This is a genomic window from Pseudomonas sp. NFACC42-2 (assembly GCF_900116055.1).
GTDB classification, from domain to species: Bacteria; Pseudomonadota; Gammaproteobacteria; order Pseudomonadales; family Pseudomonadaceae; genus Aquipseudomonas; species Aquipseudomonas marginalis.
The window spans coordinates 57,672-115,058 of the sequence record NZ_FOZO01000012.1; the positions used below are offsets into that span (position 1 = coordinate 57,672).

Consider the following 57,387-nt stretch of genomic DNA (forward strand, 5'->3'; position numbering starts at 1 on the left):
CTCAGCGTGCAACCGCTTTGCAGCCTTCCAGTCTTTGCCGCGGGTAGTTCGCAGCATTACAGCATCGACGCTGGCCCCCTGGATTCTGCGCTGTCACGTTTCGGCGCACAGGCGGGGATTACCATGGCGGGCAGCTCAACGCTGACGGCCGGCAAGAAAACCCAGGGGCTGCAAGGCGATTTCAGTACTGAGGCCGGCCTGGCGCAGCTCTTGCTCGGCTCGGGTCTGACCTATGAGCGCCAGGACGACGGTAGCCTGCTGCTGGTACCGAGCAACGGCGACGTGTTGGAGCTAGCGCCGACTGCGATCAGTGGCACCGCATACGACACCTCGTTGGGCCGCAACGATGGCCTGGTCGCCAGCCGGACCATGAGTGCCAACAAGACCGATACGTCGATCATGGAAACGCCGCAATCGATCAGCGTGGTCACCCGTAAGCAAATCGATACCCAGCAGCCGCAAAGCATCGGGCAGGTGCTGCGCTACACGGCGGGGGTCAATGGTGAAGCCAACGGTGTCGATACCCGGCGCGACACGATTAGTATTCGTGGCTTTGACGCGACGACTGGCGGTGGTATCTATCGCGATGGCCTGCGCCAGTACAGCTTTGCCAACCAGAGCCGTGCCGTGGGTGAAGTCTATGGGCTGGAGCGCGTGGAAGTACTGCGCGGACCATCGTCGGTGCTCTATGGTCAAAGCTCGCCGGGTGGCATGGTCAACGTGATCAGCAAGCGTCCCACCGATGAGCCGCTGCATGAACTGGTGGCGCAGGCAGGCAGTTTTGATCGCAAGCAATTGGCTGCGGACTTCGGCGGGCCGCTTAGCGATGACGGCGTCTTGACTTATCGCCTCACCGGGCTGTGGCGAGACAGCGGTACGCAAATCGACTACGCCCGTGATGACCGTCAATTCATCGCCCCGGCAATCAGTTGGCGCCCCTCGGACGACACCTCGCTGACGGTGCTGGCGTCCTTTCAAAAAGACCGCAATGTGCTGGGCTACTACGCGTTGCCACGGCTAGGCACCCTCGACAGCTCGCGTTACGGACGGATCGCTACGGATCGTTTTGTCGGCGACCCTGACTTCGACAAATATGATGTAGAACAGTGGTCACTGGGGTATCAGTTTGAACATCACCTCAATGATATCTGGACATTCCGCCAGAACGCCCGTTACAGCCGTTCCTACCAGGAACAGCGCACGATTTACCAATACGGCCTGGATGACGACCAACGCACCGTGGGCCGCTTCGGTTATCTGGGCCACGAAAAGGTGAAGAATGCACTGCTCGATAACCACTTCCAGGCCCAGTGGAACGCCGGCCGTTTCGAACATACAACGCTGGTCGGTATCGATTTGCAACACGCCAGTACCAACCAGTTGGGGGGTGGCAACGTGGTTGATCCCCTGGATGTGTATGCGCCGGTCTATCACCAGGATTACAGCGACCTGGACGCCTTTTACGACATCAACCAGCGTCGTCAGCTAGACCAGGCGGGTGTGTATCTCTCGGAACAGCTCAAGTTCGACGAACATTGGGTCTTCAACCTGGGCGGTCGCCAAGACTGGGCACGCTCGAAAACGGTCCATTACGCCACCGATACGGCGGCAGACCTCAAGCAGCGCGATCACGCCTTCACGTGGAGGACCGGTGTGATGTACCTGACAGACAACGGCCTGGCGCCCTACGCGAGCTATTCGGAGTCGTTTTTCCCTAACATCACGGCGGTGGCGCGTGACGGCAGTGCGTTCGAACCCGAAACCGGTCGCCAGTACGAAGTCGGGATCAAATTCCAGCCCAAGGGCAGTGACAGCTACGTGACCGTCTCGCTGTTCGACCTGACGCGGCAAAACGTACTGACTGCCGATCCTGCCAACAATCGTTTCTCGGTGGCGACCGGAGAAATCCAATCGCGCGGTATCGAACTGGAAAGCAAGGCGCAGGTGTCCGATGCTCTGGAGTTGATGGCCAACTACAGCTATTCACACCTTGAAATTACCCGCAGCAATACGGCCGATGAGAAAGGCAATCAACCTGGCAATACCCCTGAACAACTGGCCTCGCTCTGGTCGCAATACACCATTCAGGGCGGCGCGCTATCGGGCTTGGCGATAGGGGGAGGAGTACGCTATGTCGGCAAGAGCTATATCGACTCGCAAAACAGCGAAGGCATTCCCCACTACACGCTGTTTGACGCCAGCCTGAGCTACGACCTGGGCAAGCTGTCTTCATCCTATGCAGGGGCGAAGCTGGCGCTCAATGCGTCCAACCTGACCGACGAAACCTATGTCTCTCAGTGTGGTTACACCGGCGACAGCTGCAAATACGGGTATCGCCGAAATGTGACCGGGTCGGTGAGTTACAACTGGTAAGCACCACCTTGGCGACCGGATCGGCACGTAGCGCAATTGCCAGACAAAACCGCTTTCGTACTCGATATTTCAACAGCGTCGGCCGATAGAGGGCGTTGACAGCGGACTGCTTTCGGCAGCCTGCAGCCTGCTGCCACGGCAGCTTTTGGCGGATTCCTGCCTATTCTCTACGGAAGGGATGATCGACAACGTTCGAATTCAGGAGGTTTACCATATATTCATCCTCGATCATCCCCTCCACGCCTCACCTCCCCTCCTGTTGAATCACCTCTTTTCGCGCCAAAGCTCCGGATTTCATCCTTTATGCTAAATTATGTATTGGCAATAATTATGGCGTATCCATAAAAAGGGATAATTGCATGAGCAGCATATTTCAGCGCCCTGAACTGGCTGAATCGATGGCAAACCAGCTTCTCAATCCAGGCGTATTAGATGAAGGTCTACGCTCAGGTCTTTTTCTGTCTGGCCTGCGCCGTACAGGTAAAACGACCTTCCTGCGCAACGACCTTATCCCAGCCCTGGAAGCAGCAGGCGCCCTGGTGATTTACGTCGACCTATGGAGCGATACGCTGGCCAACCCGGCAACGCTCGTGCACAACGCCATCCACAAGACCCTGAAAGAACTGCAAACGCCGGGCTCTTCAATCCTGGAAACGCTCAAGCGAGTCAGCAATGTCGATCTGGGCGCAGCAGGATTCAAGTTCGGTTTCAAACTCGACAGCATCGGCAACGCCGACGGCCCCACATTAGCGCAAGCACTCGCAGAGGTCGTCGACCAAGCGAAGACCGATCTCGTGTTGATCATCGACGAGGTGCAACATGCCATTTCCTCCGACGATGGCAACCAACTGCTCCTGGCCCTCAAGGCTGCTCGTGATGCAATCAACCCGCGCCCGAATACGCCGGGCTACTTCCTCTTTATCGGCACAGGCTCCCACAGAGCCCAGGTAAGCGAGCTGACCGCCAAACGCAACCAAGCGTTTTCCGGCGCGACATCGGCCGCGTATCCACTGCTAAAGGGTGACTACGTTGAATTCCTGCTCAACCGACTGGCAATGACGGTGAAGAAGGAAAAGCTCCCCTCACTTGAAGCCGCCGTCGAAGCCTTCAATACCCTGGGCAATCGACCTGAGGAAATGCTCAAGGCATTGCGTCAGCTACTGCAACAGGGCGGTGATCCTGATCTTTTCCTCCCCGTGATTGCCAGCACCTTACGCTCAGCGGCGGCAAGTATTGAGCTTGAAAAAGTCGAACAACTGGGCAGCCTGGCTCAGGCGATTTTCAACAAGATCGCGGCTACGGAAGGCGATGCTCGGGGGATTTTCTCTACCGATGCAGCTGCGGAATATTCAAAGACGGTAGGTCGCGAAGTGCGGGTTGAAGAGATTCAACCCGTGGTGATTGCGCTGGTGGCGGAGAACATCATCATGCGGCGCGGGCATGGGATTTATGCGATTACGGATCAGTTTGTTCAGGAGATTTGGTTGGAGGAGCGGGCGTTGATTGAGGGGCGGTAGGGACAAGCAATAAATTTTCCACCTTAGTCACATGCTTGGACTTTGTAGGTCCGCTATTGATGATGTGGTGAAGGTGTTGGAGTCGCCTGGGAATACCGGGCTGTAAGTCGGGCTGTGAAGCGGCCCCAAAACCAGGCGCTTAGTTTTAACAGAAAAATCTCAGTGCCTTTATTGGGGCTGCTGCGCAGCCCGGCGCGGGGCAAGCCCGCCCACCACAGAGTTGTGTGCCCGCATTTGAGGGTGGTGTAGATACCCAGGGGCGTTTTTTTCGGTATAAACCTGAACACCCCTGCGTCGTGAACGGACTCCCATGAACGCCCTGAAACTGATCTGCCTTCTCATCGTTTTCCCGCTGTTGCTGGTCGCCCTCGGTGGCTGGGAGCGTCAGCGTGCTGACGAAACCACCACTGCGGTGGCCGATTACCACGTCACGGTGACTATCGCTAAACAGCAACTCCAGGCGCTGGCGGCGAAGGAGCCGACGGCGATGGTCGCCCTGGTCGATGAAAAAATCAGCGTGCAGATGGCCCTCTCGCGTCTGGAAAAAATCGAAGCCGAACTGCCCATTGCCCACCGCGTGAACCGTGCGATGCGGGTCCTGGCGCCGTGGGTGATGGGCTTGGGTCTGTTGGCGGCGTTGATTGGTGCGGCGGCATTGGCAGGTACGTACTGGGCCGGGCGGCGGGCACGGCACTCACGGGAGAGGTTATTGCAGGTGTTCTCCCTGGGCAGCCGCCTGTTGCCCTACGTGTTGGTGGGCCATGTGGTGGCGGTGGCGGCGGCCGTCGCGTTGGCGTTGAGTTTCGAAGGCTTGGCGATGTGGCATATCGGCCGGCTGGGCAGTGGCGAAGTCAAGCTGATGGCGGTGCTGGGGGTGGTCGCGGCGTTCTGTGTGTATTCGATCTGGCAGTTGCTCAGACAGCTGCGTCCTATGCTGGGGATGTTCAAGCCCGAGCCGCTGGAGATGTTCGGCCAGGTGGTGACGCCCGCGCTGGCTCCAGGGTTGTGGCGCCATGTGGACGAGTTGGCGGGTAGGCTCGGCGCGCTGCCACCGGACCACATCGTGGTGAGCCTGGCCCAGGGCTTTTACGTGACCTCCAGCGCGGCCACTGTGCAACCGGCGAATACTTTGCTGCAGGGGCGCACCTTGCATGTGCCGTTGCTGTATCTGGGCCTGCTGAGCCGTGAAGAAATCAGCGCGGTGATCGGCCATGAGCTGGCGCACTTTGTGGGGCAGGACACGGAATACAGCCTGCGCTTTTTGCCGATCTACGATGGGGTTAATCGCAGCCTGGAGGCGCTGTTGAACACGATGCTGGCCAGCGATTTTATCCAGGGACGGCTGATGCGGCCGTCGTTCATGTTCGGTGTGTTTTTCATGCAGCGCTTTGATGACGCGGTGAACCACTGGAGCCGTGAGCGCGAATTGCTGGCGGACGCTGCCGGCGCGCAGTTGGCGGGCCCTGCGGCGGCGGCTTCGGCGTTGTTGCGGGTGTCGGTGTTGCAGCTGCACGTTGAGGATGCCTTGTTGGCGTTGTGTGAAGCAGGCGCGGCTACCGATCTGCCCGACGCCGTATTCGCGAGCTTGCGTGAGTGTGAATTGCAACCATCAGCCGAAGCCCTGGAGATTCATCAACCCCATCCCACCGACTCCCACCCCTCCAACGGCGAACGCCTGCAGGCGCTGCACGTGCCACTGGACGATACCCTGCGCGGCGCCACCCGCGAGGTGGATAGCGACGTAGCGAATGCGCAGATGGATGCCTATTTCAGCGCCCCCCAGGCACTGCGCGAGCAGCTGTCTCGCGACGTGATGGATATGGCCGTGTCGGAGAACAGCGCGCACACCCAGCTGCTGGAAACCCTGGCCGCTTCGGCCGAGGGTGAGCGCAGCCTGCATGAAGGCGGCCGGTGGCGCGGGGGACTGATGGCCGTGTCGGGCCTGCCCTTTGTGCTGGCGGCCCTGTTTATCCTGGGTCGAGCCTGGCTGGCCCCGGAGCGTTTGAAAGGTACACCGCTGTCGGCAGTCGGTGCAGGCGCGTGCCTGGGCCTTATCGGGCTGGGCCTGCTGTGGCTGGGCATCCGTCGATTCAAGCGCGCGCCGCAGACCGCGTTGCGCCTGACACCGGAGCATTTTGTGTTCAATAACCTGGCGCAACCGCTGCCCATCGAACATATCGAGGAGATCACGTTGCAGTTTGTCCAGGGCATCTGGGTAACCGTCCAACTGACGCCCGAGGCGCCATTACCCGCAACGCGCAAGACCGCGTTCGGCGTACCCGGCGTGCGGATCAACAAGAAGAAACGCCAGGTGCTGCTGCTGATGGCACAGCTGTGTATCGACAATAAAAAGATCGAACCCTATGAGGGGTTGTCCTTGATGCTCGACTACAAGAATGCAGCGTTGGCGCGCAAGATTTTGCAGAGCCGCCAGGACTGATGCACACACATAAAAAAACCCCGAACCAGTCGGGGTTTTTTATCGCCTGGAATCAGGCGCGACGTGCGATCAGTTAGAAAACGTTGATCGGGTAGTCGGCGAACAGACGGATTTCGTTACCGCCTACGTTGTACTTGTCGGCATTGCTGGAAACGCGCAACCAGGACGCACGAGCACGCAGGCTCAGGTCTTTGGCCGGGCCGCTTTGGACGACGTATTTGAACTGGTTGAAGATCTCGCGCTCGGTGCCATTGCCACGGTTGGAACCGTCGTCAATGTTGGTGCCGCGCACGTAGGCCACGTTGTAGGTCAGGCCAGGCACGCCGAAGGTGCTGAAGTCCAGGCCGTAGCCGGCTTGCCAGGAGCGCTCGTCCTTGCCGTTGAAGTCGGACCAGTAGGAGTTGGCCAGCAGGATGGTGTTGCCGCCGTCGCCGATGCCGCCAGCGTTACGGTAGCCGCCGTACAGGTAGCCGGTGTCGCCCGTGCTGCGCTGGTGAGCGACGGTGAAGCTGTGCGGGCCGACAGCCCATGTGGCGCCCAGGCTCCAGATCTTGTTGTCGCGAGCGTCTTCGCTGCCTTGGTTTTCCAGGGCGAAGCTCTTGTCCAGCTTGGTTTTGTAGCCATTGAAGTCAAAGGTCAGCGACTGTTTCTCTGGCAGGGCCAGCACGTAGTTGACGTTGACGTATTGCTTCTTCAGCACGTCTTGCATGTCGGAGGCGTACAGCGCGGCCGACAGGTTTTCGGTGAATTTGTAGCTGCCACCGACGTAGTCGATGCTTTTCAGACGGCCGCTGTCGGTACCTTCGGCGCTCTTGCGCGCTTCCTTGGTGAAGTGACCGGCGTCGAGTTGCAGGCCGGCGATCTCTTTGGAGACGATCGACGTACCCGTGAACGTTTCGGACAGCAGACGGGAGTTGTCGTAGGCCAGGACCGGAACGTTAGGGAACTGATCACCGTACTTGAGCACCGTGTTGGAGACGCGGAACTTGACCGCTGCGCCGCCTTTGGCCAGGTCGTGTGGTGCCGAGCCAGGGTTTGCCGAGCCATCTGGGTTGGTGGTGCCATTACCCTGCTTGAAGAAGTCGATCCCCCCCGCGCCGGCGCGACCTTGGCCACCGTCCAGACGGATAGCATATTGGCCGATCACGTCCACACCCACACCGACGGTGCCTTGGGTGAAGCCGGACTCGAACTTGCCGATGAAGCCTTGGCCCCATTCGGCTTTGTCTTGCTTGCCGTTTTTGTAGTCGCGGCTGATGTAGGCGTTACGGGCTGCGATGTTCAGGTGGCTGTCTTCAACGAAACCCTTGGATTGCTCCTGGTCGTTTGCCATTGCTGTCGATGCGCTCAAAATCCCCAGAGCGATCAGACTCATCCGTTGCTTCAACATTTTTTGTATTCCTTATTACGGGTTGAGTACGCGCGATGACACCAGGCTCCATGTCGCTTTTCTGGTGTCGACTTTTCCGAAAAAAGAAGGCCCGCGGACGACTGAACATGCCGCGGGCCTTTTCTTATTGGATGAGTCATGGCTGTTAGCCACAGGCGTTGGGCGCAATCCTAGTCGCGCGTTGAACTATGTGTCAATTTCGTGAATCGTCTGTATTTAGGCGAAATAATTCTAAGCAAAGGCCTACTGCCTTTCTGAAAACGACCAGATTCTGTCTTTAACGACCCCTGAAACACATCTCGTAACATATTTCAAAGCCGATACGTTTGGTAATGGATAACGTGCGCAAATGCAAAGCATTACCATTAGCGTGCTTTTTCCTGCCAAACCCTTTGGATGCATTCCACCATGCCTTCCCTTCGCCTGACGCCCATGACCCTTGGGCTTTCTGTTCTGCTGTCTGCCGGTTTTGCCTGTGCCGCCACCACCTTGCCCGAAACCTCGATCAGCGCCGAAGCTGACGAAGACGACCCGCGCGTCAAGGAAACCAGCACCGCGACCCGCACCGCCACACCGGTACGGTATGTGCCCCAGGCCATCGACTCGGTGAAGACCGAAAGCCTGCGCTCCTACGGCACCAACGACCTGGGCCAGGCCTTGAGCGGCATCCCCAACGTCAGCAGCGGCGCCGACACGCGCTTCGACAGTTTGCGTATCCGTGGCTTCGACGCGAGCAATGACTTCTACCTCGACGGCATTCGCGACGACAGCCAGTACGTACGCGACCTGCACAACATCGAGCGCATCGAAGTGCTCAAAGGCCCGGCAGCCGTGCTTTACGGGCGAGGCGGCCAGGGCGGGATCGTCAATCGCGTGAGCAAACTGCCAACGGCCGGGCGCAAGTCGAGCATCGAGGCCCAGGGCGGCAGCAACGATTTGCGCAGTGTGTATGCCGACCTGAGCACCGACCCCACCGACAACATCAGCCTGCGTCTGAACATGGGCAACCAGGACAACAACAGCTTCCGCGACGGCGTCAGCGGCAATCGCCAACTGTTCGCGCCGTCCATGAGCTGGCAGCTCACACCGGATCTGAACTGGCTGGTGCAATACGAATACAGCCGCTACAACCGCACGCCGGATCGCGGCATCCCCGGCGTCAACGGCCGCCCCGCCGACGTCAGTCGCAGCACCACCTACGGCGACAGCCGCGATTACATCGACGACAAGACCCAGTCCCTGCGCTCCAAGCTGGCCTACGAACTCAACGACAACTGGCAACTGCGCCAGACCCTCGGCGTGTTCAAGCTCGACAGCGATTTCGACAACACCTACCAGACCGCCTATGTTGCCTCGACCAATCGGGTGACGCGCCAACGCTGGCAGCAAGACCTGACCACCCTCAACGTCTTCAACAACGTCGAGCTGGAAGGAGGCTTCAGCACCTTCGGCCTCGAACACCGCCTGCTCACCGGCGTGGAGCTGGGCAGCCAGCGCCGCGATCCAAAGCTGTACAGCGCCCCCGCCTCGGCCGTGCCAGCGCTGGACCTCAACCAGCCCAACCGTCACCTGAGCCACTCCGGGCGCATGAACGTATCGAGTAACAACCACACCGAAGTCGAAAGCCGCGCCCTGTATGTGCAAGACCAACTGCGCCTGAATGACCAGTGGCAAGTGCTGGCCGGCCTGCGTTACGACCGCTTCGAAGTAGACACCAAAAACAAACTGCTCAATACCCGACAAGACGTCAAAAGCCACAGCACCAGCCCGCGCTTTGGCCTGGTGTGGACGCCCCTGGAACACCACTCGTTCTATGCCTCGTGGAGCAAGACCTTCTCACCGGCCGGTGGCGGCCTGATCGGCATCACCCCGAACGCCGCCGGCAGCGTCAACGACCTGAGCCCCGAGCTGACCAAGCAAAAAGAGATCGGCGTGAAAAGCGACTGGCTCGACGATCGCCTGAGCACCACCCTGGCGGTGTACGAACTGGAACTCTACAACCGCCGCACCAGCGACCCGCTGGACCGCACCATTACCCTGCTCAGCGGCCTGCAGCGCTCGCGCGGCGTGGAGCTGACGGCCACCGGCAAGATCGTCGGCAACTGGTCTGTACGCGGTGGTGTCGGCCTGCAGGATGCCAAGGTCGAGAAGGACAACAACGGCTTTGAAGGCAAGCGCGTCAGCGACGTGGCCAAGCGCAATGCAAGCCTGTTTGTCACCTGGAAACCGGAGATGGGCTGGTACGCGGAAACCGGTTTGACCCTGGTCGGCGACCGTTATGCCGACAGCCTCAACACTGTAGTGCTACCGGGTTATGGCAGTTGGGATGCATTGGTCGGGTTCCGGCAGAAAGAGTGGGATGTGCGCGCGGCGCTGAACAACATCGCCGACAAGACCTACTACGAATCGGCGACCAGTGTGGCGCAGATTCAGCCGGGCGAGCCGCGTAACCTGGTGGTGACGGGCACTTATAGCTTCTAAACGTAAACCCCCTTCTTATGGCAGCTGCCGAGCGCAAGCGAGGCAGCTGCGATGAAGCCAAGGCTATTTCGTTAGTTACTCATCAACTCGCACAACGCGAGCATTTCGGCCTCGCTGAACAACCCCACCGGGTAGCGTTCACTCATCACACTGCGCAAATCCGGCTGCTGCCTGACTTGTCGCGAGCCGTTTTCCTTCAACCAGAGCCCCAGCGCATGGATCGCGTCACCGTCAACCCGCGAAGGGTGGAAGGTGCGCGTGTACATCGGGTTGATATTGGCATTCATTTCGGCGCTCTCTCCTGCTGCGTGAGCGGCTAACTTACTCAAGGTTTATGACAGAACTGTGCGGTCATCACCCTGGGACACTGGGGCAACACCGATACAAGAGCTATGCCAATGTCGCGTGTTTATAGGTGGGCGGACACAAAAAAGCCCACGACCGTGCTGGGCCGTGGGCTTGCTGTAGAGGCCGAAACCAAGGAGCGCCCGGCTGCCGGAAAGGCATTGTTACAACTGCACTCAGTTTTTATGCGGGGCCGGCTGTTGTTGGGTCAGGCAATGGATATTACCGCCACCCAGTAACAGTTCACGGCCCGGCACCATCACCACTTCGTGCTGCGGGAACAGGTTCTGCAAGATGGCCTTGGCTTCAGCGTCCAACGGGTCGTCGAAACTTGGCGCGATGATGCCGCCGTTGACGATCAGGAAGTTGACGTAGGAACCCGCCAACCGCACAGTCGGATTGCGTTCCTGTGTGCCGTCCACCGGGTCGACCCCTGCGCACTCTTCCTCAGTGGCATACAACGGCCCCGGGATCGGCATTTTATGCACTGTGAACGAGCGCCCCTGGGCGTCGGTGCTGCTTTGCAGGACGCCCATGGCGGCGTGGCAACGCGCGTAGTTCGGGTCTTGCGGGTCGTCGGTCCAGGCCAGCAATACTTCGCCCGGGCGCACGTAGCAGCAGAAGTTATCCACATGGCCGTCGGTTTCGTCGTTGAACAGGCCGTCCGGCAGCCAGATGATCTTATCCACAGCCAGGTTGGCGCTGAGCACCGCTTCGATTTCGGCACGGTCGAGGTGCGGATTACGGTTGCGATTGAGCAGGCACTCTTCGGTGGTGATCAGGGTGCCTTCGCCGTCGACGTGGATCGAGCCGCCTTCCAGCACGAAGCCCTCTGTGCGGTAACGCGGCGCGCGCTCGATTTCGAGGATCTTGCCGCCCACCTGCGAGTCGCGGTTCCACGGCGAGTACAGGCCACCGTCAAAACCGCCCCAGGCGTTGAAATCCCAGTTCACGCCGCGCACTTCGCCACGGTCGTTGATCACGAACGTCGGGCCGGTATCGCGCACCCAGGCGTCATCGCTGGACATTTCCACCACACGGATATTCGGCAGGTCCAGGCGGGCGCGGGCGTTTTCATACTGGCCGGCAGAAACCGCAACGGTCACCGGCTCAAAACGGGCGATGGCCTTGGCCACGGCCACATGAGCGGCCTGTGCGGGCTTGCCGCCCAGGCGCCAGTTGTCCGGGCGCTCCGGCCACACCATCCAGGTTTGGGTCTGTGGCGCCCATTCGGCGGGCATGTGGAAGCCATCGGCGCGGGGGGTGCTGTGCAGGGTGGTCATGGCGATCAGGACTCCGAATGGGGTAAAGGCCGACTTTATAACGGATAAAAATCGGCTTTAAAAGCGAACAAACAGCCTGGATGAAAAATATGATAGCCAATGACCGATAACAATCGATTATTTACAGTTGTTCATCCAGCACCTTCGACAGCATGTCGACAAAGAAGTCCACGCTACGTTTGGAGGTCACCATCGGCGGCTTGATCTTGAGGATGTTCAAATAATCGCCAGTCGGCTGCATGAAAATCCCCAGCTCCCGCAAGCGATCACACAACAGGGTGGTCTCTTCGGTGGCGGGCTCCAGGGTTTGCCGATCACGCACCAACTCCAGGCCCAGATAGAAACCGGAACCGTGAACCGCGCCCACCAGGGGATGACGGTCGATCAGCGCTTCCAACCGCGCCTTGAAATGCCCGCCAACCACCTGGGCGTTTTCCCACAATTTTTCTTCTTCCATCACATCCAGCACCGCCATGCCGATCCGGCAACTCACCGGGCTGCCCCCCGACGACGAGAAGAAATACCCCTCGGCCTCCAATGCCTCGGCGATCTCGCGACGGGTGATCACCGCGCCAAGTGGCTGACCGTTGCCCATGCCCTTGGCCATGGTGATGATGTCGGGCACCACGCCCTGCTCTTCGAAGCCCCAGAAGAAATGCCCCATTCGGCCGTAGCCCACCTGCACTTCATCGGCGATGCACACGCCACCCTGGGCCCGCACCAACCCGTATACCTGCTGCAAATAACCCGGCGGCAGGGAGATACCGCCGGCGTTGCCGTACACCGGTTCACAGATAAAACCGGCCAGTTGGCGCTTGCTCGCAGCGATTTTCGCCAGGTTATGTTCCACGCTTCGTACGTAGTCCGGCGCACTGTCCTGCCCGCGGAATTCACCGCGATAGGTGTTCGGCGCGGTAACCGGGTGGACCCACTCGGGACGGCTGCTCAAGGCCTGGGGGTTGTCGGCAATCGAGGTGGACACCGCATCCGCCGCCACCGACCAGCCGTGATAGGCCTCCAGCACACTGAGCATGTCGCGCCCGCCGCTGTAGGCCCACGCCAGGCGGATGGCCAGGTCGTTGGCCTCGGTGCCGCTGTTGACCAGGAACACCCGATCCATGCCCGCCGGCGCCAGCGCCAGCAAACGCTCGGAAAACTCGGCAATGGCGGCATAGTGAAACCGCGAGTTGGTATTGAGCAACGACCATTGCCGCGCCGCCACCGCCGCCATGCGCGGGTGGCCGTGACCCAGTACGGCAACGTTATTGAGCATGTCCAGGTAGGAACGGCCCTGCATATCGATCAGGTGGTTGCGCCAGCCGCGCTCGATGCGTGGCGGGTCGACGTAATAGTGCTTCTGCGAGCGGGCGAAACTGGCGTCACGCCGGGCCAGCAGGGCGTGGGGGTCGAGTTCCGGTTCGGCATCGCAGGCCAGTCCCAGTAACCCCGCAGGCGAGGGGCACAAGGCTTGCCAGGCCAAGGCCCGGGACGGTGTACAAAACAGCGGCGGTTCGAGGTCGGCACGGCACAGTTGCACGGTCAGCGGCCCATGGACCTCACCGAGAACCTGCCCCTCCACCAGCAATGAACCGTGCTTCAACCGGGTGTCCACGCCCCACAACCGCACGCTCAGTTCCACCCCTTGCACGCTCACAAGGCCATCGGCGTCCTGATGCAGCGTTCCGGCGAAAGGCGCTTCCAACACCGTGCCGTGGGGCAGATGCAGCTCTACGTGGAGGGGGAAAGTCTGCGGTTCGGTGGCACTGTCCGGGCAGGTACGCGACAGCCGATATTGGCCATAACGACTTGCCGCCAGCCCATGCACCGCCGCCGCCTGATCCAGCAGTTGCCGATCAATGCCGGGCAGTTCCCAGTTGCCGGCTTCGAAATGCGGGCTGAGCACACCCAGGTCGATCAGCGCGAACTCACGCCCCACCAGGCCCGGTAGCAACGGCGCGAAGTCCTGGCTGGCAATCGACGGCAGCGTCTCACCGACACTGCCGAGAATCGCAGCCTCCATCAGTTCAAACGGCACCGACGTCGCCACATGGAAAATTTCCCACTCGTGTTCGGCGTTTTTCAACAGGTAAGTGTTGTCCGGATCCAGGCGTTGCTGCTGTTCGCTGCTTAATACCAACACTGCCGCACGGGCGACGATCAGCGGCCACAACGCCTGCAATTCCTCGCGTTGCAACGGGGTCACGGCATGGCAGGCCCGGACCGCCGGCAGGATGGCAAACGGGTCGCCCTCGGCATGGTGCAACAGGGCCGCACAGGTCACCGACAGGTCGGCAATCCGCCAGGTGTGCACCAGGTCGCCGAAATCGATGACGCCTTGCAGTTGCCAGTGCCGTTGCGCATCGCGCTGCCAGACCACATTGTCATCGGTGATGTCCATGTGCACCGCTTGCCAGGGCAGGCGGTCGGCCAGGGGACGAATGCGCTGTTCAACCTGCTCGGCCACCTGTTCCAGCGCGGCGCGGTGGGGCAGGTTTTCCAGGGTGGCCAACAGATGGGTGATCAGTTCCCGGGCATGGCGCGGGTCCCATTGCAGGGTACGGTCCAATCCAGGGTGGGAGAAATCCGCCAGCGCGAGGCTCATGCGCCCGCACAGGTCGCCGAAGCCTGCGATCACGTCGCGCCCCAAATGCGGCAGATGGGTCAACGGCTGGCCGTCGATATAGTCCAGCAGCCGCAGGTGCAGGGGCTGGCCATCGACCGTCACGCTCAACAGTTCTTCACCGCCCAGGGCCTTGATGACCTTGGGCACCCGCACGGCCTGCAGGGTGTCGAGGGCCGCGTGCTGGGCCTGCAGCTCAATCGCCGCATAGTCGCCCCGGCAGATCTTCAGAACAAAACGGCCGCGAGTGCTGTCGACTTTGTAATTGAGGTCTTGCTGGCTGCCCAGTGACTGCAACGTGCCAGCAAGCCCGTAATGCTGCTCGAGCAATTGCGCCGCCTGGTCGGGGCCTACTTGCGGGCAGGGTAGATTGGCGCGATGGATCAACGTAGCAAGCAGCATGGGCGTGGCCTCGTTTTTTTCAGGGGTGTATATCGCCATTGTTCAGGTGAGTTAGGCAACCCCCCTACGCATACCGCGCTTGCGCCTATCTTCCGCACAACTCAAGCTATGCTTCATTCGCTTAATGTCCGTCTAAGGAAAAGGCCCTCCGACATGCGCATTCTCATCACCGGCGGCGCTGGATTTATCGGCTCCGCCCTGATCCGCCATCTGATTCAAAACACCGAACACGAAGTGCTCAATCTGGACAAACTTACGTATGCAGGCAATCTGGAATCACTGACCAGCATTGCGTCCAACAGCCGCTATGAGTTCGTACAGGCCGATATCATTGACCAGGCGAGCGTCAGCGCCGTGCTGACGCGCTTCGAGCCACAGGCAATCATGCACTTGGCTGCAGAATCCCATGTCGATCGTTCGATTGACGGGCCGTCGGATTTTATCCAGACCAATATCGTCGGCACCTACAGCCTGCTGGAGGCCACCCGCGCGTACTGGCACACGCTGGCGGAGCCCTCCAAGAGCGCTTTCCGTTTCCATCACATCTCCACCGATGAGGTGTACGGCGACCTGCACGGCGTTGACGATCTTTTCACCGAAACCACGCCTTACGCGCCCAGCTCACCTTACTCCGCGAGCAAGGCGGCGTCCGACCACCTGGTGCGTGCCTGGCAGCGCACCTACGGCCTGCCGGTATTGCTGACCAATTGTTCAAACAACTACGGCCCTTTCCACTTCCCCGAGAAGTTGATCCCGCTGGTCATCCTCAACGCGCTCGCGGGCAAGCCATTACCGGTCTATGGTAATGGTTTGCAGGTGCGCGACTGGCTGTTCGTCGAGGACCATGCCCGCGCACTTCTGAAAGTGGTAACAGAAGGTGTGGTCGGCGAGACCTACAATATCGGCGGCCACAATGAGCAAAAAAACATCGACGTGGTACGAGGCATCTGCGGCCTGCTGGAAGAATTGGCACCGCAACGTCCGGCCGGTGTGAAAAAATTTGCCGACCTGATCACGTTCGTCAAAGATCGACCAGGCCACGATCAGCGCTATGCAATCGACGCCAGCAAGATCGAACGCGAACTGGGCTGGGTCCCGGAAGAAACGTTCGAGACCGGCCTGCGCAAGACCGTACAGTGGTACCTCGACAACCTGGAATGGTGCCGCAGGGTACAGGACGGCAGTTATCAGGGCGAACGATTGGGCAACACCGACATGAAGGATCTGATTGCATGATGAAGGGAATCGTATTGGCAGGCGGCTCAGGCACTCGCTTGCACCCCATTACCCTGGGCGTGTCCAAGCAGCTGCTGCCAGTGTATGACAAGCCGATGATCTATTACCCGATCTCGGTGCTGATGCTGGCGGGAATCAAAGACATCCTCGTGATTTCCACGCCAGTGGACTTGCCGCAGTATCGTAACTTGCTGGGCGATGGCAGCCAGTTCGGCGTGCGCTTCACCTATGCCGAGCAGCCGTCGCCGGATGGCTTGGCCCAGGCATTTATCATTGGCGAAGAATTTATCGGTAATGACCCGGTATGCCTGATCCTGGGTGACAACATTTTCCACGGCCAATATTTCGGCGAACAGTTGCGGACTGCAGCCAGGCGTCCTTCCGGCGCGACGGTATTTGGTTATTGGGTGAAAGACCCAGAACGATTTGGCGTGATCGACTTCGACAAGGATGGTCGCGCCCTGTCGATTGAAGAGAAACCACTCAAGCCAAAGTCCCCCTATGCCGTAACCGGCCTTTATTTCTACGACAACGACGTGATCGAGATCGCCAAAGCCGTGAAACCTTCACATCGTGGCGAGCTTGAGATTACCGACGTCAACAACGCCTATCTCAAGCGCGGCGACCTGCATGTGGAACGTTTCGGGCGCGGCTTCGCTTGGCTCGATACAGGCACCCACGACAGCCTGTTGGAAGCTTCGCTCTACGTGCAGACCATCGAGCACCGCCAGGGCCTGAAAGTAGCCTGCCTGGAAGAAATTGCTTACCAGAACCGCTGGATTGACCGTGAATACTTGCTGGAGCGGGCCAAATATTTTGGCAAGACCGGCTACGGTCAATACTTGTTCACCCTCGCAGGGGATAATCCATATGAATGTATCCGCCACTGAGTTGCCCGGGGTATTGATCATCGAGCCAAAGGTTTTTGGCGATGAACGCGGTTTTTTCTATGAGAGTTTCAATGCCCGGGACTTTGCGCAAGCAACCGGGCTGCAGCAAGAGTTTGTTCAGGACAACCACTCGCGCTCACAAAAAGGCGTATTGCGCGGCCTGCATTACCAAGTAGAACACGCTCAGGGCAAATTGGTGCGAGTGACCGCCGGTGAGGTGTTAGACGTCGCAGTGGATATACGTCAGAGCTCACCTGCATTTGGCAAATGGGCCAGCGTTCGGCTATCAACCGACAACAGTCGCCAACTGTGGATTCCTCCGGGGTTCGCCCATGGTTTTGTGGTACTCAGCGACTACGCCGAATTCCTCTACAAGACGACTGATTACTACACACCCTCTGCAGAGCGCTGCATCCGCTGGGACGATCCGGATCTCAATATCGATTGGCAATTGACGGGGCCTCCAACCTTGTCTTCCAAGGATCAGAGCGGCAAAAGCCTGAAAGACGCCGATCTATTCCCATGAAAATCCTGATCACCGGCCAACATGGCCAAGTCTCCCAGGCGCTGCAAACGCAGCTTCAGGGCCTGGGCGAACTGATTGTGCTCGGCCGCGAACAACTCGATCTGGCCGACGCCGAGCGCATCCGCCAGCAGGTGCGCGTCCACCGCCCCGGCCTGATCATCAACGCCGCCGCCCACACGGCTGTGGATCAAGCCGAAAACGAAGCGGACCTCGCCTTCGCCATCAACGCCACCGCCCCCGGCGTTCTCGCTGAGGAAGCCAAGACCCTGGGCAGCCCTTTGATCCACTATTCCACCGACTACGTGTTCGACGGCAGCAAGCCTGGGCCCTACACCGAAGCAGACACGCCCAACCCCTTGGGCGTCTACGGCCAGAGCAAACTGGCGGGTGAACAGGCGATTGCCGCAGTGGGAGGCCAGTACCTGATCCTGCGTACCAGCTGGGTCTACTCCAACCACGGCAAGAACTTCCTGCTGACCATGCAGCGCCTGCTGCAAGAAAAACCCCACCTGCGCATCGTCGCCGACCAGATCGGCGCGCCGACGTGGGCCGTGACCATTGCCGCCAGTACGCGCGCCCTGATCGAACGCTGGCAGGCGGGCAAGGCCGGGGAATGGGGCATCTACCACCTGACCGCCGAGGGTGAAACCTCGTGGTTCGGCTTTGCCCAGGCGATCGGCGAGCACCTGCGCGCCAGTGGCCGCGCCTGTGCCGAACTGGAGGCGATCCCGTCCAGCGCCTACCCGACCCCCGCCCGGCGCCCGCTGAACTCACGCCTGGATTGCAGCCACCTGCGCCAGCAATGGCACGTCAGTCAGCCGCTGTGGCAAGACGCATTGCGCGAGTGTCTTGCCGGGCAGCACTAGGCATAATGCGCCTGTACCCACAGGCGCACGACTCCCATGACTCCACCCCTTCCGCGAAGACCCCGCTGGCGCAGCCTCGCCCTGTTGGCCCTGTGCCTGGCACCGTTGCTGTGGCCGCTGGAGCACTTGGCCGAGCGCTACTATCGCAGCGAACTGGCCGGGCAAAACCGCCAGACCCTCGACCTGTATGTCGCCAACCTGCTGGGCACCCTGCATCGCTATGAAGTGCTGCCGCAGATCCTCGGCGACTTGCCGGCCTTGCGCACGGCGCTGGGCGCGCCGCAAGTCAGTACCAACCTGGTCAACGCCAACCTGCTGCTCAAGGACGTCGCCGCCCAGGCCGGGGTGGAAGTGATGTATTTGATGGACACCACCGGCAAGACCCTCGCCGCGTCCAATTGGGACAAGCAGGACAGTTTTGTCGGGCGCAACTTCTCGTTCCGGCCCTATTTCAGCGAAGCCATGGCCGGGCGCCTGGGACGGTTTTTCGGGCTGGGCACCACCTCGGCCAAGCGCGGCTATTTCTTCGCCGCCGCCGTGCGCGATGGCGACACGATCATCGGCGTACTGGTGGTCAAGGTCGACCTGGACCACACCGAAAGCCTGTGGGGCAATACCCCGGAACAACTGCTGGTCACCGACCACAACGGCGTGGTGATCCTCACGTCGCGCCCGCAATGGCGCTTCCGTGCCACCCGGCCGCTGACCGCCGAGGAACGCCAGGCCATCATCGCCATCCAGCCCTACCCCACGCGCGACCCGCAACCCTTGAGCCTGAGCAGCAGCGCATGGCTGCGCCAATCCACCGCCATTGCCGAGACCGGCTGGAATGTGGAGATCCTGGCACCGCAATCCTTGATCAGCCGCCCGGTGCGCACGGTGGTCGCCGTGGGCGGCGCCACGTTGCTGGTGTTGATGCTGCTGCTGGGCCTGTTGATGCAACGCCGCCGCCACTACCTGGAACGCATCGCCTTCGAAGCCAAGGCCCGCCGCGAGCTGGAGATGCGCGTGGTCGAACGTACCAGCGATCTGGAAGGCCTCAACCGGCGCCTCAAACAGGAAGTGCTGGAGCGCGAACACGCCCAGCAGGAACTGGTGCGCGCCCAGGATGACCTGGTGCAGGCCGGCAAGCTGTCAGCGCTGGGCACCATGTCGGCGAGTATCAGCCACGAACTCAACCAACCCCTGGCGGCGATTCGCAGCTATGCGGAAAACGCCGAGATCCTGCTCGACCACGAGCGCACCAGCGATGCCCGGGGCAATCTCAAGCTGATCAGCGAACTGACCGGGCGCATGGCCTCGATCATCGCCCACCTGCGCGCCTTCGCCCGGCGCGACCGGCACGCGCCGGAGAGCGTAGCCCTGCAACCCGCCCTCGACGATGCCCTGGCGCTCCTGGCCAAGCGGCGGCGCTCGATGGAAGTGGAACTGATCCGCGATTTGCCGGAAGCGACCCTGTGGGTACAGGCCGGCGAAACCCGTCTGCGCCAGGTACTGGGCAACCTGCTGGCCAACGCCCTCGACGCCCTTACCGAAAAAGGCCCGCCGCGCAAACTGTGGCTGAGTGCCGAAACCACCGCCCAGGGCGTCAACCTGTACATTCGCGACAATGGCCCGGGCTTTTGCATGGAAGCCCTGGGCCGCGCCAGCGAACCGTTCTACACCACCAAGACCCGCACTCAGGGCTTGGGCCTGGGCCTGGCGATCTGTGACACCCTGATGCGTGCCTTTGGCGGCGAACTGCTGTTTGCCAACCACAGGGAAGGTGGCGCGCTGTTAACCTTGAAATTGCGTGCCGGCTCGCCGGGCGTCAGTCTGCAACCGTCCGAGGACCGCAGTGTATGAGTATCGATAACCAGATTCAGGTGGTGTTGATCGACGATGATCCGCACTTGCGTCAGGCCCTGTGCCAGACCCTGGACCTGGCCGGGCTGAACGTCCTGACCCTGGGCGAAGCCACCGGCCTCACCGCGCGCCTGTCGCGGGATTGGCCGGGCGTGGTGGTCAGCGACATCCGCATGCCCGGCATGGACGGCCTGGAGCTGCTGGCCGAGCTGCACGGCCAGGATCCGGACCTGCCGGTGCTGCTGATCACCGGCCACGGCGACGTGCCGCTGGCGGTGCAGGCCATGCGCGCGGGTGCCTATGACTTCCTCGAGAAACCCTTCGCCAGCGACGCCCTGCTCGACAGCGTGCGCCGCGCCCTGGCCCTGCGCCGGCTGGTGCTCGACAACCGCAGCCTGCGCCTGGCCCTGAGCGACCGCCAACAACTGAGCACCCGCCTGGTGGGGCACTCGCCACAGATGCTGCGCCTGCGCGAGCAGATCGGCGCCCTGGCCGCAACCCGCGCAGATGTGCTGATCCTCGGCGAAACCGGCGCCGGCAAGGAAGTGGTGGCCCGCGCGCTGCACGACCTGTCGAGCCGGCGCAGCGGGCCGTTTGTGGCGATCAATGCCGGGGCGTTGGCCGAGTCGGTGGTGGAGAGCGAACTGTTCGGCCATGAGCCCGGCGCCTTTACCGGCGCGCAGAAGCGGCGCATCGGCAAATTCGAATTCGCCAATGGCGGCACGTTGTTCCTGGATGAAATCGAAAGCATGAGCCTGGACGTGCAGGTCAAGCTGCTGCGCCTGTTGCAGGAACGTGTGGTGGAGCGCCTCGGCGGCAACCAGCTGATCCCGCTGGATATCCGCATCATCGCCGCCACCAAGGAAGACCTGCGCCAGGCCGCCGACCAGGGCCGCTTCCGCGCCGACTTGTACTATCGCCTCAACGTCGCGCCGTTGCGTATTCCGCCACTGCGCGAGCGCGGTGAAGATGCGTTGATGCTGTTCCAGCACTTCGCCGACGAAGCCAGCAGCCGCCATGGCCTGCCGTTGCATGAGCTGCAACCGGGCCAGCGTGCCCTGCTGTTGCGTCATAGCTGGCCGGGCAATGTGCGCGAATTGCAGAACGCTGCCGAGCGCTTTGCGTTGGGCCTGGAGCTGGCGCTGGACAGCACCCCGGACAACCCCGCCAGCAGCGTGCTGACTTCCACGCCGGGCGGCTTGAGCGAACAGGTCGAGCAGTTCGAAAAAAGCCTGATCGCCGCCGAACTGACTCGCCCCCACAGCTCCATGCGCAGCCTCGCAGAAGCCCTCGGCGTACCACGCAAGACCCTGCACGACAAACTGCGCAAGCACGGCTTGAACTTCGCCAACCCAAGCACTGACGACGAATGACCCTGCCCACCCACCAAGAGGCCGCCATGAGCCGCGACAGCCGTTACCTGGAATCCATCCTCCACCACGACATCCCCCTGACCCGCGAAATGGGCCTCAAGGTGCTCGACTGGCAAGACGGGCAACTGCGGCTGCACCTGCCCCTGCACGCCAATATCAACCACAAGAGCACCATGTTCGGCGGCAGCCTCTATTGCGGTGCGGTGCTGGCGGGTTGGGGCTGGATGCACCTGCAACTGCGCGAGGAAGGGATTGAAGACGGGCATATCGTGATTCAGGAAGGGCAGATCAGCTATCCGCTGCCGGTGACGCACGACGCGACCGCCCTTTGCGCGGCGCCGGAGGAGAAGGTGTGGAAGCGTTTTTTAGCCACCTACAAGCGCTATGGCCGGGCGCGGCTGGCGTTGGACACCTGGATCGTGAATGAGGGCAGTGAAGAGCGGGCCGTTACGTTCACCGGCCAATACGTCTTGCACCGCTAGAAGCCAATACACAAAAAAAAGTGGGAGGGGGCTTGCTCCCTCCCACATTCAGATCGGCTGAGTTATTAAGAGCGGGCCAAGGTCAGCAAGCGCTCACGCCACGCCGCCTTCGCCGGCAACGCCAGGAAAAACGGATTCAGCAACGACGCCCGCGCCGGATAGCTGAACGGCTCGCCACTCAACTCCAGCACCTCGCCGCCCGCCCCTTCCAATACACCCTGGGCCGCCGCCGTATCCCACTGCGAAGTCGGCGCCAGCCGCGGGTAGCAATCGGCACTGCCCTCGGCCAACAGGCAGAACTTCAACGAGCTGCCGATATTCGCCAGTTTCAACTCCCCCAACCCTTCGCTCAAACCGTCCAGCAAACGCTCTTGCTCGGGGCTGGTATGCCGGCGGCTGGCGACCACGGTGAACGCCTCACCCACTGCCGGCGCCTCGCGCACCTGGATCTGCCTGGGCGCTTCGTTCACATCGGAGCGCCACGCCCCCAGGCCAGCACCACCGAAGTAGCAACGGCCACTGGTGGGCATGGACACCACGCCGAACACCACGCGACCCTGTTCGACCAGGGCAATATTGACGGTGAATTCTTCGCTGCCGGCGATAAATTCCTTGGTGCCGTCCAGCGGGTCCACCAACCACCAGCGCTGCCAGCCGGCCCGTACGCTCTGGTCGATGTCGGCGTCTTCTTCGGACAGCACCGGGATGCTCGGGTCCAATGCGGTAAGGCCCGCGAGAATCAGATGGTGGGCGGCCAGGTCGGCCGCCGTGACCGGCGAATCATCGGCCTTGGAGGTCACCGCCACATCGGCGCGCCAGTACGGCAGGATCACCTCACCCGCCTGCCGGGCCAGCTCGATCACAGGGGCGATAAACGGGTGGCCTAAAAACAGTTCGCTCATGGGGTAAACGCTCCACGCTGAATCAACAAATCTCGTACCAGGTACAACGCCGCCAGGGCGCGGCCTTCGCTGAATTGCTCGTTTTGCGCAAGCTGCGACAGCTCGCGCAGGTTGACCCGGTCCACACGCATCGGCTCGGGCTCATCGCCTTCCAGGCGTTCTTCATAGAGTTGGGTGGCGAGCACCACCTGGATTTTCTGGCTCATGTAACCAGGGGACAACGACAGCTCGGTAATGTGTTCCAACTGTCGTGCGCCGTAGCCGGCTTCTTCCTTGAGTTCACGGTCGGCCGCCGCCAGCACGTCTTCGCCGGGTTCGATCAGGCCCTTGGGCAAGGACAGCTCATACTCATCGGTACCGCCGCAGTACTCTTCAACCAGCAACGCATGATCTTCGTCGATCATCGCCACGATCATCACTGCGCCGTAGCCGGCACCGCGGCCCACCAGGCGCTCGTAGGTCCGTTCAACGCCATTGGAAAAGCGCAATTGCACTTCCTCCACGCGGAACAAACGGCTACTGGCGACTATTTCGCGGGCGAGGACGGTGGGTTTCTGGCGCATAAGCGGCTCCTTGGCGTGATCGGGTTACTATACCGTGGCTTTTCCGATTGTCTGTGTCGGATATCTTTACTTACATGAGACCGCACCATGCCCTCTTTGCCCTGGCACGCCATCGACACCGTCCTGCTGGACATGGACGGCACCCTGCTCGACCTGCATTACGACAACCATTTCTGGATGGAACACCTGCCCCAGCGTTACGCCGAACTGCACGGGGTGAGCCGGGCCATGGCCGAGATGGAGTTGCAGCCTCTGTTCGAGCGTAACGCCGGACAGTTGCAATGGTATTGCCTGGATTTCTGGAGTGCGGAACTGAACATCCCGGTGCGTGAGCTCAAGCTGGAAACCGCCGACCTGATCGCCCTGCGCCCGGATGCCGATACCTTCCTGGCGGCGATCAAACAGGCCGGCAAGCGCGTGATCCTGATCACCAATGCCCATCGTGATTCGCTGTCGTTGAAATTGGAGCGCATTGAACTGGCGCCGTACTTCGAGCGATTGATCAGCTCCCACGACTACGGCTTCGCCAAGGAAAACCCGCAGTTCTGGGATGCCTTGCAGGCTGACATCCAGTTCGATCCGGCTCGCAGCCTGTTTATCGACGACACCCTGCCGATCCTGCGCAGTGCCCAGGCGTTTGGCGTGGGGCATTTGCTGGCGGTGAAAGAACCGGACAGCAAAAAGGGGCCGAAGGACACGGCTGAATTTGCAGCAGTCGGTGACTACCGCGATCTCATTGTCGGGCTCTGAACCCTGTGGGAGGGAGCAAGCCCCCTCCCACCTTTTCGCCCGTGTATTACTCAGGAATACGCAGCGTCTGCCCTGGGTAAATCTTGTCTGGATGGGACAACAGCGGCTTGTTGGCCTCGAAGATCTTGTTGTACAGGTTGGCGTTGCCGTACACCGTCAGGGAAATCGCGCTGAGGGTGTCACCCTTTTTCACCACGACGAAACGGGCGGCGGCCACTGCCGGGCCGGTTACGGTGATCTGGTCATCCACACTGGCCACGCCTTGAATGTTACCCAGCGCCAGCAGAATCTTCTCTTTCTCTTCCTGGGTGGCGACTTCACCGGTCACGGTCACTTTGTCGCCATCCACCGTGGTCTGTACATTCGGATTCCCCAGACCCACCTTCGCTACGTGTTCCTTCAACTGCTCACTCGCGTTGGCGTTACCCGGCGTCAACAGGTCGACAATCTTTTCGCCGGCTTCTTTGATAAAGCTGAAAATGCTCATAGTGCGCTCTCCTTGGTAGTTGATTTCCAGATGCCCAAGACTAGACCAGTCCGGCAGACTTGGGTTCCAGCCCGACCAAAGACGCAAACGCGCTAGAATCCCCCCGCCATTGGAATAAGCCCTGGAGCGAAGATGGACATCAAGCAGCTGAAATTCCTCATCGCCCTCGACGAGACCCGTCACTTCGGCCAGGCCGCGGCGCGTTGCCACATCACCCAGCCAACCCTGTCGATGCGCCTGCGCAACCTTGAAGAAGAGCTGGACTTGCCGCTGGTCAATCGCGGCCAGCGTTTCGAAGGGTTCACCGCCCCCGGCGAGCGCGTGCTGGCCTGGGCACGCACGGTGCTGGCGGCCTATGACGGCTTGCAGGCCGAAGCCGCCGCCTGCCGTGGCAACCTGGTGGGTACGTTGCGTTTGGGTGTGGTGCCGTTGTCGAGCTTTGATCCACTGGCGTTGATGCAACAACTGCACAAGGAGCATCCGAGCCTGCGCTTTGAGCTTTCGGCCCTCAGCTCCGAGCAGATCCTCGAACAGTTGGCGAGCAACCGCCTGGACCTGGGCGTGTCCTACCTCGACCGCCTGGACAACGAGCGCTTCGATTCCCTGGCCCTCGGCGAAACCCGCATGGGCCTGCTCTACGACCAGCGCTATTTCAGTTTTGGCGACAAGCCGCTGAGCTGGGAGGCATTGATCGAACTGCCCCTGGGCATGCTCACCAGCGGCATGCACTTCCGTCAGTCCATCGACCACAACTTCCACAGCCGGGGCCTGCACCCGCAGCCGCTGTTACAAACCGACGCCGTCCATCAGTTGTTACAAGCTGTGCATGGCGGACTGTGCTGCGCCGTCATGCCGTTGGACGGCGGCCTGGACGCCCTCACCGAACATTTGCGCCTGCAACCCATCGAAGACGCCCACACCCTGGCGCGCCTGGGCCTGATCATGCGGCGCAGCGCACCGCGTTCGGCATTGGCAGAGGCGTGTTTCGCGCTGTTTCAGAAATCGCAAAAAGAGTCTTGATCGACGTCATCTATCGGTAGATCAGTACTGGCAATTAGACGCGACGCTTTGTCGCGCCTAGTCTAAACACTGATCAATCCGCCGGTGGTACTGCCCCATGAACGCCAAGCGCCCAGTCTGCGCGGCGCCTGCTCCGGAAACGTCCGCGCCCGTCGCCAGCCAGAGCTACCAGTTTTGCAACCTTGAGCACACTGAAGTCGCCAGCACCGCCTTGGCCGAAGAAGTAGCGTTGGCGATTGCCTATAACGACATCAGCCAGGCCGTCATGCTGGTCACCCCGACGGACCTTGAAGATTTTATTGTCGGGTTCAGCATCGGCAGCGGCATTATCGCCGACGTCAGCGATATTTATGATCTCAAACTCAGCGGTTCGGGTTCGGCCCAATACGCTCAGGTGCAGATCTCCAGCCGTGCGTTCTGGAACCTCAAGCAGCAGCGCCGCCAGCTGGCAGGCACCAGCGGCTGCGGCCTGTGCGGAGTGGAAGCGCTGGAGCAGGCCCTGCCGGACCTTCAAGTGCTGCCCGGCGCGCCCTTGCCGCCTGCCGAATGGCTCGACGGCCTGCGCCAGCGCATCAGCGCGTTCCAGCCTTTGGGCCAGTACAGCGGAGCTGTGCATGCGGCCGTGTTCATGGATAACCAGGGCGAATTGCTGATGGGCCGTGAAGACATCGGCCGGCACAACGCCCTCGACAAGTTGATCGGTGCGCTGATCCGCCAACGAATCCCCACCGACGGCGGGCTGGCGATTGTCACCAGCCGTTGCAGCCTCGAATTGATCCAGAAAGTCCTGCGCGCGGGCATCCAGACCCTGGTCAGCCTGTCGTCGCCCACCGGCCTGGCCCTGCAATGGGCTCGCCGGCATAACCTCAATCTCATCCACCTGCCGCAGAAAAGTGCGCCGCGGGTCTACAGCCCTGCGATGGAGAACCAGCCGTGAGCAATCATCATCAAGCCGACCAAACCCCAACCCCGCGCTACAAGCCTTACAAGGGCCCGGCTGGCGGCTGGGGCGCGCTGATCAGCGTGGCACAGGCGTGGCTGACCAGCGACAACGCGCTGAAAAACCTGCGCATGATGCTCAAGACCAACCAGAACGGCGGCTTCGACTGCCCGGGCTGCGCCTGGGGCGACTCGCCGGAAAGCGGCATGGTCAAGTTCTGCGAGAACGGCGCCAAGGCGGTCAACTGGGAAGCCACCAAGCGCCGTGTTGACGCAGCATTTTTCGCCAAGCACAGCGTCACCGCGCTGCTGGAGCAAAGCGACTATTGGCTCGAGTATCAGGGCCGCCTGACCGAGCCGATGCGCTACGACGCCGAGACCGACCGCTACACCCCCATCAGCTGGGAAGCGGCCTTCGACCTGGTCGGCAAGCACCTCAACGCCCTGCCCAGCCCGGACATGGCCGAGTTCTACACCTCGGGCCGTGCCAGTAACGAAGCAGCGTACCTGTACCAGCTGTTTGTGCGCGCCTACGGCACCAACAACTTCCCGGACTGCTCGAACATGTGCCACGAGGCCAGCGGCGTGGCCCTGGCGCAGAGCGTGGGGGTCGGCAAAGGCACCGTGACCTTTGATGACTTCGAACATGCCGATGCGATTTTCGTCTGGGGCCAGAACCCCGGTACCAACCACCCGCGCATGCTCGAACCGCTGCGGGAAGCGGTCAAACGCGGTGCCCAGGTGGTGTGCATCAACCCCCTCAAGGAGCGCGGCCTGGAGCGCTTCCAGCATCCGCAGCATCCGCTGGAAATGCTCACTAACGGCGACAAGCCGACCAACACCGCATACTTCCGCCCGGCCCTGGGTGGCGACATGGCCATCCTGCGCGGCATGGCCAAGTTCCTGCTGCTGTGGGAGCGCCAGGCTCAGGCCGAAGGCAAGGAAGCCGTGTTCGATCACGACTTCCTCAATGAACACACGGCCAACGTGCTGGATTACCTGGGCCAGATCGACGACACCTCCTGGGATGAAATCGTCGAACAGTCCGGCCTGACCCTGATCGAGATCGAGCAAGCGGCACGCATGTACGCCAAGGGCAAGAACGTGATCATGTGCTGGGCAATGGGTATCACCCAGCACCGCCACTCGGTGCCGACCATCCAGGAAATCGCCAACCTGATGCTGCTGCGCGGCAACATTGGCCGCCCCGGTGCCGGCCTGTGCCCGGTACGTGGCCACAGCAACGTGCAGGGCGACCGCACCATGGGCATCAACGAACGCCCACCGGTGGCGTTCCTCGACGCCCTGGAGCGGCGCTTCCAGTTCCAGGTGCCGCGCACCAACGGGCACAACGTGGTGGAAGCAATCCATGCCATGCTTGAAGGTCGCTCCAAGGTGTTTATCGGCCTGGGCGGCAACTTCGCCCAAGCCACGCCGGACAGCCCGCGCACCTTCGAAGCACTGCGCAATTGCGACCTGACCGTGCAGATCAGCACCAAGCTCAACCGCAGCCACCTGATGCACGGCAAGGACGCGCTGATCCTGCCGTGCCTGGGCCGCACCGACATCGACATCCAGGCCGAAGGCCCGCAAGCGGTGACGGTGGAAGACTCGTTCAGCATGGTCCACGACTCCAACGGCCAACTGCAGCCGCTGTCGAAGTTGATGAAATCGGAACCGGCCATCCTCGCCGGCATCGCCGCCGCGACCCTGGGCAGCAAACCGGTGGACTGGAACTGGCTGGTGGCCGACTACAGCCGCATCCGCGACCTGATCGCCGATACCATCCCAGGCTTCAAGGACTTCAACGAACGCCTGAAACACCCCGGTGGTTTCTACCTGGGCAACTCCGCCGGTGCACGCCGCTGGAACACGCCTTCGGGCCGTGCCAACTTCCGCCCGAACATCCTGCCCAAGGACCTGATCCACGAGCGCACCCACGCCACGGGCCACGTGCCGGACCTGATCATGCAATCGATGCGCTCCCACGATCAGTACAACACCACCATTTATGGCCTGGACGACCGCTATCGCGGGGTCAAAGGCCAGCGTGACGTGCTGTTCGTCAACGAAGCCGACATCATCCGCCTGGGCTTCAAGCCGGGGCAGAAAGCCGACATCGTGTCGTTGTGGGAAGACGGCCGCGAGCGTCGGGTGAAGGGCTTCACCTTGCTGGCGTTTGATATTCCAGCGGGGCAGGCTGCGGCTTACTACCCGGAAGTGAACCCGTTGGTGCCGCTGGAAAGCACCGGGGATGGCAGCCATACACCAACGTCGAAGTTCGTGGCGATACGTTTGGAAGCTGCCAGTGACAATGGGCTGATCATGGCGCGTTCGGCCTGACTGATCATTTCGGGCACAAAAAAGGCCGCTTTTGCATAAAAGCGGCCGTTCCGAAGTAGCTAAAGACTCGCAAAAACTACTTAAGTTCCCTAGCTAAAACAGTAACTTAGAGAATTGTGTACAACTCGTGTTACTGGTCGGATTTCTATTGTAACCATGTCAATACAGCCTCAGGATCGCGCCGTCATCCTCTTGAGGTCTCTCTATGAAGCTCTCCTCGATTCTCTTGTTGTCCCTTGGCCTGGTCAGTGGCGCAGCCATGGCCGGTGGCACCACCGAAGCCGGTGTGGGCGGCGCATTGGGCGGGGTTCTAGGCTCGGTTGTCGGCCAGCAGTTGGGCGGCAACACCGGTTCGACCATCGGCGCGGCCCTGGGCGGCGCAGGCGGTAGCGCGGTCGGCGCAGACAAGCGCAGCCGCGGCGAAGCAGCCATTGGCGGCGCATTGGGCGCAGCCGGCGGCAACGTGGTGGGCCGCAGTGTCGGCGGCAGCACCGGGGCACTGATCGGTTCAGCGGCCGGCGGTGGCGCGGGTGGTGCACTGGGCAACTACATGGGCAACAAGAGCGATGACGATGATCGTCGTAGTCGTGATAGCCGCCGTTATGACCGCGACGACCATCGCGGCCGCGGCCATGCCTACGGGCATCGCAAGAACAAGCATCACTACCGTCACCGCTAAGCGCTAAAGAACACTGCAAAACCAATGTGGGAGGGGGCTTGCCCCCTCCCACATTGGGTTCCGTGGTGCCTGCAACGCCGAAGTCAGACCACCAACCGCTGCAACGCCTCGCGCAACATCCCCGGAATCGTCACCGGCTGGTTCGTCCTCCGATCCACGAACACATGCACAAAGCGCCCCGCCGCACAGGCCTCCTCTTCGCCTGCCTTGAATACCGCCAACTCGTACTGCACGGAGCTGTTGCCCAGCTTGCCCACCCGCAGGCCGATGTCCAGGCGATCGGGAAAGGCAATCGACGCGAAGTAATCGCACGCCGAACTCACCACAAACCCCACCACCTCACCGTCATGAATATCCAACCCACCCTGTTCGATCAGGTAGGTATTCACCGCTGTGTCGAAGAAGCTGTAGTAGGTGACATTGTTCACATGGCCGTACACATCGTTGTCGTGCCAACGCGTGATGATCGGCTGGAAGTGACGGTAATCGGCGCGTTGCGGCATTGAGTCAGGCATGGGCACGTCTCATGAAAATAGGATTACAGATCATTCAAATGGGCCTGGGCCCACTCACGCACGTCGGCGTAGGGGTAGTCTTCCAGTGCTGCGAAACCGGGAATGCCCCGCGCCTTCAACTTGGTAAACAACGGCACGCTGATACCCCCCAGGAACCGTGTCAGCCGCTCAGCGCCCGGCAATTGGCCGGTGTGCTCATGATGCCTGTGGATAAAATCACCGCACAGCCCCATGAAGTTTTTATCCACAAGCGGTGGCAGGCTCGGCGGCGCCGGCAAATGCGCGACATGGCCGTGGCACACAGAGCAGTGCCCGCAGCGCTGCGGTGCATTTTCATCACCAAAGTAATGCGCCAGGCGCCGCCCCAGGCAATGTTCGGTGGCGAACAGATCGAGCATGGCGTGAATCCGCGCCACCTCCGTCACCTCGTGCTGCTTGAAGGCTGTGTATAACTCGGCGCTCAACACCTGTGGATCAAACTCGGTATCCAGCAGGCTGTAGACCTCCGTCATCTGCTTGCTTTCCAACTCGATCAGGCCTTGCTCCTGGAAGTAATCCAGGGCCTTCACCACCCGGCTGCGCTCGGCACTGTGTTGTTGATAAAGCGCGTCGAAATCCACAGTCGCCCAGGTTTTCGCGCGCTTGCACACCTGGATGATCGCCGCGACAAACTGCTGGCGCTCGCCGGAAAAACGCGCCAGCAGGGCCTCGGGCTCGACCAGGTACTTGAAGCGGTATTCGGCATAAAACGCGTAGCGCGGCGCGATCACGCCCTTGAGCTCCAATTGCACCAACAGTGTCTTCAGTGGCAGTTCGCGGATGTTGCTGTGGTCCGACAGCGACCTCAGCAGGAACTCCCACTGCCCTTCACTGCGCGCTGCCTGCAACTCTTCCAGCACCCGCCGAATACCGTCCTGCTCCGGCGTATCGCCGTACACGAAGTTTTCCAGCACATTGAGGCTGTCGCGGTTGGCCAGCACCAGGCAGTCCGAGGGCTGCCCATCACGCCCTGCGCGGCCGATTTCCTGGCTGTAGTTCTCGATGGATTTGGGCAGGTCAAAATGCACGACATTGCGGATATCGCTCTTGTCGATCCCCATGCCAAACGCGATGGTAGCGACGATGCAATTGGAGCGCCCGTCCATGAATCGCTGCTGGATGCCCTCACGCCTGTCGTGGGGCAAGCCGGCGTGATACGCCTCGGCCTGGATACCGTTGCGGTTCAGGTGCTCGGCAATCTGCTCGGCGGTTTTCTGCAAGGTGACGTAGACGATGCTGGGCTGGTTGGCCCGCTCGCTCATCCACTGCACCAGGCGACGACGCTTGTCCGCACCGGCGACCGGCTCCACCAACAGGTTGAGGTTGGGCCGGTAGAAGCCCGTGGTGACCACGTCATCCGGCGCAATGGCGAACTTGGCCTGCATGTCGGCAATCACCTTGGGCGTGGCTGTAGCCGTCAGCAGCAGCGCTTGTGGGATCTTGAACTGGCGCTGGTAGTCCGGCAGCTTCAAATAATCCGGGCGGAAGTTGTGGCCCCACTCGGAAATACAGTGCGCCTCATCCACCACCAGCAGCGAGATCTGCACACTTTGCAGGAAGTGGCGAAAACGCTCGTTCTTCAAGCGCTCCACGGAAATCATCAGGATTTTCAGCTCGCCCGACCGCGCGCGGGCCATCACGTCATTGGCGTCCTCGCGGCTTTGCGCCGAATCGATACTGCCCGCCGAAATACCGTGGCGTTGCAGGAAGCCCAACTGGTCCTGCATCAACGCCAGCAACGGCGACACCACCAGCGTCAGGTGCGGCAGCAACACCGCAGACAGCTGATAACACAGGGACTTGCCCGACCCCGTAGGAAAAATGGCCGCAGCCGAACGACCGGCCAGTACGGCGCTGACCGTTTCTTCCTGGCCCAAACGAAACTGTGGATAACCAAAGACCTGCTGGAGGGTGTCGTGCATAGGCTGTCACTCCATTGACCGCTGAAGGTGGCTTAAAAACGTAGCCCAGTAAGCTCAGCGAATCGAGAAAGGTCGCATGGAAAAAAGAGACAGGATGATACACAGGGTGGGGGACGGCCTAGGGCCGAAGTAGGAATAAACTGAGGAGGTAGCAGGAAAGACACAGATCCAAATGTGGGAGGGGGCTTGCCCCCGATGGCAATGGATCAGTTACCAATAACTGACTGACCCACTGATATCGGGAGCAAACCCTCTCCCACATTTTCAGACCTGCGCTACAGCTGAATCAGCGATTCTGCACCCGCTCAATCGCCGTGTCATACACCGGGTTGGCCTTCTGCTCCTTGGCCAACTGGTAGTGACGCAATGCATCCGGGAACTGCCCCGCCGCTTCGTAGATCCGCGCAATGTTGTAATAGGCACCTGCACGTACGGTGGCAGCATTGGCGCCGGTGGCGAGGGCAATAGCCTTGCGATTGGCCCAGATCGACTCGGCAGTGTTACCGGCTTTCTGATACGCCAGGCCGAGGTTGCCGTAGGCCTTGCCGAAGCCATTGTCCAGCTCGATAGCCTGGCGGAACAGGTCGATGGCCTGGTCCAGCTTGCCGGCCTGGTAGGCCGCTTCACCCTGCAGGTTCAGACGCTTCGCATCGGTTTGTACGGAAGAACTGACGGTGACGGCGGTGACCGCCACGCTATCATCCAGCAGCGGTTTGACTTCGTTCAGCACATTCGCGGCATTCACGGTCACGCCGCTGAAAGTGTTGATGTCCTGGAAGTCGCCGCTGCCGGTCATGCGGAACACCGTCCACAGGTTGCCGCTGCGGTTCTTGGGCACGTAGTAGGTACGCACCAGCGATTGGCCCATGTACACGAACACCTTGGCTTCGCTGTCGGATAACTGGCGCGAGCCTGGGTTGCCGCCATTGCTGTAGTCATGCACGGCATAGACGTAGCTTTCGCCGTAGTGTTTTTTCTGCAGGGTGATGGTTTCCGGGCCGTAGCTGTCGGTGTCATCCACATCCAACTCGGCATCGGTACCCTTCTGGTTCTCGAAGTAGATGTTATTGCCGGGGAAAATCATATGGGAGTCGAGGTCACTCGGCGTCTTGCCCCAGGTCAGCACCACACGCAGGCCATCGAGGTTTTCCATCACCGGGCTGATGGCGTAGGTCATGCCCGCGCATGGGCATTTCACCACCAGGTTGGAGTAGCCAGGCTTCTTGATGATCAGCAGGTTGCTCCCATCATCGGCGGCCTCACTGGTCAGCGTCACTTGGCCCTGGGCGTTGGTGCGGCCCACCACGTTCTGTGCGCCGTTACGTTGCAGCAGCACTTCGGCATCGGCGATTTTCTGGTCCTTGACCACCGCACTGAGCACTTCGATCGGCAACTGCCCGGCCTGGACCGAAAAAGCCACCGCACACAATGACATCGCCGAAGCAACACGAAGCAAACCCATGCCTAACTCCCTTTAAGTCGCGGGCGGAAATCGCCCTGCAAGATTTTGCGGTGAAACATACGCTGAATTCCGGGTGTCGGCGGACTTTTTATACAAAATGTGACGTGGTTTTTATCCCGCCTGCCCATTGAAGCATTGCGCTACAATCAAACCTTGCTACCCAGGAGTACGCTGCGATGAGCGAACTGACGTTTGAGCAAAAACAGGATCATTACCACAAGATCCGCCGTTCCAATTACCTGGCCAGCCTGCGCCTGGAAGGGTTCGACACCCAGCCGGCCGACGTCGACAAACCCCTGCCGACCCGCGAAGCCGTCCTTGCCAAGTACCGCAACACCCCACGCTGATGCTCGACAAATACGGGGTGGGCCAGGATCCGTACTGCTATCCCGGTAGCAGCGTCCTGCGCAACCGCCTCGATTTGCTCGACGAAGTCCGCCTGCACCAGGCCGAGCGGGAATTATCCGAAATCGCCGTAGGCAGCCTCCCTCTCTTCCCCCCGCCCTACGACCTCGACCGCCTGCAACACATCCACCGCACGCTGTTCGGTGACATCTACGAGTGGGCCGGTGAGTTGCGCAGCGTGAACATCCAGAAAGGCGACACTTTGTTCTGCACCCCGGAGCGCATCCCCCCGGAAGCCGCGAAGATCATCCGGCAGATGGAAGAGGCAAACTGGTTTGTCGGTGCCAGCCAAACCGAGTTGATAAGCAGGATTGCCGAAGCCTATGGCGACCTCAACGTCATCCACCCCTTCCGCGAGGGCAACGGCCGGGCGCAGCGGATTTTGTTCGAACAGATCATCGTCAATGCGGGGTTTTCAGTGAACTGGTGGCTGGTCAAACACGCGGCATGGATACCAGCGAATATCGATGCGGTGGCGTGTGATTATCGGGGGTTGGAGGCGATTTTTGAGCGGTGTGTCAGCAGGCCTGCAGGGCAGTGATCGTTCCTCACGCTCTGCGTGGAAATGATCTTGATCAACGGCGAGGCGATGGACCAGAAGAAACAGAGCGCCCTTGAGTTTTTCGCGAGCAATCTCGCTCCTACAAGCACTGCCAAGCCACAAATGCCGGAAACCGTTGTAGGAAACCTCCAAACACCGCGACATCCCCTTCCCAAACTGCTCCAAACACCCGCTTGACCCTCTACAGAAGTTACCCGTAGCTGAATGAAAATAGCGCGGTCTCAACTTTCTCGGCAGAAACCTGTGAACATCGAAAGGGCTCAACACATCGGCCACTATGGCGTCATCTTCACAGTGAATCGCTTCACTGTTGTGCCTGACAATCGGCATGCTTTGGCCAATCTATGCCTGCTTGAAGCAAAAACGGTGGCGCGGTCAACACTCTCAATGCATGTCTACTCGGACGGGTCTTAGTGACATGGCCCTTTACCTTCAATTCGCCTCCTTTCTCCTTATCTATTTGATGCTGCACTACCAAATCACAGACCCAATGCTCAGAAAGCACTTCGCAGTCACATTTCTTACAACAGGCCTTATTTTGACGGTCCTACTACCCTATGTAGCGGTGATCCTCAGAATGCCCCTCCTACCTGTCTTTGTATTCTTGATAGGCTTGGCGCTCTTCATCACTCGAAACAAATACCGCCTCCAACGCAACCAGCCCCTTCATCCACTCCTGCGTGCCCCCACCATGAACCTCGCCCCCAACTTCCCCGAAGACCCCGTGATGCAGCAACTCCTGCAACTGCTGCACGAAGAAATCGGCCTGCCGAAACACAAGACCATCCGCCTGCAAACTTCACTCAATTTCGACCTGGGCTGTGACGGCAGTGAAGCCAAGCAACTCATGGAAGCGCTGGAGCAGGAGTTCGCCCTCGACCTCGGCGACTACGACACTTATCGTTACTTCAACCCACCGGTCTTTGACGTGTTCCTCAAGCGTCGGGGCAAGGGGCATGGCGACAAGGTGCCGCTGACCATCGGCATGCTCTACCTGGCCATCAAGACCCACAGCTGGGACACCCAGACACTGGAAAACCTGAGCTGAACGAAGATCAGCTCCAGGCACACCGCAACTCAAAGGTGGAGGGGCAATGATTCTGCCTATCGTCGACTAACCCTTCGCGCACAAAAAAGCCGCCCACTAGGGGCGGCTTTTTAACAGCGACCGAGTTACAACTTCGGACCCGCAGCCTTGATCGCATCACTCACTTCAAACTTCTTGAAGTTCTCGATGAACAGACCAGCCAGCGCCTTCGCTGCTTCATCGTAAGCCGCCTTGTCTGCCCAAGTGTTACGTGGGTTCAACAGGCCGGTCTCAACGCCCGGTACGGCCAATGGCACGTCGAGGTTGATGGTGTCGAGGTGTTCGGTTTCAGCACCGATCAGAGCGCCGCTCTGGATCGCTGCGATCACGCCGCGCGTGGTCGGGATGTTGAAGCGCTTGCCAACGCCGTAGCCGCCGCCGGTCCAGCCGGTGTTGACCAGGTAGACCTTGGAGCCGAAGCCGCGGATGCGCTTGATCAGCAGCTCTGCGTATTCGCCGGCCGGGCGTGGGAAGAACGGCGCGCCAAAGCAGGTGGAGAAGGTCGACTTGATGCCGCTGCCCGAACCCATTTCGGTCGAGCCCACCAGCGCGGTGTAGCCGGACAGGAAGTGGTAGGCCGCTTGTTCTTCGCTGAGGATGGACACGGGCGGCAGTACGCCGGTCAGGTCGCAGGTCAGGAAGATCACCGCGTTTGGCTCGCCGCCCAGGTTCTTCTCGGAACGCTTGGCAACGTGCTCCAGCGGGTAGGCGGCGCGGCTGTTCTGGGTCAGGCTGACGTCGGCATAGTCGGCGTGCTTGGCCTCGTCGATCACGACGTTTTCCAGCACGGCGCCGTGCTTGATGGCTTTCCAGATCACCGGCTCGTTCTTCTCGGACAGGTCGATGCACTTGGCATAGCAACCGCCTTCGATGTTGAACACCACGCCCTCGCCCCAGCCGTGTTCGTCGTCACCGATCAGGTAACGGCTTTCGTCGGCGGACAGGGTGGTCTTGCCGGTGCCCGACAGACCGAAGAACAGGGTCACATCGCCTGCTTCGCCAATGTTGGCGGCGCAGTGCATCGGCAGTACGTCGGAAGCGGGCAGCAGGTAGTTCTGCACCGAGAACATGGCTTTCTTCATTTCACCGGCGTAGCGCATGCCGGCGATCAGCACTTTTTTCTGGGCGAAGTTGAGGATCACGCAACCGTCGGAGTTGGTGCCGTCACGCTCTGGCACGCACTCGAAGTTGGCCACGTTGAGCACTTGCCACTCGTCACGACCGGCCGGGTTGTACTGGGCCGGGTTGATGAACAGGCAACGACCGAACAGGTTCTGCCAGGCAGTCTGGGTGGTCATTTTTACGGCCAGGTAGTGGTCTTCGGAGGCCCCTACGTGAACGTGGGAAACGAAATGCTCTTGCGCGTTGTTGAAGGCCTCGACGCGGGCCCACAGGGCATCGAACTTGTCGGCCGGGAACTTGCGGTTGATCGGGCCCCAGGCGATGGAATCCTGGGTGGAAGGCTCTTCAACGATGAAACGGTCGACTGGCGAACGGCCGGTACGGTGACCGGTTTCCACGACCAGCGCGCCGGTATCGGCAAGCACGCCTTCACCGCGCTGCAGGGCTTCTTTGACCAGATCGTCAACACTCAGATCGGTGTATACGGCGTTATTGGCTTGCGTCATGAGGTTCCCCGTCGGCCTGTGGCCGAGTGCTCCAAACGTTTTGTAGTAGAAAGTTGCGCACTACTACCGCGAAAAAAGTGGGCCGGATTATGCCAGAAAAGCCCAAAAATAGTAGGGCCCTCCCGTCAGAACGCCTCTAATCCGGCATTTGACAGGTGATTTACCTGTGCTTAAACGTTTTAGTGACGGGTGTCGGAAGGCGTGTCGATGCCTGCGCCAGCGAACAATTGCGCTACATCGGCAGCGTCGAACAGGTAGCGCTCGTTGCAGAACTGGCAGTCGATCTCGATATTGCCACCGTGTTCCACCACCAGGTTCTGCGCATCTTCCAGGCCCAGGCTGACCAGGGCGTTGCCCGAACGCTCGCGGGAGCAGCTGCAGTGGAAGTGCAAGGTCTGCGCGTCGAACAGGCGCACGGGGTCTTCGTGGTACAGGCGGTGCAGGATGGTTTCGTTGTCCAGGCCCAGCAGTTCTTCGGCTTTCAGGGTATCGGCCAAGGCAATGCAGTGCCGCCAGCTTTCAGCGCGATCTTCGTCGTCCTTGATGCGGTCGGCCGGCAGTTGCTGCAGCAACATGCCACGGGCGCGCTTGCCGTCGGCGTTAAGCCAGAACTTGGTGCCCACTTGCTGGGACATTACGAAATAGTTGGTGAAGCATTCCGACAGCGTTTTGCCGTCGAGGTCGACAATGCCCTGGTAACGCTGGCCTGAGGTCGGGTCGACGGTGAGCGCCAGGACGCCGTTGGGCATCAGCTCGACCAGGCTGGCGTCCGGGGCAATCTGGTCGGCTTCATAACGGGCCAGGCCTCGGATTTCGCGCTCGCTGGAGCACTCGATCATCAACAGCGGAATCGGCCCTTCGGAACGGGCTTGCAGGATCAGCAAACCGTCGAACTTCATGGTGCCCACCAGCAACGCAGCAGCGGCCATCAGCTCACCGAGCAGTTGTGCGACCGGCTCCGGATAGGGGTGCTTGGCGAGGACTTCGGCGTAGCTGCGCTCCAACGAAACCATTTCGCCGCGGGCGTCGCTCTCGTCGAAGATGAAGCGTTGGGTGAAGTCGGTATCCGGTAGATCAGTCATAGGTCTGGGTATCTGAATTGATGACAAATTGGTTACAAGGTTTATAAAATTAAACGCTTTAGCACCATCTTGGTGCGGCTTTCTCCTGGAAACAGAGAGCTTATATAGAGCGAAGAGGGACAGTTTATGAACAATCCGGGTTTGTTCCAAGCCAAGTGGAACCTCCGGCGATGGGCTCTGTGCAATCTACTCGCTATCGGGCTGCTGTGTTTTTGGCTGTGGCCCACGGGGCAGATGCTGTGTGTGATTTTCGACGAGTGGCTGTTTCACCTTCTCAACGACCCGCTGGCGAGCAACGCGACATGGCTGCACGTGTGGGCCGTGGCCAGTCTGCGGCCGTTTGATGCGGTGGTCGGGGTGATCCTGCTGATGCTGCTGATTCGCGGCGACTGGGTGTTCAAAGCCGCGCAGGTACGCCAGGCCCTGTTAGGTTTTGTCGGTATTTTGTTGCTCTTGCTGTTTATCCGCATGCTGTTTTCCAAACTCGCGGCGCAGATGGGCTGGCAACACAGCAGCCCGTCGATGGTCATCGCCGGGGCGATCCAGATGAGCGACTATTTCCCGGGGCTGGAGAAGACCTGGGAGCTGAAGGACCGCTCAAGCCAAAGCTTTCCGGGGGATCACGCCTCGGTGTTGCTGATCTGGGCAATGTTCATGAGCGTGTTCGCCAAGCGTATCGGCCAGGTGCTGGTGATCTGGGGCCTGGCGCTGTTGTTCATGATGCCGCGGCTGGTGGCGGGCGCGCATTGGGGGCAGGACGATTATATCGGCGGGGTGCTGCTGGCACTGTTGGCGTTGGGCTGGGGTTGTTACACACCGTTTGCGGCGAAGGTGTCGGCCGCTTTGTTACACGTGACGACGCCGATCTTCAGGTTACTTGGCAAGCTGCCAGTGATCAGTGGATTGAGCATCGTGCGCACCTCCCCTTAACGCTGCAAGCCCCCTCCCACATTTGAATGGGCCGCTGCGCAATCAGCCATCATTGCCACTGCCGCGAAACTTGAACAGGTCGCGGCGCTGCTTCTTGCTCGGCTTGCCATCGGTGGTCATCCCCGTGGCGCCCGCCTTGCGCAGGGCAGCCGCATTTTCGCGCCTGGCAATGCTGGCTTCGGTTTCGGTGTACAGCGCCTGTGCTTCGGGGGCGCCACGGCGCACGATGGAAAGTGCCTGGACCACGACGGTCTTTTCGTCAAAACCTATCCGAATCTGGAGCTCATCACCGACACGTGGCTCTTTGCCTGGTTTACAGCGCTCGCCTCGATGATGCACCTTGCCGCTCTCAATCGCGGCCTTGGCCAAGGCACGTGTCTTAAAGAAACGCGCCGCCCAAAGCCACTTGTCCAGACGGACCTTTTCTTCCTCTTCCTGCTTTTGAGCCACTTGAATTCCTCGCTCTGACAAATGTCGCAACTGTAACGTTGAAACCCTTCGACGCATAAACCTCAAGGCTCACCTAAGATACGCCAGGTAGCACCCTGTTTTCGCGAGGATACGCCGTGACCGACTTTCCTACTTCACTCACCTCGCCTGAACAGCGTTGCGCAGGCTGCCAGCAAAGCGAGCCCCTAGGTTTCGAGTTTGCTTTCGCCTACCAGCCTATCGTAGACCTTCGGGACCATTCGATTTTTGCCCACGAAGCCTTGGTGCGCGGTACACAGGGCGAAGGGGCGATGTCGGTACTGGAGAAGGTCAATGACAGCAACCGCTACCGCTTCGACCAGCGCTGCCGCACCCAGGCGATTGCCGGTGCTGCAGCCTTGGGGATGCAAACCCGCCTATCCATCAACTTCATGCCCAACGCCGTGTACCGCCCGGAGTTGTGCATCCGAAGCACCCTTGAGGCGGCTCGCGCGCACAATTTTCCGCTGGACCAACTGATTTTCGAGACACTGGAAAGCGAGCATGTAGATAACTATCGCCATTTGACGAATATTCTGCGTGAATACCGCGAGTTCGGCTTCAAGACCGCCATCGACGACTTCGGCGCGGGCTATTCGGGGCTGAATCTGCTGGCCGATTTCCAACCCGACTTGATCAAACTCGACATGGCACTGATCCGCGATGTCGACCAGGATCGTGCCCGACAGGTGATCGTCCAGGGAATTGTCACAATCTGTGAGCAGTTGAACGTTACTGTCATCGCCGAAGGCATCGAAAGTGCCGGCGAGCGCGACTTTCTGTCTGACTGTGGAATATTTCTGATGCAAGGCTACTGGTTCGCCAGGCCTGCATTCAAAGCCCTGGCCGAGGTTTCTCCTCAGGCGTGGGCGAATTGACCGGTTACCCATATTGAAGACATTTGACCATTTGACCGTTGTAGGTCTGCGTGAATGGGTGGCACTTCCCGACTTGGGAGTGGCAGGCCTGCGTGCCAAGATCGACACCGGTGCCAGCACCTCCAGCCTGCATGCCACCGACATCGAGCCGTTTGAGCGCGACGGCGAGAAGTGGGTGCGCTTTACCGCGCACCTGGGCAGCGTCGTGCAACTGCGTCACCGCCGCTGCGAAGCGCCCCTGGTGACGATGAAAACCATCAAGAGCTCCAATGGCCATGCGCAGGTGCGCTACGTGATCAGCACCACCCTGGCAATGGGTGATCGGGTATGGCGGGTGGAGTTCACCCTGGCCTGCCGCAAAGCCATGCGTTATCGCCTGTTGCTGGGTTCCAAGGCGCTGATTGACGGCCACCTGGTGGTCAATCCCGGCGTCAAGTACGTTCAAGACAAGCCGGTGTTCCCGGTCTCTACTATTTCTGCCCCAGGTGCTGCATGAAGATTGCTGTGCTGTCGCGAAACCCGCGTCTGTATTCCACCCGCCGCCTGGTCGAGGCCGGCACCGAACGTGGCCACGAAATGGTGGTGATCGACACGTTGCGTGCCTATATGAACATTGCCAGCCATAAGCCGCAGATCCATTACCGCGGCAAACCGCTGGAGGGGTTTGATGCGGTAATCCCGCGTATCGGCGCCTCGGTGACGTTCTATGGCTGCGCGGTGCTGCGCCAGTTCGAAATGATGGGGGTCTTCCCCCTCAATGAATCGGTGGCCATTGCGCGATCGAGGGACAAATTACGCTCATTGCAACTCCTGTCGCGCCGGGGCATCGGCCTGCCGGTCACCGGCTTTGCCCACTCCCCCGACGACATTCCCGACCTGATCGAAATGGTCAACGGCGCGCCGCTGGTGATCAAGGTGCTCGAAGGCACCCAGGGCATCGGTGTGGTGCTGTGTGAAACCGCGACAGCCGCGGAATCCGTGATCGAGGCGTTCATGGGCCTCAAGCAGAACATCATGGTCCAGGAGTACATCAAGGAAGCCGGAGGCGCGGATATCCGCTGCTTCGTGGTGGGCGACAAGGTGATCGCAGCCATGAAGCGCCAGGCCAAGCCCGGAGAGTTCCGCTCCAACCTGCACCGTGGCGGCAGCGCCAGCCTGATCAAGATCACCCCGGAAGAACGCATGACCGCGTTGCGAGCGGCCAAGGTCATGGGGCTGGCAGTGGCGGGTGTGGATATCCTGCGCTCCAACCATGGGCCACTGGTGATGGAGGTGAACTCGTCGCCGGGCCTGGAAGGGATAGAGACCACCACTGGGAAGGATGTGGCGGGGATCATCATTCAACATCTGGAGAAGAATGGTGGACCGAATATGACCAGGACCAAGGGTAAGGGCTAAACGCGCGGCTGCCAGCTTCAAGCGATAAGCCGCAAGAAAGGGCAAAAGCTGTCTGCCCTCCTCTTGCGGCTTCAAGCTTGAAACCTGCAGCTGTTTCTAGACCGCGTCCCTTGGCAGCATAAGCCCAAGCGGCAAACGTACCCGCGCCTCAAGGCCACCGCCTTCGCGGTTACGCAACTCGACATTGCCGCCGTGCATCGACGCAATCCGCCGCACGATCGCCAGCCCCAAGCCGGTCCCCTTGCCACCCCGGGCACGGTCGCCACGGGTGAAGGGGTTGAAGATACCCTCCAGTTCGTCCGGATCGATGCCCGCTCCCCGGTCCATCACACTCAGCACAACGTACGGCGCAGCACTGTCGCCAGACACATACGCAGCCACTTCAACATCCGAACCGGCATGGTGCAAAGCGTTGCCGATCAGGTTGTTCAGCAGGCGCTTCATCGACACCCGACGCAACGCAAACGGCTGGATCGGCTCAAGGCGCATGCGCACTTGCTCGCCATTCTGGTTGTAGGGCGCGACAACCTCACGCACCAGGTCCGTGAGATCGACTTCCTCCACCACCTCGTCACGACCATCGCGGATAAACGCCAGGAACTGGTCGAGAATCGCGTCCATGTCTTCGATGTCGCGAACCATGTCGTCGGTGAGATCGCTATGGTTGCCCATCAGCTCCAGGGACAGGCGCAATCGCGTCAAGGGCGTGCGCAAGTCATGGGACACCCCCGCCAGCATCAGCTCGCGCTCGCGCCCAGCCTGTTCGACATCCTCCGCCATCTGGTTGAAGGCGCCATACACCTCGGTCATTTCACTGGGCGTATCGCTGACCGGCAGGCGCACGCTGCGCCCCTGGCCCAATTGGCGGGCGGCAAACACCAGGCGCTTAAGTGGTTGGTTAAGCTGGCGAACGAAAATCCACGCGGACGCTGTGGAAAGCAAGCCGATGGCCAGGAACCAACCCAACACGTTCCAGATCTTCTGCCCCCGCAAAGGGTGCGGATACAGCGGAACCTTGATCCAGGCATCGCCAAGGCTCGGCGCCCTTACCCACAGCGCAGGTGAAACATGCATGCGCAAGCGCACCTCGGTGTCCTCGCCCAGCTCGGCCTGCATCTGGCGCTGGTAGATCTCGCTGTAGGGCCAATGCTGCTCACCCTCGGGTACACCAGCCCCGTCAACGCGGGTCAACGTCGAGGCCTTGGCTACCTTTTCGCGGTTCTCAGGGTCTACAGCCCAGTAACCACGCAGCGTCAGGGCGACACCGTGGCTGTACTGCCGGTCCACCAGCACGTCTTCGTTCATCAGCAGATAAACCAGTGTCAGCGCCTTGGAAAACAGCACGACGATCAGCACCAGCCAAAGGGTGCGGGAGAAGAAACTTTGCGGGAACCACAGAGGGGTTTTCATAGAAGACAGCTGGACACCTTGCAGGAACGAGCGGCGCTCGCAGAATTGCAGACGCCGGGCATCCCGTCGACCCTCATGGAGTCAAGCGCCAGGATGCCCGCCCTGCAAATCATCGGTCACTTGGTTGCGGTGCCATCCGGCACAAACACATAGCCCACACCCCAGACAGTCTGGATATACCGAGGTTTGGACGGGTCCGGCTCGATCATCCGGCGCAGACGGGAAATCTGCACGTCGATGGAGCGCTCCAGGGCGTCCCATTCGCGACCGCGTGCCAGGTTCATCAGTTTGTCGCGGGTCAGCGGCTGACGCGCGTTCATCACCAGGGCCTTGAGCACGGCGAATTCACCGGTGGTGAGCATGTGCACTTCGTCGCCACGCTTGAGCTCGCGGGTTGCCAGCGACAGTTCGTAGTCGCCAAAGGTAACGCTTTCGTCTTCGCTGCCCGGCGCGCCCGGTACCGGCGGTGCCTGACGACGCAACACGGCTTTGACCCGCGCCATCAACTCGTCTGGGTTGAAGGGTTTGGCCAGGTAGTCATCGGCGCCCAGCTCGAGGCCCTTGATGCGGCTCAGCTCATCGCCCTTGGCGGTCAGCATGATGATTGGAATCTGGTTGTTCGCGCCGCGCAGGCGCTTGCAGGCGGTGAGGCCGTCTTCGCCGGGCAGCATCAGGTCGAGTACGACCAGGTTGAATACTTCACGCCCCAGGAGACGGTCCATCTGCTCGGTGTTCGGCACCGCGCGGGCACGATAGCCCTTGGAGTTGAAGAAACGCTCCAGCAGGCTGCTAAGCCCCGGATCATCATCAACGATGAGAATTTTTTCGCCTTCAGCAGTTTGTGCAGTGCTGCTCATTGGATGCTCCTCTTATCTCGGCGCGCATTATGGCGTAGCTGCCGTTATACGCACCGTGTGCATTGTTAGCAGATTTTTCCTCTACTGCCAGCGAACCCGCGCCTTCCAACCACTGGCGCAGTACCCCCCAAGGGCAGAACGCTGGTTATAATGCGGCGCCTTCGTGCAGGGCAACGTCAGATCGTTGCCGTTTACTGCCGGGCTTTTTTTCCCGCTTGTGGTGATTTTTTCGATTTCGAGGGTCAATAGGCTGCCTCTTGACCCAGGTAGCGGCGCCGGTCGGGCCGCTCAACCAGCCGCGCAAGGCCTTGTTTTCCGGGCCTGCGAGCTGCTTTTCAGAATTTCAGGTGGTTTTATGGACAGCATCAACAGCCGCATCGCCGAAGAACTCGGCGTACGCCCACAACAGGTCGAAGCGGCCGTCGCTCTACTGGATGAAGGCTCCACGGTGCCCTTCATCGCCCGTTACCGGAAAGAAGTGACCGGCAGCCTCGACGACATCCAGTTGCGGCACCTTGAAGAACGCCTGCGCTACCTGCGAGAACTCGACGAACGGCGTATCAGCATCCTCGCCAGCATCGAGGAGCAGGGCAAGCTGACACCTCAGCTTGAACGCGACATCAAGCTCGCCGACACCAAGACCCGCCTCGAAGACCTTTACCTGCCGTACAAACAGAAGCGCCGCACCAAGGGCCAGATCGCCCTGGAAGCCGGCCTGGGCGAACTGGCCGACGGCCTGTTCAACGACCCATCGCTGACCCCGGAGACCGAAGCCGCGCGCTTCATCAACGCCGAAAAAGGCGTTGCCGACGTCAAGGCCGCCCTCGAAGGCGCCAAGTACATCCTGATGGAGCGTTTCGCCGAAGACGCCAACCTGCTGGAAAAACTGCGCAACTACCTGAAACAGGAAGCCACCCTCAGCGCCCGCGTCATCGCCGGCAAAGAGGAAGAAGGCGCCAAGTTCCGCGATTACTTCGAACACGACGAACCGCTGAAAAGTATGCCGTCCCACCGTGCGCTGGCGATTTTCCGTGGCCGCAACGAAGGCATTCTCAGCTCCGCGCTGAAAGTCGGTGACGAACTGCCGGGCACCATGCACCCGTGCGAAGGCATGATCGGCCAACAATTCGGCATCCAGAATCAGAATCGTCCTGCGGACAAGTGGCTCGGTGAAGTCGTGCGCTGGACCTGGAAGGTCAAGCTCTACACCCACCTGGAAACCGACCTGCTCGGCGAGTTGCGCGACGGCGCCGAAACCGAGGCGATCAACGTATTCGCCCACAACCTGCACGACCTGCTGCTGGCCGCCCCGGCCGGTCCACGTGCCACCCTGGGCCTCGACCCGGGCCTGCGTACCGGCTGCAAGGTCGCCGTGGTCGATGCCACCGGCAAGCTGCTGGACCATGCCACCGTGTACCCGCACGTGCCGCACAACAAGTGGGACCAGACCCTGGCGATCCTGGCTGCGCTGTGCGCCAAGCACGCCGTGGACCTGATCGCCATCGGCAACGGCACCGCCAGCCGTGAAACCGACAAGCTGGCCGCCGAGCTGATCAAGAAATACCCAGCCATGAAGATGACCAAGGTGATGGTCTCCGAAGCCGGGGCTTCGGTGTACTCGGCGTCGGAACTGGCCTCCAAGGAATTCCCGGACCTCGACGTGTCGATCCGTGGCGCGGTGTCCATTGCCCGTCGCCTGCAGGATCCGCTGGCAGAGCTGGTGAAAATCGATCCTAAATCCATCGGTGTCGGCCAGTACCAGCACGACGTGTCGCAGCTGAAACTGGCACGCGGCCTGGATGCGGTGGTGGAAGACTGCGTAAACGCCGTGGGCGTGGACGTGAACACCGCCTCCGTGGCGCTGCTGGCGCGTATCTCCGGCCTCAATGCCACCCTGGCGCAGAACATCGTCACTCACCGCGACGAAAACGGCGCCTTCAAAACCCGCGCCGCGCTGAAAAAAGTCGCGCGCCTGGGTGAAAAAACCTTCGAGCAAGCCGCCGGCTTCCTGCGCGTGATGAACGGCGACAACCCGCTGGATTCGTCAGCTGTTCACCCGGAAGCCTATCCGCTGGTGCAACGCATCGCCGCCGAGACCGACCGCGATATCCGCTCGCTGATCGGCGACGCCGCGTTCCTCAAGCGCCTGGATCCAAAGAAGTACACCGACGAAACCTTCGGCGTGCCGACCATCACCGACATCCTGCAAGAGCTGGAAAAACCTGGCCGCGACCCGCGTCCCGAGTTCAAGACCGCCGAGTTCCAGGACGGCGTGGAAGACCTCAAGGACCTGCAACTGGGCATGATCCTCGAAGGCGTGGTCACCAACGTGACCAACTTCGGCGCGTTTGTGGACATCGGCGTGCATCAGGACGGTTTGGTGCACATTTCCGCGCTTTCGGAGAAGTTCATCAAGGATCCGCGCGAAGCGGTGAAAGCCGGTGATGTGGTCAAGGTCAAGGTCATGGAAGTCGACATCCCACGCAAACGCGTTGGCCTGTCGATGCGCATGGGCGACACCCCCGGCGAAAAAATCGACGGTGCCCGTGGTGCACGTCCTGGCTCGGCACCGCGCCAGTCGCAGAACCGCTCCGAAAACAGTCAACCGCGCAAGGAAACCGCCACCGCAGCGCCAAGCAACAACGCCATGGCCTCGCTGTTCGCCAACGCCAAGCAGTTGAAGAAACGCTGATGGAAATCCCCGCCGGTTTGACCCAGAGCGCGTTCAGCGAACTGATCGGCTGCCGCCTGCAACGCCTCGAAGAAGGCGTTGCCGAAGTGGCCCTGACCCTGGAGCCGCACCTGCGCAACCGCGCGGGCAAGCTCCATGGCGGGGCGATTTTCAGCCTGGTGGACATCACCATGGGGCTGGCCTGTTCCAGCGCCCATGGGTTTGACCAGCAGAGCGCGACCATCGAATGCAAGATCAACTACATCCGCGCCGTGGAAGACGGCAATGTGCTGTGCACCAGCCGCGTGATTCACGCCGGCCGGCGCACGCTGGTGGTCGAAGCCGATGTGTATCAGGACGAAAGACTTGTCGCAAAAGCACAGGGCACGTTCGCTGTCCTATAGCTCCCCGCCCCCGATTTGAGTTAATTTCGGCGCTGCGATAACAGCGTCGGAATTTTCTTGCTGCGCTATAGCCCAATTCATGGAGTGAAGTAGGCTTTTTTAACGCGGGTCAAATCGACTCAAAACCAGGCGATCACGCCAGTTTTAACTTCACCCTTGTAGACCGTCCTGCCCACCCCCATATTGGGGCGACTGACGCGTGAAGGAATCCAACTTGAGCGAACTTCTCAACCGCCGCCTGGCCCTGCTCGGCAAGCGCGAACACCTCTCCCTGCTAGAGCAGTGCTTGCACGGCATCGAGCGTGAATGCCTACGTGTCACCGGTGAGGGTCGCCTGGCGCAAACGCCGCACCCCGAAGCGCTGGGCGCCGCGTTGACCCATGAACAGATCACCACCGACTACTCGGAATCGCTGCTGGAGTTCATCACTCCGGCCCTGCCCAACCCGGCCGACACCCTGAGCAGCCTGGACAAGATCCACCGCTTTGCCTACACCAAGCTCGGCAGCGAATACCTGTGGAGCCCCTCGATGCCGTGCCCGTTGCCGGCCGAGGAAGACATTCCGATTGCCTACTACGGCACCTCCAATATCGGACAGCTCAAGTACGTGTACCGCAAGGGCCTGGCCCTGCGTTACGGCAAGACCATGCAGTGCATCGCCGGCATCCACTACAACTTTTCCCTGCCGGAACAGCTGTGGCCGCTGCTCAAGGAGACTGAAGGCTTCGTCGGCACCGACCGCGACTATCAGTCCACGGCCTATATCGCGCTGATCCGCAACTTCCGCCGCTACAGCTGGCTGCTGATGTACCTGTTCGGCGCCTCGCCGGCCCTGGACGCGGGTTTCCTGCGCGGTCGCTCGCACCAATTGGAAGTGCTCGACCCCGACACCCTGTACCTGCCGTATGCCACCAGCCTGCGCATGAGCGACCTGGGTTACCAGAGCAACGCCCAGGCAGGCCTGACGCCGTGCTACAACGACCTGGCCAGCTACACCGACAGCCTGCGCGAAGCGGTGGCAACGCCCTACGCGCCCTATGTCGAAATCGGCACCCACAAGGACGGTGAGTGGGTACAGCTCAACACCAACATCCTGCAGATCGAAAACGAGTACTACTCCAACATCCGCCCCAAGCGCGTGACCTACACCGGCGAGCGGCCGATCCAGGCGCTGATGGCCCGTGGCATCCAGTACATCGAAGTGCGCTGCCTGGACATCAACCCGTTCCTGCCGATGGGCATCGACCTGCCGGAGTCGCGTTTCCTCGACGCATTCCTGCTGTACTGCGCGCTGAACGACAGCCCGCTGTTTGCCGACAACGAGTGCGGCAACGCCACGTCCAACTTCCTCAGCGTGGTCAAGGAAGGCCGGCGCCCGGGCCTGCAATTGCAGCGCAAGGGCCAGGCCGTGGACATGAAGGAATGGGCCACCGAGCTGCTGGAGAAGATTGCCCCGCTGGCTGCGCTGCTGGATGAAAGCCACGGCATCACCGAACACAGCCAGGCGCTGGACGCCCAGCTGGCCAAGGTCAAGGACCCGTCCCTGACCCCTTCGGCGCAGGTATTGGCGGCGATGGCCGAGCGCAAAGAGAGTTTCGCGCAGTTCTCCCTGCATCAGAGCGAGGTGCACGCCGAGTACTTCCGCCGCGAGCCGTTGCCGGCTGAAGAGCAGGCACGCTTTGAAGAGCTGGCGCGCACGTCGCTGGCGCAGCAGGCGGAACTGGAGCAGAACGAAGTGGGCGATTTTGATGTGTTTGTCGGCTCGTACCAGGCGAGCATTCTGGCGATCAGTAACTAAGACCGAACTCGGTCCATGGTGGGAGGGGGCAAGCCCCCTCCCACATTTGCCCTCATCAAGCTCAAGATTCGCTTCAACCTTTCGCCCATAAGCTAATTCGAAAATGTTATTTATTTTCGAATTCTTAGATCATTTAGTCTCCTCACACGCCGACCCTCGGCCGCCTGATTGAGGAGCTTCCCCTTGAAACTGTTAACCCCTCTGCGCCTCCTGGCCGCGTTGTCCCTGGCCGGTGCCAGCCTGTTTGCCCAGGCGGCGGATGTAACCATCGCTTACCAGACCACCGTAGACCCGGCCAAAGTTGCCCAGGCCGACGGCGCGTATGAAAAAGCCACAAACGCCAGGATCGACTGGCGCAAATTCGACAATGGTGCCGACATCATCGCCGCCATCGCCTCCGGCGACGTGCAGATCGGCTACCTCGGTTCCAGCCCGCTGACCGCTGCGATCACCCGCAAGGTGCCGGTGGAAACCTTCCTGGTTGCCACCCAGATCGGCGGTGCCGAAGCCCTGGTGGCGCGCAATGGTTCCGGAATCAACAGTCCCCAGGACCTGATCGGCAAGAAAGTCGCCGTGCCCTTCGTGTCCACCGGCCACTACAGCCTGTTGGCCGCGCTGAAGCACTGGAACATCGACCCATCGAAAGTGACCATCCTCAACCTCGCACCACCGGCGATCATCGCGGCCTGGAAGCGCGGTGACATCGACGCTACCTACGTATGGGACCCGGCCCTGGGAGTGGCCAAGGAAAACGGCAAGGTGCTGATCACCTCCGGCGAGCTGGCCAAGTTCGGCGCGCCGACCTTCGATGCGTGGATCGTGCGTAAGGATTTTGCCGAGAAGCACCCGGAAATCGTCACCGCCTTCGCCAAGGTCACCCTGGATGCCTACGCCGCCTACCGCAAAGACCCACAAGCCTGGCTCGCCGACACAGGCAACGTCGACAAACTGGTGAAACTCTCCGGCGCCAAGGCCAGCGACATCCCGCTGCTGCTGCAAGGCAACGTCTACCCGCTGGCCGCTGACCAGGTGACCCTGCTGGGCGCACCGACCACCAAGGCCGTGACCGATACCGCTGCGTTCCTCAAGGAACAAGGCAAGGTCGACGCCGTGCTGCCGGACTACGCCCCTTACGTCAGCGCCAAGTTCATCACTAACTGATTCAAGGAGTTCATCGCGATGGCCTTGCTACAACTGGAGCGCATCAGCGCACAGTACCCAGGCGCCACAGAACCGGTACTGTCCGACATTTCACTCGACCTGGGGCCCCAGCAATTGCTGGTGGCCCTCGGCCCGTCCGGCAGTGGCAAGACTTCGCTGTTGAACCTGATTGCCGGCTTTGTCGAACCGTCCGCCGGGCGCATCACCCTCGATGGCGTGCCGGTCAAAGGCCCCAGTGCCGAACGCGGCGTGGTGTTCCAGGACGACGCCCTGCTGCCCTGGCAGGACGTGCTGGCCAATGTCGGTTTCGGCCTGGAACTGGCCGGCGTGCCCAAGGCGCAGCGCGAAGTGCGCGCCCGGGAAATGCTCGCGCTGGTGGACCTCGCCGGCTTCGACAATCGCCGCATCTGGCAACTCTCCGGCGGCCAGAAGCAACGCGTCGGCCTGGCCCGCGCCCTGGCCGCCGACCCGCGCGTGCTGCTGATGGACGAACCCTTCGGCGCCCTCGATGCCTTCACCCGCGAACAAATGCAGGAACTGTTGCTGCAAGTCTGGCGACGCACGGCCAAGCCGGTGTTCCTGATTACCCATGACATCGAAGAAGCGGTGTTCCTCGCCACCGACCTGATCCTGTTGGCGCCCAATCCGGGCCAGATCGTCGAACGCCTGCACCTGGACTTCGGCCAGCGCTACGCCGCCGGTGAGTCGGCGCGGGCGATCAAGTCCGACCCGCGCTTTATCGAAACCCGCGAACACGTGCTGGGCAAAGTGTTCTCGCAACGGCAGGTGTCCGCATGAGCAGCTACGAACTCCCCGCCACCGCTGCCAAGCCGGTGGCCCACACCGTTATCCCGGTGCGGCGCAGCCTGAGCACACGCTGGATCAGCCTGTCGACCCTGGTCGCCTTGCTGGTCCTCTGGTGGGCCGTCACCGCCACCGGCCTGATCGAACCGTTGTTCCTGCCACCGCCCTCGGCCGTGCTGCAAAAAGGCTGGCTGCTGGCGACCACGGGCTATATGGATTCCACCTTGTGGCAGCACCTGGGCGCGAGCCTCAGCCGGATCGGCCTGGGCCTGGGCTTCGCGGTGCTGACCGCCGTGCCGGTAGGCATTGCCATCGGCGCCAACCGCATCGCCCGCGGCATTCTCGACCCGCTGATCGAGTTTTACCGGCCGATTCCGCCCCTGGCTTACCTGCCGTTGATCGTGATCTGGTGCGGTATCGGCGAGCTGTCCAAGGTGCTGCTGATTTACCTGGCGATCTTTGCGCCGATTGCCATCGCCACCGCGACCGGCGTACGCACCGTCGACCCGGCCAAGCTGCGGGCGGCGCAGTCGCTGGGTGCCACCCGTGCGCAGCTGATTCGCCATGTGATCCTGCCGAGCGCCCTGCCCGACATCCTCACCGGGGTGCGCATCGGCCTGGGTGTGGGCTGGTCGACCCTGGTCGCCGCCGAACTGATCGCGGCCACCAGCGGCCTGGGTTTCATGGTGCAGTCGGCGGCGCAGTTCCTGGTGACCGATGTGGTGGTGCTGGGGATCCTGGTAATCGCCCTGATCGCCTTCGCCATGGAAATGGGCCTGCGCGCCCTGCAGCGTAAGTTAGTGCCTTGGCATGGCCAGGCACATTGAATGAGAACAGCATGAGCAGCCTGACCGTTACCCCCTTGAGTACCGCCCTGGGCGCCCAGATCAGTGGCGTCGATATTACCCGGCCGCTGAGCACCGAACATCGCGATGCCATCGAACAGGCGTTGCTCAGCCATTCGGTGCTGTTCTTCCGTGGCCAGCCGATCACCCCGCAGCAACAGGCGCGGTTCGCGGCGAACTTCGGTGACCTGCACATCCATCCGATCTACCCCAACGTGCAGGAACAGCCCGAAGTGCTGATCCTCGACACCGCCGTCACCGACGTACGCGACAACGCCGTATGGCACACCGATGTGACCTTCCTGCCCACCCCGGCCCTCGGCGCGGTGCTCAGCGCCAAGCTGCTGCCGGCGTACGGCGGCGATACGCTGTGGGCAAGTGGTATCGCGGCGTACGAGGCGCTGTCCGAGCCGTTGAAGCGGTTGCTCGATGGGCTGACGGCTACCCACGACTTCACCAAATCCTTCCCGCTGGAACGCTTTGGCAACAGTGCCGAAGACCTGGCGCGCTGGGAAGAAACCCGCAGGAAAAACCCACCGCTGTCGCACCCGGTAGTGCGCACGCATCCGGTGAGCGGGCGTAAGTCGCTGTTTGTCAGTGATGGGTTTACCACCAGGATCAATGAACTGGAACCGGCGGAAAGCGAGGCGATCCTCAAGTTGCTGTTCGCCCACGCGACACGCCCGGAATTCACCCTCCGCTGGCGCTGGCAGGAGAACGACGTGGCGTTCTGGGATAACCGCGTGACCCAGCATTACGCGGTGGATGACTACCGGCCGCAACGGCGGGTGATGCATCGGGCGACGATTCTTGGGGATGTGCCGTTCTAAACCACACTGCAAATCAAATGTGGGAGGGGCTTGCCCCCTCCCACATTGACCCGGCGCTATCAGGTTATTCCGCGCTGGATGGCTTTTCCCACAAGTTGATTCCACCTTCCTGCGCAAACCGATCGATCTCCGCCAGTTCTTCCGCACTGAAGCTCAAGTTCTTCAACGCGCCGACGTTTTCGATGATCTGCTCCGGCCGGCTGGCGCCGATCAGCGCGCTGGTCACCCGTGGGTCGCGCAAGGTCCAGGCGAGCGCCAATTGCGCCAGGCTCTGACCACGGCGCTGGGCGATTTCGTTCAGCGCACGTACGTGGGCAAGGTTGGCTTCAGACAGGTGCTTGGCCTGCAACGAACCACCCCCCGGACGGTTGACCCGGGCGTCGGCCGGTACGCCATTGAGGTACTTGTCGGTGAGCAAACCCTGGGCCAGCGGCGTGAAGGCAATCACCCCTGCGCCGAGCTCTTCGGTGGTGTCCAGCAGGTCTTTTTCCACCCAGCGGTTAAGCAGGTTGTAGGCCGGTTGGTGGATCAGCAGCGGGACTTTCCACTCTTTGAGCAGCGCGGCGATTTCGCGGGTTTTCACCCCGGAGTAAGACGAGATACCGATGTACAACGCCTTGCCCTGTTGCACGGCGGTGGCGAGGGCGCTGGCGGTTTCTTCCAGGGGCGTGTCGGCATCAAAACGGTGGGAGTAGAAAATATCCACGTAGTCGACGCCCAGGCGTTGCAGGCTCTGGTCCAGGCTGGCCAGCACGTATTTGCGCGAGCCGCCGCCCTGGCCGTAGGGGCCAGGCCACATGTCCCAGCCGGCCTTGCTGGAGATGATCAATTCGTCGCGGTAGTGCTTGAAGTCTTCGCGCAGCAAACGACCGAAGTTGATCTCGGCGCTGCCGTAGGGTGGGCCGTAGTTGTTGGCCAGATCGAAGTGGTTGATGCCCAGGTCGAACGCGGTGCGCAGCAGGGCGCGCTGGGTGTCGATCGGGGTGCTGTCGCCAAAGTTGTGCCACAGCCCCAGGGACAGTGCCGGCAGCACCAGTCCACTGCGGCCTACGCGGCGATACGGGATAGATTCATAGCGGTTTTCGGCAGCAATGTAAGTCATCGAATCCTCTCTTGGACGTAGGCAAATAAGGCCTGGGAATAACGATATTCCCAGGCCTTTTAACCAGCTGAATCGCTTAAGTCTGCCCTTCCGTTTTACAGCAATTTCCTACCAGAGTGGAACGACATAGCTGACATAGAAGCGGTTTTCATCCTGCACGGTGGCACCGGTGATGTCCGGACTGGCATGGGCGTTTTTCCACGTGACGCCAAGGCCTTTGAGGGTACCGGTCGGCACTTGATACGCCACCGCCACGTTTCGCTCCCATTCGCTGGTGGTGCCCTGGGCGGTGCGGATGTCATCGCCGTGGGCGTAGGCGGCGGAGAAGGTCAGGCCGTTGAGGCCGAGTTTGCCGAAATCATATTTGTACTGCGCCAGCCAGGTGCGTTCGCCGGCATGCTGGAATTTGTTCAACTGCATGTTGGTCAGCGCCGGGGTATCGGCACCCGAGCCTGGGCCTTGGCGAGCGTCACCGCTGTTAAGGCCGGAGTCGAGGTACGGGAAGTCGCTGTCGCCGCTGTTTTTCTGGATGCCCAGGCCGACGGTATGGCCGTCCAGGCTGTAGCTTTCCAGCAGGCTGACGGTGGACTGGTTGATGCGGCCCTTGTTCACGCCATCGCCATACAGGCCCGCTGCGGCAAAGTCCTTGTCGCCGTCGGCGTTGCCGCCCACACCCAGGCTGCGGAACACGCGCACGTCGGTATCGATCGCACCGACCGACAAGGCGTCATGGCGCTTGGCACCGAGGAAAAACTGCTGGTAGTAATCCTCAAGGTTGGAGTACCACAGGCTGACGGTGGTGTTCTGTATGCCGGTGTAGTCCGCACCACCGAACAGGAAGCGGTCGCTCTCTTTGGTCCCGCCGGCGGTGATCATGCCCTGGTCGCCGGTTTCGTTGCGGATCTTGGTCTTGAAGATATCGCCGCCGGTGAAGGTGAAGTCGTTGAGGTCCTTGGACACCAGTTGCACACCGGTATTGGTCTGCTGGTACAGGCGCCCGTCGGTGTTGGCCAGCACCGGGTTGTTGCCGTACAGCGTACCGACGCGCAACTCATCCTTGGCAAAGCGCATCTTGAACGTCGGGCTGAGCACGCCGAACTGATCGGCGGATTTGCCGTTGTCCAGCGGGAACATGCTGCCGGGGTAGCGGCCCTGGTGATCCTTGTCGTTGAGGTCGCCGCCGGAATCCAGTTTCAAGCCGTAGAACGCCTGCAGATCGAGGCCGAAGCCCACCGGCCCCTCGGTGTAGCCGGACTTGAAGTTGAACTCGAACCCCTGGCCCCAATCCCGAATGCTATGGGCCTTGGCATTGCTGCCCACCACGTCCCGTCCCTGCTGGTTGAGATAGCGGTTGAGCAGGGTCACGTCGGCGTGGCTGTCATCGATAAAATCGGCGTGGGCGGACAGCATAAAGCTCGCCATGGCGGCACCCACCATAGGGCTTATCAACGTCTTCATTGTTACCGTTCTCCGTCACTGTTCTGAAATGAAAGCGTCAAACGCTTCACACAATTACGCAGTGACCAGATGACAGTTACGCGTCAAAACCCGATGTAGACGGATGAAATTAAATTTATGAAAGCCTTTAACTACGCGGGTTAGCGGGCGTTTTCGAAGATTTCCGCGAGCCAGTCGACGAACACACGCACCCTCGGCGACATGTGTCGGTTCTGTGGATAAAGCACCGACACCGGCATCAAGGGCGGCGGTGTTTCCTGCAGAATTTCGCGCATCACGCCCTGCTCGATCAGATCGGCCATGCGGTAATGCGGGCATTGGATAATCCCCAACCCCGCCACCGCACTGGCGGAGTAAATCTCCGCGCCGAACACCGACAGCGCACCGTCGATACTCACTTCCTGCAACTCGCCATCGACCATAAACTCGAACGGAAACAGCTTGGCCGTGGTGCGTGAAACGTAGTTCACCGCGCGGTGTTTACTTAACTCGGCCAGGCTCTTGGGTTCGCCGTATTTGCGCAGGTAGGCAGGGCTCGCGCACGTCACCTGGCGCAGGTTGGCGACGCGCCGACCAATCAACGCGGAATCCCCCAGGGTGCCCGCACGCAATACGCAATCCACGCCCTCGGCGATCAGGTCGACAAAGCGGTCCGCCTCACTGATGGACAGCTCGATATCCGGGTATCGCGCCATGAATTGCGGCAGCGCCGGCACCACAAAATACTTGGCCAGCGTGCCGTGCAGGTCCACGCGCAAACGCCCCTTGGGCGCCACGCTGCGGAACGCCAACTCGGCTTCTTCCAGCTCCGCGAGTAGCTGCACGCAGCGTTGGTAGTACGCCTCGCCATCCAGGGTCGGGCGCACACGCCGAGTGCTGCGTTCCAGCAGGCGCGTACCCAGCCAGGCTTCAAATTGATTGAGGGTGTGAGTCAGGGTCGCACGGGGCAGGTTCAAGTCATCAGCCGCCAGCGTGAAGCTGGAACGCTCGTAAATACGCACAAAGACCTTCATGGCTTTGACTTGATCCACGCTGTACTCCTACACCCTTATTGTTGGCGATTATTGAACAGTCAAGGCAACTCTGGCGCATTTATCGGCCAGGGTAAACATGTGAATCTGCTTCCAGACCCCCGTTCAAGGAACCCAGATCATGACGACTCAAGTGGCAATCATCACCGGCGCTTCCCGTGGTATTGGTGCCGTCATCGCCAAACAACTCGCCGCCGACGGTTACGCCGTGGCCATCAACTACGCCAGCAGCGCCGCCGAGGCGTCGAAGCTGGTGGTGGAACTGCGCCAGGCGGGCCATAAGGCCATAGCGATCCAAGGCGACGTCGCCAAACCCGCCGACATCAAGCGCCTGTTCGACGAAACCGAGGCGCAATTGGGCAAGGTCGATGTGCTGATCAACAACGCCGGCATTCTCAAGACGCTGCCCCTGGCCCAGCACAGCGACGAACTCTACGACCAGAACTTCGATATCCACACCCGTGGCACGTTCAACGCCCTGCGTGAAGCCGACACCCGCTTGAACGACGGTGGGCGCATCGTCAATTTTTCCAGCAGCACCGTCGGCCTCAACCTCCCCGGCTACGCGGTGTACATCGCCAGCAAGGCGGCAGTGGAGTCCCTGACCCAGGTGTTTGCCAAAGAGATGCGCGGGCGGCGCATTACCGTCAACGCCGTGGCGCCAGGCCCGGTCGCCACCGAGTTGTTCCAGCACGGCAAGAGCGAAGAGCAGATCCAGGGCATGGCCAAAATGCCGCCGCTGGAACGCCTTGGACAACCGGAAGACATCGCCCGCGTGGTGGCGTTTCTGGTGAGCCCGGCCGGTGGCTGGATCAATGGGCAAATCCTGCGCGCCAACGGCGGGCTCGTTTAAACCACCCACCAAAAATAGGGAGTCGTGCTCATGAA

General features: G+C 60.9%; 50 protein-coding genes (2 of these 50 running past the window's edge). 32 read left to right on the forward strand and 18 right to left on the reverse strand.

Features of this window, described 5'->3' with window-relative positions; translation table 11 throughout:
• The 3 genes from BM416_RS20480 to BM416_RS20490 form a co-directional block, all read left to right on the forward strand.
• Positions 1 to 2,373, forward strand: partial view of a TonB-dependent siderophore receptor gene (locus tag BM416_RS20480; RefSeq protein WP_092489263.1) — the 3' portion only. 51 nt of this gene lie to the left of the window's left edge; 2,373 of the gene's 2,424 nt are visible here — the last part of the coding sequence; its start codon lies off the left edge, out of view; it ends in the stop codon at positions 2,371 to 2,373.
• 359 nt (positions 2,374 to 2,732) lie between these two features.
• Positions 2,733 to 3,890: an AAA family ATPase gene (locus BM416_RS20485; protein WP_092489264.1), complete on the forward strand. Its 1,158-nt coding sequence runs from the start codon at positions 2,733 to 2,735 to the stop codon at positions 3,888 to 3,890.
• A gap of 310 nt (positions 3,891 to 4,200) precedes the next feature.
• Positions 4,201 to 6,330, forward strand: a complete 2,130-nt coding sequence (locus BM416_RS20490) for a M48 family metallopeptidase (protein ID WP_092489265.1) — start codon at positions 4,201 to 4,203, stop codon at positions 6,328 to 6,330.
• A 73-nt stretch (positions 6,331 to 6,403) separates the two neighbouring features.
• Here BM416_RS20490 and BM416_RS20495 read toward each other — a convergent pair whose 3' ends face one another.
• Complete coding sequence (locus BM416_RS20495) at positions 6,404 to 7,720, reverse strand: OprD family porin (RefSeq protein WP_027605121.1); 1,317 nt, start codon at positions 7,718 to 7,720, stop codon at positions 6,404 to 6,406.
• 408 nt (positions 7,721 to 8,128) lie between these two features.
• Here BM416_RS20495 and BM416_RS20500 point away from each other — a divergent pair, with 408 nt between their 5' ends.
• Positions 8,129 to 10,201, forward strand: a complete 2,073-nt coding sequence (locus BM416_RS20500; RefSeq protein WP_092489266.1) for a TonB-dependent receptor — start codon at positions 8,129 to 8,131, stop codon at positions 10,199 to 10,201.
• Positions 10,202 to 10,272: 71 nt separating this feature from the next.
• On the opposite strand, the gene BM416_RS20505 is transcribed toward BM416_RS20500, so the two are convergent.
• The 3 genes from BM416_RS20505 to BM416_RS20515 form a co-directional block, all read right to left on the reverse strand.
• Entirely contained in the window at positions 10,273 to 10,488 is a 216-nt protein-coding gene (locus tag BM416_RS20505; protein ID WP_092489267.1) for a hypothetical protein, read from the reverse strand.
• 234 nt (positions 10,489 to 10,722) lie between these two features.
• A complete protein-coding gene (gene aguA / locus BM416_RS20510) occupies positions 10,723 to 11,829 on the reverse strand; it encodes an agmatine deiminase (protein ID WP_092489268.1) in 1,107 nt (368 codons plus the stop codon).
• A 121-nt stretch (positions 11,830 to 11,950) separates the two neighbouring features.
• Entirely contained in the window at positions 11,951 to 14,851 is a 2,901-nt protein-coding gene (locus BM416_RS20515) for an aminotransferase (RefSeq protein ID WP_092489269.1), read from the reverse strand.
• A 153-nt stretch (positions 14,852 to 15,004) separates the two neighbouring features.
• Here BM416_RS20515 and rfbB point away from each other — a divergent pair, with 153 nt between their 5' ends.
• From rfbB to BM416_RS20550, 7 genes are read left to right on the forward strand one after another with little or no spacing between them, the layout of a single operon-like run.
• Entirely contained in the window at positions 15,005 to 16,087 is a 1,083-nt protein-coding gene (rfbB, locus tag BM416_RS20520) for a dTDP-glucose 4,6-dehydratase (RefSeq protein ID WP_092489270.1), read from the forward strand.
• On the forward strand, positions 16,084 to 16,977 hold the full coding sequence (rfbA, locus tag BM416_RS20525; protein WP_065925793.1) for a glucose-1-phosphate thymidylyltransferase RfbA: 894 nt from the start codon (positions 16,084 to 16,086) through the stop codon (positions 16,975 to 16,977). The genes rfbB and rfbA overlap by 4 nt, the downstream gene beginning before the upstream one ends.
• Complete coding sequence (gene rfbC / locus BM416_RS20530; RefSeq protein ID WP_092489271.1) at positions 16,958 to 17,503, forward strand: dTDP-4-dehydrorhamnose 3,5-epimerase; 546 nt, start codon at positions 16,958 to 16,960, stop codon at positions 17,501 to 17,503. The genes rfbA and rfbC overlap by 20 nt, the downstream gene beginning before the upstream one ends.
• A complete protein-coding gene (rfbD, locus tag BM416_RS20535; protein WP_092489272.1) occupies positions 17,500 to 18,369 on the forward strand; it encodes a dTDP-4-dehydrorhamnose reductase in 870 nt (289 codons plus the stop codon). Before rfbC ends, rfbD begins: the two co-directional genes overlap by 4 nt.
• Positions 18,370 to 18,405: 36 nt before the next feature.
• Positions 18,406 to 20,214 (forward strand): sensor histidine kinase, encoded by a 1,809-nt coding sequence (locus BM416_RS20540; protein ID WP_092489273.1) that lies wholly within the window; start codon positions 18,406 to 18,408, stop codon positions 20,212 to 20,214.
• A complete protein-coding gene (locus tag BM416_RS20545; RefSeq protein ID WP_092489274.1) occupies positions 20,211 to 21,587 on the forward strand; it encodes a sigma-54-dependent transcriptional regulator in 1,377 nt (458 codons plus the stop codon). Before BM416_RS20540 ends, BM416_RS20545 begins: the two co-directional genes overlap by 4 nt.
• 26 nt (positions 21,588 to 21,613) lie before the next feature.
• On the forward strand, positions 21,614 to 22,069 hold the full coding sequence (locus BM416_RS20550; protein ID WP_092489321.1) for a YiiD C-terminal domain-containing protein: 456 nt from the start codon (positions 21,614 to 21,616) through the stop codon (positions 22,067 to 22,069).
• Positions 22,070 to 22,134: 65 nt separating this feature from the next.
• Here the strand turns inward: BM416_RS20550 and cysQ are convergent, their stop codons facing one another.
• Positions 22,135 to 22,971 (reverse strand): 3'(2'),5'-bisphosphate nucleotidase CysQ, encoded by an 837-nt coding sequence (cysQ, locus tag BM416_RS20555; protein ID WP_027605133.1) that lies wholly within the window; start codon positions 22,969 to 22,971, stop codon positions 22,135 to 22,137.
• Positions 22,968 to 23,534 (reverse strand): ADP compounds hydrolase NudE, encoded by a 567-nt coding sequence (gene nudE / locus BM416_RS20560; RefSeq protein WP_065941117.1) that lies wholly within the window; start codon positions 23,532 to 23,534, stop codon positions 22,968 to 22,970. Before nudE ends, cysQ begins: the two co-directional genes overlap by 4 nt.
• A gap of 87 nt (positions 23,535 to 23,621) precedes the next feature.
• Here nudE and yrfG point away from each other — a divergent pair, with 87 nt between their 5' ends.
• Positions 23,622 to 24,284: a GMP/IMP nucleotidase gene (yrfG, locus tag BM416_RS20565; protein ID WP_092489275.1), complete on the forward strand. Its 663-nt coding sequence runs from the start codon at positions 23,622 to 23,624 to the stop codon at positions 24,282 to 24,284.
• A gap of 46 nt (positions 24,285 to 24,330) precedes the next feature.
• On the opposite strand, the gene lysM is transcribed toward yrfG, so the two are convergent.
• On the reverse strand, positions 24,331 to 24,771 hold the full coding sequence (lysM, locus tag BM416_RS20570; RefSeq protein ID WP_027605136.1) for a peptidoglycan-binding protein LysM: 441 nt from the start codon (positions 24,769 to 24,771) through the stop codon (positions 24,331 to 24,333).
• A 132-nt stretch (positions 24,772 to 24,903) separates the two neighbouring features.
• Between lysM and BM416_RS20575 the strand changes: the two genes are divergently transcribed.
• The 4 genes from BM416_RS20575 to BM416_RS20590 all read left to right on the forward strand — a co-directional run bounded on the left by BM416_RS20575 (position 24,904) and on the right by BM416_RS20590 (position 29,752).
• On the forward strand, positions 24,904 to 25,791 hold the full coding sequence (locus BM416_RS20575) for a LysR family transcriptional regulator (RefSeq protein ID WP_092489276.1): 888 nt from the start codon (positions 24,904 to 24,906) through the stop codon (positions 25,789 to 25,791).
• 97 nt (positions 25,792 to 25,888) lie between these two features.
• A complete protein-coding gene (fdhD, locus tag BM416_RS20580) occupies positions 25,889 to 26,728 on the forward strand; it encodes a formate dehydrogenase accessory sulfurtransferase FdhD (protein ID WP_092489277.1) in 840 nt (279 codons plus the stop codon).
• A complete protein-coding gene (locus BM416_RS20585; RefSeq protein WP_092489278.1) occupies positions 26,725 to 29,073 on the forward strand; it encodes an FdhF/YdeP family oxidoreductase in 2,349 nt (782 codons plus the stop codon). The genes fdhD and BM416_RS20585 overlap by 4 nt, the downstream gene beginning before the upstream one ends.
• 205 nt (positions 29,074 to 29,278) lie before the next feature.
• Positions 29,279 to 29,752 carry a glycine zipper domain-containing protein gene (locus tag BM416_RS20590; protein WP_092489279.1) on the forward strand — a complete coding sequence of 158 codons (474 nt, stop codon included), beginning with the start codon at positions 29,279 to 29,281 and terminating at the stop codon, positions 29,750 to 29,752.
• Between the two features lie 83 nt (positions 29,753 to 29,835).
• Here the strand turns inward: BM416_RS20590 and BM416_RS20595 are convergent, their stop codons facing one another.
• The 3 genes from BM416_RS20595 to BM416_RS20605 all read right to left on the reverse strand — a co-directional run bounded on the left by BM416_RS20595 (position 29,836) and on the right by BM416_RS20605 (position 33,690).
• Entirely contained in the window at positions 29,836 to 30,267 is a 432-nt protein-coding gene (locus BM416_RS20595) for an acyl-CoA thioesterase (RefSeq protein WP_092489280.1), read from the reverse strand.
• Between the two features lie 23 nt (positions 30,268 to 30,290).
• A complete protein-coding gene (locus BM416_RS20600; protein ID WP_092489281.1) occupies positions 30,291 to 32,228 on the reverse strand; it encodes a RecQ family ATP-dependent DNA helicase in 1,938 nt (645 codons plus the stop codon).
• A gap of 286 nt (positions 32,229 to 32,514) precedes the next feature.
• A complete protein-coding gene (locus tag BM416_RS20605) occupies positions 32,515 to 33,690 on the reverse strand; it encodes a tetratricopeptide repeat protein (RefSeq protein WP_027605143.1) in 1,176 nt (391 codons plus the stop codon).
• Between the two features lie 176 nt (positions 33,691 to 33,866).
• Here BM416_RS20605 and BM416_RS20610 point away from each other — a divergent pair, with 176 nt between their 5' ends.
• From BM416_RS20610 to BM416_RS20620, 3 genes are all read left to right on the forward strand, one after another.
• Positions 33,867 to 34,037: a YhfG family protein gene (locus tag BM416_RS20610; RefSeq protein ID WP_003236014.1), complete on the forward strand. Its 171-nt coding sequence runs from the start codon at positions 33,867 to 33,869 to the stop codon at positions 34,035 to 34,037.
• Complete coding sequence (locus BM416_RS20615; protein ID WP_092489282.1) at positions 34,037 to 34,636, forward strand: putative adenosine monophosphate-protein transferase Fic; 600 nt, start codon at positions 34,037 to 34,039, stop codon at positions 34,634 to 34,636. The genes BM416_RS20610 and BM416_RS20615 overlap by 1 nt, the downstream gene beginning before the upstream one ends.
• Before the next feature lie 712 nt (positions 34,637 to 35,348).
• Entirely contained in the window at positions 35,349 to 35,705 is a 357-nt protein-coding gene (locus tag BM416_RS20620) for a DUF1493 family protein (RefSeq protein ID WP_027605145.1), read from the forward strand.
• A 125-nt stretch (positions 35,706 to 35,830) separates the two neighbouring features.
• On the opposite strand, the gene BM416_RS20625 is transcribed toward BM416_RS20620, so the two are convergent.
• Positions 35,831 to 37,372, reverse strand: a complete 1,542-nt coding sequence (locus BM416_RS20625) for a phosphoenolpyruvate carboxykinase (RefSeq protein WP_065925812.1) — start codon at positions 37,370 to 37,372, stop codon at positions 35,831 to 35,833.
• Positions 37,373 to 37,551: 179 nt separating this feature from the next.
• A complete protein-coding gene (gene hslO / locus BM416_RS20630) occupies positions 37,552 to 38,454 on the reverse strand; it encodes an Hsp33 family molecular chaperone HslO (protein ID WP_092489283.1) in 903 nt (300 codons plus the stop codon).
• Positions 38,455 to 38,580: 126 nt separating this feature from the next.
• On the opposite strand from hslO, the gene BM416_RS20635 reads away from it, so the two are divergent.
• Positions 38,581 to 39,384: a phosphatase PAP2 family protein gene (locus BM416_RS20635; RefSeq protein WP_092489284.1), complete on the forward strand. Its 804-nt coding sequence runs from the start codon at positions 38,581 to 38,583 to the stop codon at positions 39,382 to 39,384.
• A 42-nt stretch (positions 39,385 to 39,426) separates the two neighbouring features.
• On the opposite strand, the gene BM416_RS20640 is transcribed toward BM416_RS20635, so the two are convergent.
• Positions 39,427 to 39,834, reverse strand: coding sequence for an RNA-binding S4 domain-containing protein (locus BM416_RS20640; protein WP_092489285.1), 408 nt, complete (start codon positions 39,832 to 39,834; stop codon positions 39,427 to 39,429).
• A gap of 116 nt (positions 39,835 to 39,950) precedes the next feature.
• On the opposite strand from BM416_RS20640, the gene BM416_RS20645 reads away from it, so the two are divergent.
• The 3 genes from BM416_RS20645 to rimK are packed head-to-tail and all read left to right on the forward strand — an operon-like array spanning position 39,951 to position 42,128.
• On the forward strand, positions 39,951 to 40,730 hold the full coding sequence (locus BM416_RS20645) for a S6 modification regulatory phosphodiesterase RimA (RefSeq protein WP_092489286.1): 780 nt from the start codon (positions 39,951 to 39,953) through the stop codon (positions 40,728 to 40,730).
• Between the two features lie 31 nt (positions 40,731 to 40,761).
• The gene (locus BM416_RS20650) at positions 40,762 to 41,226 is read left to right on the forward strand and encodes a retropepsin-like aspartic endopeptidase RimB (RefSeq protein ID WP_371856063.1); all 465 of its coding nucleotides are present in this window, start codon (positions 40,762 to 40,764) and stop codon (positions 41,224 to 41,226) included.
• Positions 41,223 to 42,128 carry a 30S ribosomal protein S6--L-glutamate ligase gene (gene rimK, locus BM416_RS20655; protein WP_003171022.1) on the forward strand — a complete coding sequence of 302 codons (906 nt, stop codon included), beginning with the start codon at positions 41,223 to 41,225 and terminating at the stop codon, positions 42,126 to 42,128. Before BM416_RS20650 ends, rimK begins: the two co-directional genes overlap by 4 nt.
• Before the next feature lie 96 nt (positions 42,129 to 42,224).
• Here rimK and BM416_RS20660 read toward each other — a convergent pair whose 3' ends face one another.
• Positions 42,225 to 43,538: an ATP-binding protein gene (locus BM416_RS20660; protein ID WP_065925816.1), complete on the reverse strand. Its 1,314-nt coding sequence runs from the start codon at positions 43,536 to 43,538 to the stop codon at positions 42,225 to 42,227.
• A 116-nt stretch (positions 43,539 to 43,654) separates the two neighbouring features.
• On the reverse strand, positions 43,655 to 44,395 hold the full coding sequence (gene ompR, locus BM416_RS20665) for an osmolarity response regulator transcription factor OmpR (protein WP_015373500.1): 741 nt from the start codon (positions 44,393 to 44,395) through the stop codon (positions 43,655 to 43,657).
• 355 nt (positions 44,396 to 44,750) lie between these two features.
• On the opposite strand from ompR, the gene BM416_RS20670 reads away from it, so the two are divergent.
• The 7 genes from BM416_RS20670 (at position 44,751) to tauD (ending at position 52,908) form a co-directional block, all read left to right on the forward strand.
• Positions 44,751 to 47,087 carry a Tex family protein gene (locus tag BM416_RS20670; RefSeq protein WP_092489287.1) on the forward strand — a complete coding sequence of 779 codons (2,337 nt, stop codon included), beginning with the start codon at positions 44,751 to 44,753 and terminating at the stop codon, positions 47,085 to 47,087.
• Positions 47,087 to 47,470, forward strand: a complete 384-nt coding sequence (locus tag BM416_RS20675) for a PaaI family thioesterase (RefSeq protein WP_092489288.1) — start codon at positions 47,087 to 47,089, stop codon at positions 47,468 to 47,470. The genes BM416_RS20670 and BM416_RS20675 overlap by 1 nt, the downstream gene beginning before the upstream one ends.
• 214 nt (positions 47,471 to 47,684) lie before the next feature.
• A complete protein-coding gene (gene gshA, locus BM416_RS20680) occupies positions 47,685 to 49,268 on the forward strand; it encodes a glutamate--cysteine ligase (RefSeq protein WP_092489289.1) in 1,584 nt (527 codons plus the stop codon).
• Positions 49,269 to 49,451: 183 nt separating this feature from the next.
• The gene (gene tauA, locus BM416_RS20685) at positions 49,452 to 50,429 is read left to right on the forward strand and encodes a taurine ABC transporter substrate-binding protein (RefSeq protein ID WP_092489290.1); all 978 of its coding nucleotides are present in this window, start codon (positions 49,452 to 49,454) and stop codon (positions 50,427 to 50,429) included.
• Positions 50,430 to 50,447: 18 nt separating this feature from the next.
• Positions 50,448 to 51,227, forward strand: coding sequence for a taurine ABC transporter ATP-binding subunit (tauB, locus tag BM416_RS20690; protein ID WP_065948520.1), 780 nt, complete (start codon positions 50,448 to 50,450; stop codon positions 51,225 to 51,227).
• A complete protein-coding gene (tauC, locus tag BM416_RS20695; RefSeq protein ID WP_092489291.1) occupies positions 51,224 to 52,060 on the forward strand; it encodes a taurine ABC transporter permease TauC in 837 nt (278 codons plus the stop codon). The genes tauB and tauC overlap by 4 nt, the downstream gene beginning before the upstream one ends.
• A gap of 11 nt (positions 52,061 to 52,071) precedes the next feature.
• On the forward strand, positions 52,072 to 52,908 hold the full coding sequence (tauD, locus tag BM416_RS20700; protein ID WP_092489292.1) for a taurine dioxygenase: 837 nt from the start codon (positions 52,072 to 52,074) through the stop codon (positions 52,906 to 52,908).
• A 64-nt stretch (positions 52,909 to 52,972) separates the two neighbouring features.
• Here the strand turns inward: tauD and mgrA are convergent, their stop codons facing one another.
• The 3 genes from mgrA to BM416_RS20715 form a co-directional block, all read right to left on the reverse strand.
• A complete protein-coding gene (gene mgrA, locus BM416_RS20705) occupies positions 52,973 to 54,010 on the reverse strand; it encodes an L-glyceraldehyde 3-phosphate reductase (protein WP_092489293.1) in 1,038 nt (345 codons plus the stop codon).
• 108 nt (positions 54,011 to 54,118) lie between these two features.
• Complete coding sequence (locus tag BM416_RS20710) at positions 54,119 to 55,447, reverse strand: OprD family outer membrane porin (RefSeq protein ID WP_092489294.1); 1,329 nt, start codon at positions 55,445 to 55,447, stop codon at positions 54,119 to 54,121.
• A 161-nt stretch (positions 55,448 to 55,608) separates the two neighbouring features.
• Entirely contained in the window at positions 55,609 to 56,499 is an 891-nt protein-coding gene (locus BM416_RS20715) for a LysR family transcriptional regulator (RefSeq protein WP_092489295.1), read from the reverse strand.
• A 121-nt stretch (positions 56,500 to 56,620) separates the two neighbouring features.
• On the opposite strand from BM416_RS20715, the gene BM416_RS20720 reads away from it, so the two are divergent.
• Positions 56,621 to 57,352 carry an SDR family oxidoreductase gene (locus BM416_RS20720; protein WP_092489296.1) on the forward strand — a complete coding sequence of 244 codons (732 nt, stop codon included), beginning with the start codon at positions 56,621 to 56,623 and terminating at the stop codon, positions 57,350 to 57,352.
• A gap of 30 nt (positions 57,353 to 57,382) precedes the next feature.
• Positions 57,383 to 57,387, forward strand: partial view of a DUF1097 domain-containing protein gene (locus BM416_RS20725; RefSeq protein WP_092489297.1) — the start only. Its footprint extends 505 nt past the window's final position; 5 of the gene's 510 nt are visible here — the first part of the coding sequence; its start codon is at positions 57,383 to 57,385; its stop codon lies beyond the right edge, outside the window.

What these genes read in the sequence shown, in the direction of transcription:
- cysQ (WP_027605133.1), bottom strand. Translation starts at nt 22,971, where the DNA reads ATGAGCGAACTGTTTTTAGGCCACCCGTTTATCGCCCCTGTGATCGAG.
- tauC (WP_092489291.1), top strand. Translation starts at nt 51,224, where the DNA reads ATGAGCAGCTACGAACTCCCCGCCACCGCTGCCAAGCCGGTGGCCCAC.
- lysM (WP_027605136.1), bottom strand. Translation starts at nt 24,771, where the DNA reads ATGAGCATTTTCAGCTTTATCAAAGAAGCCGGCGAAAAGATTGTCGAC.
- hslO (WP_092489283.1), bottom strand. Translation starts at nt 38,454, where the DNA reads ATGACTGATCTACCGGATACCGACTTCACCCAACGCTTCATCTTCGAC.
- BM416_RS20500 (WP_092489266.1), top strand. Translation starts at nt 8,129, where the DNA reads ATGCCTTCCCTTCGCCTGACGCCCATGACCCTTGGGCTTTCTGTTCTG.
- rimK (WP_003171022.1), top strand. Translation starts at nt 41,223, where the DNA reads ATGAAGATTGCTGTGCTGTCGCGAAACCCGCGTCTGTATTCCACCCGC.
- BM416_RS20595 (WP_092489280.1), bottom strand. Translation starts at nt 30,267, where the DNA reads ATGCCTGACTCAATGCCGCAACGCGCCGATTACCGTCACTTCCAGCCG.
- BM416_RS20545 (WP_092489274.1), top strand. Translation starts at nt 20,211, where the DNA reads ATGAGTATCGATAACCAGATTCAGGTGGTGTTGATCGACGATGATCCG.
- BM416_RS20550 (WP_092489321.1), top strand. Translation starts at nt 21,614, where the DNA reads ATGAGCCGCGACAGCCGTTACCTGGAATCCATCCTCCACCACGACATC.
- rfbB (WP_092489270.1), top strand. Translation starts at nt 15,005, where the DNA reads ATGCGCATTCTCATCACCGGCGGCGCTGGATTTATCGGCTCCGCCCTG.
- ompR (WP_015373500.1), bottom strand. Translation starts at nt 44,395, where the DNA reads ATGAGCAGCACTGCACAAACTGCTGAAGGCGAAAAAATTCTCATCGTT.
- fdhD (WP_092489277.1), top strand. Translation starts at nt 25,889, where the DNA reads ATGAACGCCAAGCGCCCAGTCTGCGCGGCGCCTGCTCCGGAAACGTCC.
- BM416_RS20590 (WP_092489279.1), top strand. Translation starts at nt 29,279, where the DNA reads ATGAAGCTCTCCTCGATTCTCTTGTTGTCCCTTGGCCTGGTCAGTGGC.
- BM416_RS20660 (WP_065925816.1), bottom strand. Translation starts at nt 43,538, where the DNA reads ATGAAAACCCCTCTGTGGTTCCCGCAAAGTTTCTTCTCCCGCACCCTT.
- BM416_RS20610 (WP_003236014.1), top strand. Translation starts at nt 33,867, where the DNA reads ATGAGCGAACTGACGTTTGAGCAAAAACAGGATCATTACCACAAGATC.
- BM416_RS20635 (WP_092489284.1), top strand. Translation starts at nt 38,581, where the DNA reads ATGAACAATCCGGGTTTGTTCCAAGCCAAGTGGAACCTCCGGCGATGG.
- BM416_RS20505 (WP_092489267.1), bottom strand. Translation starts at nt 10,488, where the DNA reads ATGAATGCCAATATCAACCCGATGTACACGCGCACCTTCCACCCTTCG.
- rfbA (WP_065925793.1), top strand. Translation starts at nt 16,084, where the DNA reads ATGATGAAGGGAATCGTATTGGCAGGCGGCTCAGGCACTCGCTTGCAC.
- aguA (WP_092489268.1), bottom strand. Translation starts at nt 11,829, where the DNA reads ATGACCACCCTGCACAGCACCCCCCGCGCCGATGGCTTCCACATGCCC.
- rfbD (WP_092489272.1), top strand. Translation starts at nt 17,500, where the DNA reads ATGAAAATCCTGATCACCGGCCAACATGGCCAAGTCTCCCAGGCGCTG.
- BM416_RS20710 (WP_092489294.1), bottom strand. Translation starts at nt 55,447, where the DNA reads ATGGTGGGTGCCGCCATGGCGAGCTTTATGCTGTCCGCCCACGCCGAT.
- BM416_RS20485 (WP_092489264.1), top strand. Translation starts at nt 2,733, where the DNA reads ATGAGCAGCATATTTCAGCGCCCTGAACTGGCTGAATCGATGGCAAAC.
- BM416_RS20620 (WP_027605145.1), top strand. Translation starts at nt 35,349, where the DNA reads ATGAACCTCGCCCCCAACTTCCCCGAAGACCCCGTGATGCAGCAACTC.
- BM416_RS20675 (WP_092489288.1), top strand. Translation starts at nt 47,087, where the DNA reads ATGGAAATCCCCGCCGGTTTGACCCAGAGCGCGTTCAGCGAACTGATC.
- BM416_RS20605 (WP_027605143.1), bottom strand. Translation starts at nt 33,690, where the DNA reads ATGGGTTTGCTTCGTGTTGCTTCGGCGATGTCATTGTGTGCGGTGGCT.
- nudE (WP_065941117.1), bottom strand. Translation starts at nt 23,534, where the DNA reads ATGCGCCAGAAACCCACCGTCCTCGCCCGCGAAATAGTCGCCAGTAGC.
- BM416_RS20495 (WP_027605121.1), bottom strand. Translation starts at nt 7,720, where the DNA reads ATGTTGAAGCAACGGATGAGTCTGATCGCTCTGGGGATTTTGAGCGCA.
- yrfG (WP_092489275.1), top strand. Translation starts at nt 23,622, where the DNA reads ATGCCCTCTTTGCCCTGGCACGCCATCGACACCGTCCTGCTGGACATG.
- BM416_RS20515 (WP_092489269.1), bottom strand. Translation starts at nt 14,851, where the DNA reads ATGCTGCTTGCTACGTTGATCCATCGCGCCAATCTACCCTGCCCGCAA.
- BM416_RS20615 (WP_092489282.1), top strand. Translation starts at nt 34,037, where the DNA reads ATGCTCGACAAATACGGGGTGGGCCAGGATCCGTACTGCTATCCCGGT.
- BM416_RS20720 (WP_092489296.1), top strand. Translation starts at nt 56,621, where the DNA reads ATGACGACTCAAGTGGCAATCATCACCGGCGCTTCCCGTGGTATTGGT.
- rfbC (WP_092489271.1), top strand. Translation starts at nt 16,958, where the DNA reads ATGAATGTATCCGCCACTGAGTTGCCCGGGGTATTGATCATCGAGCCA.
- mgrA (WP_092489293.1), bottom strand. Translation starts at nt 54,010, where the DNA reads ATGACTTACATTGCTGCCGAAAACCGCTATGAATCTATCCCGTATCGC.
- BM416_RS20490 (WP_092489265.1), top strand. Translation starts at nt 4,201, where the DNA reads ATGAACGCCCTGAAACTGATCTGCCTTCTCATCGTTTTCCCGCTGTTG.
- BM416_RS20540 (WP_092489273.1), top strand. Translation starts at nt 18,406, where the DNA reads ATGACTCCACCCCTTCCGCGAAGACCCCGCTGGCGCAGCCTCGCCCTG.
- BM416_RS20600 (WP_092489281.1), bottom strand. Translation starts at nt 32,228, where the DNA reads ATGCACGACACCCTCCAGCAGGTCTTTGGTTATCCACAGTTTCGTTTG.
- BM416_RS20625 (WP_065925812.1), bottom strand. Translation starts at nt 37,372, where the DNA reads ATGACGCAAGCCAATAACGCCGTATACACCGATCTGAGTGTTGACGAT.
- tauB (WP_065948520.1), top strand. Translation starts at nt 50,448, where the DNA reads ATGGCCTTGCTACAACTGGAGCGCATCAGCGCACAGTACCCAGGCGCC.
- BM416_RS20670 (WP_092489287.1), top strand. Translation starts at nt 44,751, where the DNA reads ATGGACAGCATCAACAGCCGCATCGCCGAAGAACTCGGCGTACGCCCA.
- tauD (WP_092489292.1), top strand. Translation starts at nt 52,072, where the DNA reads ATGAGCAGCCTGACCGTTACCCCCTTGAGTACCGCCCTGGGCGCCCAG.
- BM416_RS20575 (WP_092489276.1), top strand. Translation starts at nt 24,904, where the DNA reads ATGGACATCAAGCAGCTGAAATTCCTCATCGCCCTCGACGAGACCCGT.